Below are 55,094 nucleotides of genomic sequence, written 5' to 3' on the forward strand. Positions count from 1 at the left end.
CTTCCGAGACTGTGTCCGCCGCGTCGTCACCTGCTGCGGGCGCCCCCGAGACCGTGTCTGCCCCGTCGCCACTCCCTGCGGGCGCCCCCGAGACCGTGTCCGCCGCGCCCGTCGACCCCCACCCCACCGCCGGTTGCACCATCGCCGTCCACGACCCCGTCGACGGACGGCTCGACATCGCGCGCGCCGGTTCCTCGCTGCTCGTCGTCGTCCATCCCGACGGGTCCGCGGACACCCGGCCGCTCGACGACGGGCCCCTCCTGGGCGGGGAAGGACCGCCGTTCGCCTGTGAGACGCTCTTCCTGCCCGAGGGCAGCACCCTCTGCCTGGCCTCCGCCGGCGAAGGGCCCCGGACGGAGGAGCTCATGGCGGCCCTCGCCCACCCTGAGCGAGACCCGGAGGCGATGGCCGACGACGTGGAACGCCTCCTCGCCCCCGACCGGGTCCTCCTCCTCGCCCGCACGCGCCATCTCCCGCCGGGCGAACTCGCCGAGTGGGAGGTCCCGTTCGACCTGTCCGCCGTGGCCACCGCGCGGGCCCACGTCGAGGACCGGCTCAGGAGCTGGAAACACCCCGCGGACCCGTTCACGGTGACGCTCGTCGTCAGCGAACTCGTCACCAACGCCCTTCGCTACGGCGCCGCCCCGGTCACCCTCCGTCTCATCGCCGAGGGCCCGTCCCTCACCTGCGAGGTGACCGACGCCGGACAGGCCGCACCCCACCTCCGCCACGCCAAGGCCGTCGACGAGGGCGGGCGCGGCCTGCTGATCTGTGCCTCCCTCGCGGACAACTGGGGCGTGCGGTACACGGACGAGGGCAAGACCGTCTGGGCGGAAGTGTCCGGGGACGGCGCCTGACAACCGTCGGCTCAGTCCTTCCCGGCCCCTCCCGGCCGAGCCGTCTCCGACGCGCCGCCCGGCCGCCGGTTCATCCAGGTGCGCTCCAACTTGGCCACCACGTCCGGGCTGTGCATCCGGGCCGACTGCTCCAGCGCGTACCGGCTCATGTACGTGCGGAAGAGGTCGTCGGACTCCTCGGCCAGGTGCAGCATGCGGCGGTTGGCGGGCACCGCGGGGTCGGCGAGACGCTCGGCCGAGGCCGCCACCGCCCCGTCGACCGCGTCCGGCGCGACGACCTCGTCGCACAGCTCCCGGGCCTCGGGGCCGGTGGCCGCGACCTTCTCGCCGAAGAAGATCAGCCGCTCCGCCATGCGCCGACCCACGACACGGCCGAGCCGCAGGTTCGCCGCGCCCGGGATGATGCCCTCCGCGAGCGCGGGCAGGGAGAAGTAGGCGTCGCTCCCGGCGACGACCCGGTCGAGGACCAGCGCCACCTGGGTGGCGCCACCGATGGCGAAGGTGTCGATCGCACCCACCCACGGCTTGCCGCCCCGGGGGTGGAGCAGGTCGTCCGCCGGGTCGTGGCGCAGGCCGTGGATCAGCTTGCGGATGTACCCGAGCTCGCGGCGGAGCATGAAGTCGACGAACGATATCTGCCCGGTGTAGAGGTGGGTGAGGTTGATGCCGGCGCCGAAGGCGCGCCGACCGCTGTACCGGGGATGGGACAGGACGCTGCCGCGCAGCACGCCGACCGACACCGCGTCGTCGAGAAGGGCGAGGTCGACGGCGGTCTCCAGGGCCTCGACCACCGCGTCGTCCTCGGCGTTGAGGACGTCCTGGTTGCAGATGGTCACTTCGGCGACGAAGCCGTCGCGGCGGACCACCGCCCGGCCGAGGTCCACGCGGCCGCTCCTCCGGAATTCCGGGAGCAGGTCGAGCGCGCGGGGAGTGGGTGCCAGCATCGACCTCAGGAGGTGCTCGCCGGTCTCCCGACCGTCGAGAAGGTGCGCGAAGAGGATTCCCTGGTCGACCTCCCCGTCCGATTTCTCGGCCTGCGGCAGCTTGCGGTCGGCGGATATCTGGGCGCGGGTGGGGACGAGGCCGGGGTACGCGTCCGCCGCGGCGAACGCCAGTTCGTCCAGGCGGATCCGGTGCTTGCGGCCTTCGGTGAGCTCGTCGTAGAGGTGCCCGGCGTGCAGCGTGAGGAACCGGTGCCGGGCGTGCCGCGCGGCCCGCTCGACCCGGTCCGCGTCGCCGTGCTCGGCGGCGGAGCGATCGGCTCGGGGCGGTAGCGCCGCGAGCACTTCGGCGCAGCCTTCGGCGTAGCTGCTCAGCAGGCGCGCGTCCGCGGCGGCGCCACCGCGGAACGACGGGGGCGCGGGCAGTCGGCTGTCCACCGCGCCCGACAGCTGCGCCGCCTCCGGCGATCGGGTTGACACGGCTGTGTCCATACCGGGTTGTCTCCTCATCCTTGTCGTCGTGGCGAGATGGTCCTCGCGTCTGTCACGCACGCTCGGCGGTCGGCCGGCAGCGGCGGGCGAGCTCGGCGAACAGCCGCCGGACGCGTCGTAGAGCGCGCGGTGAGCGCCGGGTCCCCGCCGGACGCCCAACTCCCCGTCCGCGTACGCCTGTCAGCCTTTCACGAGCGAGGGCGCCGCCACCGGATCTTCGTCAGTCGCGAGGTCTCGCCAGGGGTGCCGGTACGGCGCACCCGGCCGAGGACTTTCGAAGGCCCGCCGACCGAGGCCGGTTCGCGCCGTCCTGTCCCGCACCCGCCGAAGGGCCGGTACGGCGCACCCGGCCGAGGACTTTCGAAGGCCCGCCGACCGAGGCCGGTTCGCGCCGTCCTGTCCCGCACCCGCCGAGGCCGTCGTCCGGGCGGTGCAGCCGCGCCGTCTCCTGAGCCCTGTGCCGGAGGCATGGACGCCACGACGCCTCCGCGCCGCCCGGGCCAGGCGGACCTCCGCACCGCCGCGGACGTGATCACGAGGTCCACGGCATGGGCCAATGGCTCCGTCCGGTCACCCGTTCCGCCCTCGCAGTGGGCCAATGGCCCACCGATCCGTGGGCGAGTTGAGCCGCTGTACCCCTTTCGGTCTATCCTTGCAGCCATCACACATCTTCGGCGCCGCGCAGCGCCGTCCGGCGACGAGGCCGGACCGGCCCGCGGTGCTTTCGTCGTGTCCGAGCCCCCACCACCCCAGGGGAACCTCGCGCGCGACGAGGAACAGATCAAGGGGGGCGGGATTGGCCGCCGTGCACAAGTACTTCATGGTCCCGGACCCGGGGCTCGTCCGACTCAGGGTCGCGCTGCGTGCCGTCCTGGGCGTCGGACTCGCCGTCGCCCTGGCCGAGCTCCTGGGTCTGTCCCTCGTCGCGTCCATCACCGCCGGTCTCGCCGCGCTGCTCGCCCTCTTCACGGTCGGTGACCCGACGGTACGCCGTCAGGTCGTCACCACCGCCCTCCTGCCGACGGTCGGCTTCCCCGTGCTCGCCCTCGCGGCCCTCCTGCACGACGTGCCGCTCCTGCGCGACGCGACCTGGCTGCTCGTGATCTTCGCCGGCGTGTACGCGCGCCGCTGGGGCCCCCGCGGCCACGCGCTCGGCATCTTCGCCTTCATGCAGTTCTTCGTGACCCAGTTCCTGCACGCCCTCCCCGCCCAGCTGCCCCAGCTGTACGCGGCCACCGGCATCGCCCTGGCCGCGGCCGGGACCGTGCGCTTCGTGCTGTGGCCCATCGAGCGCCGGGTCCCGCCGCCGGCCGTGCCCGCCGCCCTGCCCGGGACGGGACTCGCCCGGGCCACCACCCGCCAGGCCGTCCAGGTCGCCGTCGCCTCCGGGGCGGCCCTAGTCATCGGCCAGCTGCTCTCGGAGGCCCGCTGGTACTGGGCCGTCGGCACCGTCTGGTGGATCTTCGTCAACACCTCCTCGCGGGGCGAGACGCTCGTACGGGGCTTCCGTCGCGTCCTCGGCACCGTCACCGGCATCGCCGCCGGATTCCTCGTCGCCGTCCCGCTCGGCGGCGCGCCCGTCGCCACCGCGCTCCTCGTCGCGGTCTGCGTCTTCGGCATCTTCTACACCGCCGCCGTCTCCTACAGCTGGATGATCCTCGCCGTCACCGTGATGGCCAGCCTGCTGTACGGGCTCCTGGGCGTCCTGGACGGCGCGCTGCTCCTCCTGCGCGTGTCCGAGACCGGCGTCGGCGCCGCGTGCGCCGGCCTCGCCGTGACGCTGGTCCTCCCCGTGCGGACGCACACGACGAACGACGCGTGGATCCAGCGAGCGCTCCTCTGCGTCCGGTCCGCCACCTCGGCCTCCGTACGGCGCCTCGCCGGCGAGGAAGCCGCCGACCCGACGCCGCACGCCGCCGAGCTGGAGGCGCTTCTCGGGCGCGTACGGCTCTCGCTGGCTCCGCTGGTGCACCCGCTGACCCCCTTCAGGGGGAGGAAGCAGCGCGCCCGTCGCGTCCTCGGCCTCCTCGACGAAGCGGCCCGGGAGGTACGGGGCCTGGTCTCCGTCGCCGCCGACCCGGACGCCGGCCACGACGCCCGCCTGGCGGCGGCGTGCTGGCGCGTCGAGGCGGCCGTGGAGCGCCTGACCTCGCCGGCCGCCGGTCACGGCACCGACCACGAGGCGCCGGCCCCCACCCCGGCCGTGGATCACGCCGCGCTCGGCCACGTCAGTGGCCTGGAGAAGCTCCTCGCCGCCCTGGACGAACCGCTCCGCACGCCGCCCGGCTCCCTGCTCGTCCGTTCCTGAGGCGCGAAGGGCCACCGGACGTGAGCCTCAGTCCCTGAGGCACGGAGGCTCACGGGCGGAGACCCACCGCCGCCCTCGACCGCCCGTGCTCCCCGCTTTGGTCTAGACCGCCTGCTACCGTCGCCCGAGGAGGCGACGGCCGGTCGAACCCCGACCGGCCCGGGGACAGGGGAGGCGCGATGGGCGGCACAGGGACGGATCAGGGCCTGAACGGAGTACGGGCCTACATCGGCTCCTTCACCTCGGCGGGCGGCCGCGGCGTCCTCGCCGCGGACTGGGACCGCGAGACCGGCGCCCTGACCGTCACCGGCGCCAGTGACGCCGTCGCCGACCCCTCCTTCCTCGCCCTCGCCGGCCCCGTCCTCCACGCCGTCTCCGAGACCGACGCGGGCGCCGTCGCCGCCTTCGACGTCACCGGACCCACGCCACGGCCGCTCGGCGCCCCCGTACCCGCCGACGGCGCCGGCCCCACCCACCTGGCCCTGGCCGCCGGACACCTCCTCACCGCCAACTACACCTCCGGCAGCGTCACCGCCCTGCCCCTGGCCGAGGACGGCACCGCCCGCCCCGCCACCACGGTCCTGCGGCACGAGGGCAGCGGCCCCGTCGCCGACCGCCAGAGCTCCCCGCACGCCCACCAGGTGCTCCCCGACCCCAGCGGGAACTGGGTCGTCAGCGTGGACCTCGGCACCGACTCCGTGCGGATCTGCGCCCTCGACCCCGCGACCGGGAGGCTCACCCTCCACGGCGAGACCAGGCTGCGCCCCGGCACCGGACCCCGCCACCTCGCCTTCCACCCCGACGGCGCGCACGCGTACGTCCTGAACGAACTGGAGCCCACCCTCACCGTCTGCCGCTGGGACGCGGCCGAGGGCGTGCTCGAACCGCTCGCCGAGACCCCCGTCGTCCCCGAGGGCACCACCGGCCCGAGCTACCCCTCCGAGGTGGTCGTCGCCCCCGACGGCCGCTTCCTCTGGGCCGCCGTGCGCGGCGACGACACCCTCGCCGTGCTCGCCCTCGACACGGACGGGGCGGAGGCCCGGCTCGTCGCCACCGTGCCCTGCGGCGGCACCTGGCCCCGCGACCTCACCCTCGATCCCTCCGGCAGCCGCCTGTACGCGGCGAACGAGCGCTCGGGTGACGTCACCTGGTTCACCCTCGACCCCGACACGGGCATCCCGTCCCGCGCGGGCGCGATCGAGGCCCCCGCGGCCTCCTGCGTGATCTTCGGTTGAAACCGGACACGACGAAGGGCCCGCACCGGACGCATCCGGAGCGGGCCCTTCCGTACGCGTCAGAGCGAGGGCGCGCCCTGCGGCTGCTGCGGCGGAATGCCCAGCGCGGCCATGTACTGCGAGAGCACCAGCTTGCCGATGGCCGGGTAGGCGCCCAGCGGTTCGGCGGCGGCGCACCCGGCCTCCTTCGACGCCTCGTCGAGGAGACCCTCGGCCAGCTCGGGGCCGATCAGGTACGGCGCGAGGGCCAGCTGCTCCGCACCGGCGGCGCGCAGCTGCTCGGCCACGGAGGCGATGGAACCCTCCTGGTCGAGCGCGGCGGCCATCACCGGGACGGCGAGGCGCGCGGCCAGCAGCATGCCGGTGATGCCGGCGGCCTGCACGGCCTCCTCGCCACCGACCGTCGCCAGGATGATGCCGTCGGCGGCCGTCGCGACCGTGAACAGGCGGGCGCGGTCGGCGCGGGCCAGACCGGCCTCGGAGAGACGCACGTGCAGCGCCTCGGCGAGCAGCGGGTGCGGACCGAGGACGTCGGTCAGCTCCGCGGTGTTGCCGCCGTCCATCAGCGCCTGGCGGACCTGGCGCATCTGCGCGCTGTCCGGGCCCGCGAGCAGCGGGACGACGACCGCGGCCGGGCCCGTCGGGGCGGTGGCCTCACGGCCGGCGGCCAGGGCCAGCTCGTACCGCTCGGTGCGCAGCGTCGCGGCCGCCGTCAGGACGTTCGCGAGCGAGGGGTACTCGGTGTCGTCGCCCTCCAGGAAGCCGATCGCGGCCTCGAGGCCGGGCAGCTCGGAACGGGCGATGCTCACGACCTCTTCGGCCAGCGAGCGTATGGCGGCGGACGGAGCGCCCGGCACGGCGAGCACCAGTGCGGGAGCGCCCTCGGGCGCCGCCGCGGGTTCGGGGCGACGGTGCCGCCCGGACTGGCGGGGTCGAGGCATTCGTACAGGCAGGCCGGAAGCAGGCCCAGTGGGGGAGCTCATGGCGCCGCATGCTACTGGTTTCGTGTACCGCGCCGTTGGCTGAGGTGCGGTCACGCGCCTTCCGTCCCTGTATGTCCGCTCTAGGAGCAGGCTCCCGTTCCGCTTCCCTCCCCACGCCGCCTCGCCCTGGCCCGCTCCCACCCTCGCCGACCCTCTCCCACCTGGGCGGACAACCGCTCTAGGCGAGCCCGGCGTCGAACACTCGGAGGAGTGAGGCGTCCTCCGGCAGGCGCAGGGTGCCGGAGGCGACGGCGGAGGCGAGGGCGACGGCCCCGGCGAGCGGATCTCCGGCCGACTCCACCGGCCGCGCCTGCGGCAGCAGCTCTCCGAGTGCGTCCCGTACGGGTACGAGGAGGGGCTCGCCCATCTTGAAGAGCCCGCCGGTGAGGGCCACCCGGGCCCCGGGCTCCGCCGGGCAGGCGGCCTCGGCGGCCTCGGCGATGTGCGCTCCGGCTCGCGCGAGGATGCCGGCGGCCACGGGATCCGTAGCGGCGCTCCGGCCCACCTCGGGGGCGAAGGAGGCGAGCACGGCGGGCCGGTCCGTACGCGGGTAGAGCACCCCCGGCAGTCCGGCCGCCGGCCCGAAGAGCTTCTCGGCCCGGGCCAGCAGCGCCGCCGACCCCCCGCGCCGCCCGTCGTGCGCGCGCATCGCCGCCTCCAGTCCCGCCCGGCCGATCCAGGCACCGCTGCCGCAGTCACCGAGCAGATGCCCCCAGCCGTCGGCCCGGCGCCAGGACGTCAGATCCGTGCCGAGCGCGATCAGCCCCGTACCGCCCGCGACGACGACACCCGGCCGCTGCCCGAGCGCCCCGGCGTACGCGGTGACGGCGTCGGCCGCGAGGACACTCCGGCGCACCCCCCAGGCCTCCGCGAACGCGCCCGGGAGCTCGGCCCGCAACTCGCCCCCGAGGGTCGCCATTCCGGCGGCGCCCACGCCCACGGCGAGCACCGGCCGCGCCCCGACCCGATCCCGCAGGGCGGCCACGGCGGGCAGCACCTGCTCCAGAAAATGCCCGGCGGAGATCCCACCGCCCCCGGTCCGCACCGGTTCGCGCGAGGAGACGGTCTCGAGGACCGTGCCGCTCACGGCTTCGGCCAGGGCGACCCGGAGCCCCGAGCCTCCGGAGTCGACGCCGACGACGAGGCCCTCGGAGGGTTCGTTCACGGAGACCACGGTGCACCATCCTCGAAGACGTGCGCGGGAGCGGGCGGAGATCCGGGCCGGACCCCGTTGTCACTCTAGGCCGGTAGAGTGACGGACCGTGACAGCGCGACCCTTGAACGAACTGGTGGAGCCCGGCTGGGCGGAGGCCTTGAGTCCCGTCGCGGGGCGTGTCGCCGCGATGGGTGACTTCCTGCGGGCGGAGATCGCCGCGGGCCGGACGTACCTGCCCTCCGGGCCGAACGTGCTGCGGGCCTTTCAGCAGCCCTTCGACGAGGTGCGGGTCCTGATCGTGGGTCAGGATCCCTACCACACGCCGGGGATGCCCATGGGGCTCAGCTTCTCGGTCGCGCCCGAGGTCCGCTCGCTGCCTCCGAGCCTGGAGAACATCTTCCGGGAGCTGCACACCGACCTCGGTCTGCCCCGGCCGTCGAACGGTGATCTGACGCCGTGGACCCGGCAGGGCGTCCTGCTGCTCAACAGGGCGCTGACCACGGCCCCGCGCAAGGCGGGCGCCCACCGGGGCAAGGGCTGGGAAGAGGTCACCGAGCAGGCGATCCGTGCGCTGGCCGCCCGCGGCAAGCCCCTGGTGTCGATCCTCTGGGGCAGCGACGCCCGCAGGGCCCGGCCGCTCCTCGGGAACCTGCCGGCGGTCGAGTCCGCGCACCCGTCCCCGATGTCGGCGGACCGGGGCTTCTTCGGCTCGCGGCCGTTCAGCCGGGCGAACGAGATGCTCCTCGGCATGGGCGCCCAGCCGGTGGACTGGCGCCTGCCCTGAGCCGGGAGGGGCGCCGGACGGGCCGGCGCCCCCGCGGCCGCTTACGCGAATTCGAAGTTGAACGACTGGTTGGCGCCGCCGGTGCAGCTCCACAGGCGCGCCGGGGCACCCGCGCTCAGGCTCCAGTCGGCGATCTCCAGACACTTGCTGGCGGCGTACTCGAACGACGGGTAGATGAGCCCCGAGTTGCCGTACCAGGTCTGGTTGGCGCCGTAATGGCAGTCCCACTGGTCGGCCACGGCGCCGTCGTAGGTGGCCCAGTCACGGATCTCCAGGCACTTGCCGCTGTTCACGTTCACGTACCAGTACGGGCCGGTCGAGGAGCCCGTCATGTAGTACTTGCGCCACTTCTGGTTGGGGCCGTCGTGGCACGGCCACTGGCGGACCGCCGCGCCGTTTTCCTTGCTCCAGTCGGCCACCTCCAGGCACATGTCGGGGGCGTGCCGCGGGTGGATCTTGAACGTGAAGTCGTAGGTGCGCGATTCGGCCTGGGCCGGGGCGGCGGTGACGCCGAAGACGAGGCCGAGGACGGCCGCGAGCACCAGCAGGGCGCGGCGGGCGTCGGAGAACAGGCTGAGCTTCATGGTCCTCTGCAATCAGGGAGGCCCCGACCGACGGCCGGGAGGGCGGCCCCATGATCGCATGTCCGTGCGAGTGAACTCCCCTTTCCGTACGGCTATTTGACGTGACCCGACGGAATCTCTCATTCCGTCAGATCATCGCCGCCCGTACGCACAGCACGTCCGGCAGATGCTTCGCCAGCAGCTGCCAGCTGTCCCCGTCGTCCGCGCTCGCGTACAGCTCGCCGTTCCGGTTGCCGAAGTAGACGCCCGCCGGGTCCGCGTCGTCCGTGCACAGCGCGTCCCGCAGCACCGTGCCGTAGTGGTCGCCCTCGGGCAGGCCCCGGGAGAGCGGCTCCCAGGTCTCGCCCGCGTCCGTCGTGCGGTAGACGCGGCAGCGGTGGCCCGCCGGCACGCGGTCGGAGTCGGCGGTGATCGGGAAGACGTAGGCGGTGTCGGGGCGGTGCGGGTGCGCGGCGATCGCGAACCCGAAGTCGGAGGGGAGCCCCGAGCCGATGTCGGTCCAGCTCGCGCCCGCGTCGTCGCTGCGGAAGACCCCCCAGTGGTTCTGGAGGTAGAGCCGGTCCCGGTCGCGCGCGTCCTGGGCGATCTTGTGGACGCACTGCCCGAACTCGGGGTTCGGGTCGGGCAGGAAGACGGCGGACACCCCTTGGTTCGAGGGCGCCCACGCGGCGCCGCCGTCCCGCGAGCGGAACACCCCCGCGGTCGACACGGCGACCGTCAGGGCGTGCGGGTCGCGTGGGTCGGTGACGACGGTGTGCACGGCCTCGCCGCCTCCGCCGGGCACCCACTTCGAGCGCGTCGGGTGCTCCCACAGCGGGCGGACGAGCTCGAAGGACTCGCCGCCGTCCGCCGACCGGAAGAGCGCGGCCGGCTCCGTCCCCGCGTACACGACGTCGGGGGAGTGCTCAGGGGCCGGGTGCAACTGCCAGACCCGCTCCAGGGAGGCCCCGGTGTCCTCGGGGAACTTCACGGCCGGCCGGGCCGGTTCGGTCCAGCTCTTGCCGAGGTCGTCGGAGTGGAAGACGGAGGGGCCCCAGTGGGCGCTGTCCCCGCCCACCAGCAGCCGCGGGGACGGCCGTCGCGTGTCGATGGCGACGGAGTACACCGCCTGCGCCGGGAAGGCGGGATCGTCGAACTCCCACCGTCCGTCGTGTCGCCGGCCGATGAAGAGACCCTTGCGGGTGCCTACGGTGAGGAGTACGTCGGGCATGGCTGCCACCTCCAGGACGCCGTTGTCGCGGATACGGGCCAGTCTGCACCCACCCACTGACAACGACCCCCGCAGACACCCCCGGCCCCGGGCCGGACACCGGCGGAGGCCGTCGCGTGCCCCGCCCCTGCGCGGAGCCGCCATGCGCACCGGCGAGGGCCGCGGGGCCGCCTCCCGCCCCTGCGCGGAGCCGCCACTCGCACCGGCGAGGGCGCCGCGGCCCGCCCGGGACGGCTACCCGCACCGGTCAGGGCCGTGGCCCCCGCCCCGGTCAGATCGCCCAGGCGTACTGCGAAGGCGCCGGGGTCGTCGCGCCCAGTTCGCGGGCGGCCCGGCGGGGCCAGGAGGCGTCGCGGAGGAGTTCGCGGCCGAGGAGGACCGCGTCGGCCTCGCCGTTGGCGAGGATCTTCTCGGCCTGGTCGCTCTCGGTGATCAGGCCGACGGCGGCGACCGGCAGTCCGGTCTCCGCCTTCACGCGGGCGGCGAAGGGCACCTGGTAGCCGGGGCCCACCGGGATCCGGGCCGGTCCGCCGTTGCCGCCGCTGGAGACGTCGAGGAGGTCGACGCCGTGCTCGCGCAGCAGCGCGGCGAAGCGTACGGTCTCGTCCACCGTCCAGCCCTGCTCCTCCAGCCAGTCGGTGGCGGAGATCCGGAAGAGCACGGGCAGCTCCTCGGGCCAGACGGCCCGGACGGCGTCGACGATCTCCAGGGCGAGGCGGGTCCGGTTCTCGAAGGAGCCGCCGTACGCGTCCGTGCGGTGGTTGCTGTGCGGGGAGAGGAACTCGCCGATGAGGTAGCCGTGCGCACCGTGCACCTCGACGACCTCGAATCCGGCCGCGAGGGCGCGCCGGGCCGCGTCCGCGAACTGTCCGGTGATCTCCCGGATCCGGTCCACGGTCAGCTCGGTCGGTACGGGGTATCCCTCGGCGAACTCGACCGGGCTGGGGCCGACGGGCTGCCAGCCCTCGCCCGGCTCGACCGGTCCGCGGCCCTCCCAGGGGCGGTTGGTGGAGGCCTTGCGTCCGGCGTGGCCGATCTGGATGCCGGGGACGGTGCCGTGTTCCTTGAGGAATCCGGAGATGCGCCGCAGTCCCTCGATCTGGGTGTCGTTCCAGAGGCCGAGGTCCGCCGGGCTGATGCGGCCCTCGGGGGCGACGGCGGTCGCCTCGACGAGGATCAGCCCGGCGCCGCCCGTGGCGCGGGCCGCGTAGTGAGCGAAGTGCCAGTCGCCGGCGACCCCCGCGTTCGGCCCGCTGGTCTCCGCCGAGTACTGGCACATGGGCGCCATCCAGACCCGGTTGGGCACGGTCACGGACCGCAGGGTGTAGGGCTCGAACAGGGCGACGCTCATGACGGACTCCGTTTCGGGATGCCTCGAAGGTACTCGTACGATACTCGTCGTAGTACGGCACCTGTCAAACTACGAGGTCTCTCGTACAATGGGCCGCATCCCGGATGAAGTGGAGCCGCCGCCATGACGACCACCACCAGCCCGCGCGTCCTCGAACACCCCACGCGCGACCAGATCCGCCTCGAAGAGGTGCTGCACGCCCTCTCCGACGCCGTACGGCTCCGGATCGTGCGGGACATGGCGCGCGAGGGCACCGAACTCAGCTGCTCGTACTTCGACCTCCCGGTCACCAAGTCCACGACCACGCACCACTTCCGGGTGCTCCGCGAGAGCGGCGTGATCCAGCAGATGTACCGGGGCACGGCCAAGCTCAACGCCCTGCGCAGGGAGGACCTCGACGCCCTCTTCCCCGGCCTCCTCGACTCCGTCCTCGGCGCCGCCGGCGCCCAGGCCGAGCGCGAGGGGGAGGAGGCCTGAGGGCCGCCGCCCCGAGCAGGGGTCACGCCGGTGGCCCCACACGTGAAGCCCCCGACTACAGGGAGCGCATCCGGTTGATCTCCGAGGTCTGCTGGGCGATCACGTCGTTCGCCATCTCCTCCACGAGGACGTTGTTCCCCTGGCTCAGCACCTCGGCCGCCATCGTCACGGCCCCCTCGTGGTGCGCGATCATCAGCTTCAGGAAGAGCTCGTCGAAGGCCTTCCCCTTCGCGCTCCGCAACCGTGTCAGCTGGTCCTCGGTCGCCATGCCCGGCATCGAGTGATGGTCGTGCGCGCCCTGTTCGCGCGGACCGCCGTTGTTTTTCAGCCAACCTTCCATCGCGTCGATCTCCGGCCGCTGCGCCGCCGCGATCCGCTCGGCGACCTTCCTCACCTGCGGCGAGGACGCCCGCTGCGGGGCCAGCGCCGTCATCGTCAGGGCCTGCTCGTGGTGCACGATCATCATCTGCACGTACGTGAAGTCCGCCCCGTTCGGGCTCTCGTCGGGGAGCAGCCGGGCCGCCTCCTCGGGGGATATCCGCCGGGCCGGTTCACCGGGCTTCCCCGGTGCCACCACCGCGGGCCCCGTCGACGCTCCGGCCTGCGGCGCGCCCTTGTCGGGGCCCGACTCGCAGGCGCCCAGGGCGAGTACGGCGACGGCGGACAGGGCCGCGGCGACGACGGCACGCTGACGGCGGATCAACAACGCGACCTCCAGGTGTTCTTGTCGGGTGGTGACCGTTCCTAGCACTTTTCTCCGGGGGACCGATCAAAAACCTTCATTACGTCTGTGTTGCCATCTGTTGAGATGTCCATGGCACGGAAGATACTGCCGGGGTCCAACGCCCGTTCAAAGCTGAACGGAAACCAGGGAGGACGGAGTGACTTCGTTGCGTACCCCGCGTACCACCTCCGACACGCGTGACCCGCGTGCCCGGTTCAGACGTCTGGGTGTGGCATCCGCCGCCGCCGGGCTGCTGGCCACACTTCTCGCGGCCGGCCCCGCGGCCGCCACCCCCGACCCCGGAGACAACGGCCCCGCCCAGGGTGCCGTCTCCTCCCAGCAGCAGGCCGAGGCGCGCGCGGCCATCCAGAGCGGCGAGATACCCGGCGTGGACGAGATCGTCCACAGTGCCAACATCGAGCACCTCGCGAACATCCCCAAGGACGCCCTCAAGAGCCTCAACACGGACCTCGCCTTCCAGGGCAAGTACGCCTTCGCCGGCAACTACGACGGCTTCCGGATCTACGACATCAGCGACCCGAAGGCCCCGAAGACCGTCACGCAGGTGCTCTGCCCGGGCTCGCAGAACGACATCTCCGTCTCCGGGAACCTGCTCTTCCTCTCCACCGACTCCTCCCGCAGCGACAACTCGTGCGCCAGCACGACGCAGCCCGCCTCGGTGAAGGAATCCTGGGAGGGCATGAAGATCTTCGACATCAGCGACATCACCAACCCGAAGTACGTCGCCTCGGTCGAGACCAACTGCGGTTCCCACACCCACACGATCCTGCCCAAGGGCAAGAACGTGTACGTCTACGTCGCCTCCTACTCGCCCAACGTGGCCTTCCCTGACTGCCAGCCCCCGCACGACGGCATCTCCGTCATCAAGGTGCCCCGCAAGGCGCCCCAGCAGGCGGCCGTCGTCAACTTCCCCGTCCTCTTCCCGGGCGAGGGCCCGGACGGCGGCGGCAACCCGGGCGCGCCCACCAACCCGGGCGTCTCCAAGACCACCGGCTGCCACGACATCACCGTGCTGCCGAGCGAGAACCTCGCGGCCGGCGCCTGCATGGGTGACGGCATCCTCCTCGACATCAAGGACCCCGAGCACCCGCGGGTCATCGACCAGGTCCAGGACAACGTCAACTTCGCGTTCTGGCACTCCGCGACCTTCAACCAGAAGGCGAACAAGGTCGTCTTCACCGACGAGCTGGGCGGTGGCGGCGGCGCCACCTGCAACGCCGTCGTCGGCCCGAACAGGGGCGCCGACGGCATCTACGACATCGTCGGGGAGGGCGACCAGCGCAAGCTCGTCTTCCGCAGCTACTTCAAGATCCCGCGCCACCAGGCCGACACCGAGAACTGCGTCGCCCACAACGGCTCGCTGATCCCGGTCAAGGGCAAGGACCTCATGGTCCAGGCCTGGTACCAGGGCGGCGTCTCCGTCTGGGACTTCACCGACTCGGCCGCCCCGAAGGAGATCGCCTACTTCGAGCGCGGCCCGCTGTCCGCCACCACCATCGCGACGGGCGGTTCCTGGTCGGCGTACTACTACAACGGCCACATCTACTCGAACGACATCGCGAAGGGCTTCGACGTCCTGAAGCTCTCCGACCGTCGTACGGACCCGGCGAAGCGGATCCGGATGGACGAGCTCAACGTCCAGAGCCAGCCGGACTACTTCGACGACTTCTAGAACCGCGGCACCGACCGCAACCTGTCATCGCGGCGCGCCGTCGGGCGGACCCCCGTCCGGCGGCGTGCCCGCCTCCCAGTCGAGGCCGTACCGGTGGAACAGCTCCGAGCGCAGGCGCGCGAGCGGCATCGGCGCACCCGGCAGCAGCACCGCCACCACCGCGCCCATCAGCAGGGCGCGCAGCAGCGGATAGTCCGTGTCCACGTCCGCGGAGCCGTACCGCTCGACCGTGTCCCGCAGCAGGAAGGCCAGGCGCTGCTGCTCCTCGCACTGCACGAAACCATCGGCCTGCAGGATCCCCGCCATGTGCGTCCGCATCAGGGTGGGACGCGTCACCGCGAGCCCCAGTATCGCGTCGATCGCGCGGGCGAGACGCTCGCGGCCGTCCTCCGTGCGCGGCTCCCGTTCCAGCGCCTCCTCCAGGGTCAGGTGCATCAGCCGGTGCACCGCCGCCTGGAGCAGCACCCGCTTGCCGGGGAAGTAGTACGAGATCAGCCCCCGCGCCGTACCGGCCCGCTCCGCGATGTCACCGAGCGTCGTCGCCTCGTAGCCATGGGCGTCGACGAGGTCCACGGTGGCCTGGAGAATCCGCTCCCGCGACCGGCGCCGAAGCTCTTCATTGACCGATGGGCTACGCGGGGACATGCTGGACTCCTGCGTTGACTGGCTGCCGGCCAATATACTCGGCGCATCCCGTCGGCATGCCCGTGTGGCATACCGCCGGGGATGCCGTCTGTTCTGGGCGACACGGGGGATCGTCCAGAACAGGCGGCTTCATCGTCTTTCTCCCATTCTGCTCCCGCCGCCTTCGCCCTCGGGGGAGCGGCGAACGGCTCCGCGCCGCTCGCTCCACCGGTACGTGAGCACCGCCGCGGCCACGCAGAGCCAGCCGAGGAGCCAGCCCTCGACCACGTCCGAGGGCCAGTGGACGCCCAGGTAGACCCGGGTCCAGCCGACCCCGAGCACCGAGACGACGGCGACGCCCGCCAGGGTGCCCCAGCCGCGCCACTCCTCGCGCCAGTGCAGGGCGAGCACCCACAGCAGCAGCCCGAAGGTGACGGTCGCCGACATCGCGTGCCCCGACGGGAAGGCCGCGTACCGCGCGGAGTCCACGGCGTCGGTCCAGTACGGACGGTCCCGCCCCACGAGCGCCTTGAGGGCCTGCTGGAGCCCGACGGCCAGCAGGCTCGTCCCGGCCACCCACAGCGCCGCCCGCCGCTCCCGCCGCCACCACAAGAGCACTGCGGTCACGGCGGCCAGGGCACGCATCGTCCAGGGGTCCCACACCCAGTCGGTGAGGACCCGGTTGAGGTGAGTGAACCCGGGGTGGGCGAGCGCGTGGCGGTGGAGCGCCTCGGCGACCGAGCGGTCGAAGGAGAGCAGCGGCTCCCACCCCACGGCGACGAGCACGAGCAGAGTCAGGGCCAGGACCCCGGAGACCAGGGCGGAGGTGCGCATGCGCCGATCCTGCCCGACGATCAGTACCGCACCGCCCTCCGGGCGACCGTCGCGCGTCGCAGCCCGGACAGCACCGGTCGCAGGCACCTGCCGTTATCCCAGCACGCGGAGCGCCGGGACGAAGGCCACGAGGACCGGGATCACGGGCACCAGGGACGCGGCCGCCGTCAGCCGGAGCCGGCGTCCGGCGGTGAGGCGGGGGGCCGCGGTGAGCAGCCGGTCGACCCGCTGCGGAAGGTCGGCGGTATGGGTGGGACCGGGGCCGAACACCCCTCGGTCCTCGTTCAGTTCGACCAGTGCGAGCGCGATCGTCAGCCGCCCGAAGCGGCGCGATGCCACGTCGTCGGCGGCGAGTTCCACCAGGCGGTGCATCTCCTCGCGGAAGGCCGCGAAGACCGGGATCCCCGGGAATCCGGCGGCCAGCGCCCCCGAGGTGTGCAGCAGCCAGTCGTGCCGGGCCCGGGCGTGGCCCTGCTCGTGCGCCAGGACCGCGTCCAGCTGACGTCCCTTCAACCGGCGCAGCGCCGCCGTCGTGATGACCAGCTGGGGTGTCGAGCCCGCCATCCACCAGGCGTCCGCCCGCTCGCCCTCCAGGACGACGAGCCGCTCGCTGCCCGGCTGCTCCCCGGGCAGCAGGGGTGCGCGCACGAGCAGATCGCAGCGCCGCTGCCGGCGCCGGGCGCGGGCCCGGCCGATCTCCCGGCCCAGCATCGCCCCGGACCAGAGCCCGCCGGCCGCGAGGGCCACCGCGAGCACCGCGGACCAGGGTCCGGAGGTGCCGAGCTCGTAGGCGTCGACCACCGCGCGCGGCGCGGGCGCGAAGACCTGCCCCCGTACGGCCTGCCAGGCCGCGGACGCGCTGAAGGTCATGGAGAGCGCGAAGCTCAGCAGTACGGCCGCCACCACGCACTGCCACACCCACAGGGCCACCACGGGTTCTCGCTCGACCCAGTCGGCCCGGGACAGCAGCCGGGGGGCCGCGAGGGCGGTCAGGAGGCCGAGCAGGAACAGCGCGAGGGAGACCCACATGGCGTCAGCCTATGAGCGCGGTACGCGCAGGGGTATGGGCGCGCACGTCAAGTGACGTACGCCACGGTTTGGTTGGCCGGAACGTGCAGGCGTCGGGCCGGATCCCGACAGGGCCGGGCCGGAACGTCCAGGCGTCGGGCCGGATCCCGACAGCGCCGGGCCGGAACGCGCCGGCACCGGCCCGGAGCCCAGCAGTGCGCCGGAACCGGATCCCGGCAGCACCCCCTCACACGGTCACCAGCATCGCGAGCATCGCGAGCGCCATCGAGAGCCGGCAGGCCAGCGTCAGCTCCGGCCGGGTCGCCCAGGCGGGACCCGGGCCGCCGGCGGCCGCGGCCGGCGGGACGAGCCGCGCCCCGGAGCGGAGCACGTACGCCACGTAATAGAGGAGCAGCCCGCCCGTGAGCACGGGTATGCCCCCGGCGGGCCCCGCCGTGTGCACCGCGTGCGCCCCCGCCGCGCCGGGCGCCGCCATCGCCACCGTCATGTAGACCATGGCGAGTGAGCCCACCAGATGGTGCAGATGGTGGCCGCCGCGCCGGACCGCGAGGAGCCCGTGCAGCGCCGCCGCGCCGAACACCGCCCCGTACACCGCCAGGACCCACGGCGGCGGGGTCAGTACCGCGGCGGGCAGCGCCATGGCCGCCATGCCGAAGCCCATCACCGCCTCGCCGCCGGCGGCCTTCCGCTCCTCGCCGGCGCAGGCCCGCATCCGCAGCAGGCAGTACGCGCCCGTCGCCGCGCACAGCGCGACCATCAGCCATCCGGACAGAGCCGGTCCGTGCACGGCACACCTCCCCCTCCATGCCGTCCCCTGCAGAGAGGAATGCCCGCCGCCGGAACGCCGCACGCGGGCGCACGGGCGCGCACAGGTGTACGAGGGGAGCGGAAAGGCGCGCGCGTTAGGCTCGGGACGATCGCGCACGCCGATCGTCAGCGCCTGAGGGGAGCCCCGATACATGGACACCGCCACGTCCCAGGAGACCGGCCGGATCAGCTACCGCGAAGCGGTCCTGGACGACGTCCCCGCCCTCGTCCCGCTCGTCGAGTCGGCCTACCGGGGCGACGCCAGCCGGGGCGGCTGGACCACGGAGGCCGACATCCTCCAGGGGCAGCGCACCGACCCCGAGGGCGTGACCGCGGTCATCACCACCCCCGGCAGCCGGCTCCTGGTCGTGGAGCGGGACGGCGAGCTGGTCGCCTGCTGCCAGCTGGAGCACCGGGGCGAGGCCGCCTACTTCGGCATGTTCGCCGTCCGTCCCGAGCTGCAGGGCGCGGGTCTGGGCAAGCAGATCATCGCGGAGGCCGAGCGCCGGGTGCGCGAGCTGTGGGACGTGCGCGAGATGCACATGACGGTGATCTCCGTGCGCGAGGAGCTGATCGCCTGGTACGAGCGGCGCGGCTACCGGCGCACGGGCCGGACGACCCCGTTCCCGTACGGCGACGAGCGCTTCGGCCTGCCCCAGCGCGACGACCTGGAGTTCGAACTGCTGATCAAGCCCCTCACCTGACGCCTGTACGGCGGAAGCGTGGCCTCGACCCTGACGGACAGGAAAAACTTCTGCCGTCAGGGGGGTCGCGCAGGATAATTTCTTTTGCCTCCCCTTGTGGGAAACACGCGTCGATGGTTACGTTGTCTTGACGCAAGGTTCTCCTGTGGAGGAAGAGGCATGACGGAAATTCTTGTGCAGGACGTGACCGGTGGGGGGATATCCACCGACGCCCGCGTGATCGACCACCCGGCCTGGGCCGAGCTCAAGAATGCCGTGGAGGAGATCCGTCCCTGGCAGAGCGCCGACGGCTCCATCGACTTCGAGGCCGAGGGCGCCCCCGCCCGCGCGCTCGTCGAGCTCGCCGTGGACCGCCTGATCGCGGCCGTCGAGCAGCTCTCCCCGCTCGTCCCGCACGACGGTGCCTACCACCGCGCCCTCGTCGCGGACCTGCGCAAGTGGGTCGAGAGCGGCTTCACCGTCCCGGACTTCCTGGACTCCCTCATGGAGTTCCACCCCGCCGCCGGCCGCGCCGACGGGCTCCAGCACCTCGTGCTCTTCCCGATGTACACGCAGAACGGCAACCTCGACCGCAACTTCGAGGCCGTCGTGCTCCGCATGGTCTGGCCGGAGTGGCTCTCCGAGCTGGAGCGCACCCGCTACGACAACCCGGGCTTCTGCGGAATCACCTTCGAGGACTTCACCGCCGGTTACGACACCAACTCGGCCGTCCTCTTCCCGGAGACCGTCGCCGTCCGCGAGGTCCCCGAGCGCTTCACCTGGGGCGGCATCTTCTGCGACCGCGAGGCCGCGCGCTTCCGCAAGGTCACCGAGGCCGCCGTCGACACCCTCGGCGTCAAGCTGCCCGAGGACATCGCCGTCATGCTCGGCGACCAGAAGCGCTGCGAGCAGGCCTTCGCGCTCTGGGACCTGGTCCACGACCGCGCCCACAGCCGCGGCGACCTGCCCTTCGACCCCTTCATGATCAAGCAGCGCCAGCCGTTCTGGATGTACGGCCTCGAGGAGCTCCGCTGCGACCTCACCGCCTTCAAGGAGGCCGTGAAGCTGGAGGCCGAGGGCAACGCGCACGGCCGCGACGTGCAGTACGCGGTCCTCTTCGACCGCATGTTCCGCTTCCCGCTCACCGGCGACCGCAACCGCAACTACGACGGCCTGGGCGGCCAGCTCCTCTTCGCGTACCTCCACAAGAACGACGTGGTGCGCTGGACGGACAACATCCTCACCATCGACTGGGACCGCGCCCCCGAGGTCACCAACCGCCTCTGCTCCGAGATCGAGACCCTCTACCGCGAGGGCATCGACCGCCCGAAGCTGGTCCACTGGTTCAAGGCGTACGAGTTCGTCTCCACCTACCTCGCCCCGCACCCGGGATCGAAGTGGGCCAAGGGCCCCGACGCCCTCGACCTCTCCCTCCCGCCGCGCAAGCTGGTCGACGACGTGCTTCCGGACGAGTTTCCGCTCAGCATGTTCTTTGAGGCCCTCTCCAAGAAGCTGAAGGGCGTGATCGCCGACACCAAGGGGATCACCGCCGCCGACGTCCCGAGCACCGAGCGGGCCGCCGCGTGAGCGACCTCAACGAGCACACCGAGGAGGCGTCGCCCATGATCTCCAACGGAAACGGCGGACCGCTCGACGGCGCCGTCATCGCCGTCGCCGGCGCGGCCGGCCCCGCGGGCCGCGCCACGCTGCTGCGCCTGGCCGAGGCGGGCGCGACGGTCGTCGCCTCCGACGCGGACCCGGCCCGCCTCGCGGAGGCCGTCGACGCCGCCCGCTACGCCCACGGCGGAGCCAAGGTCATCGGCGACACGGTCGACCTCCTCGACCTGGAAGCCACCCGCGACTGGGCCGCGAAGACCGAGAAGGAGTTCGGCCGGATCGACGGCCTGGTCCACCTCGTCGGCGGCTGGCGCGGCAGCTCCTCCTTCACGGACACCGACCTCAAGGACTGGGACTTCCTGGAGAAGCTCCTCATCCGCACCGTCCAGCACACCTCGCTCGCCTTCCACGACGGGCTGCTGCGGGCCGGCGGACGCGGCCGGTACGCCCTGATCAGCCAGTCCGGCGCGCACAAGCCGGTCGCCAACAACGCCGCGTACAACGCCGGCAAGGCGGCGGCCGAGGCGTGGACCCTGGCCATGGCGGACTCCTTCCGCAAGCTGGGGGGCGACGAAGGCCCGCAGGCGGCTGCTGCCATCCTGGTGATCAAGGCATTGGTGCACGACGCCATGCGCGCCGAACGCCCCAACGCGAAGTTCGCGGGCTTCACCGACGTCAAGGACCTGGCCGAAGAGATCGCCGGGCTCTGGGACAAGCCCGCCCAGGAAGTGAATGGACAGCGTCTGTGGCTGACCCCCAAGCCGTGACCGCGGCACTCGGCCCCAGGACCGACGCACGTCGTCACCACGACCCGTCGGTCCGGGGCTTCGCCAGCGACAACTACGCCGGCGCCCACCCCGAGGTCCTCGCGGCCCTCGCCCTCGCCAACGAAGGCCACCAGGTCGCCTACGGCGAGGACCAGTACACCGATCACCTCCAGCGGATCATGCACAGCCACTTCGGCCCCACCGCCGAGGCGTTCCCGGTCTTCAACGGGACCGGGGCGAACGTGACCGCGCTCCAGGCGCTCACCGACCGCTGGGGCGCCGTGATCTGCGCCGAGACCGCCCACATCAACGTGGACGAGGGCGGCGCGCCGGAGCGGATGGGCGGCCTCAAGCTGCTCACCGTCCCGACCCCGGACGGCAAGCTCACCCCCGAGCTGATCGACCGGCAGGCCTGGGGCTGGGAGGACGAGCACCGGGCCATGCCCCAGGTCGTCTCGATCACCCAGAACACGGAGCTCGGCACCGTCTACACGGTGGACGAGATCCGCGCGATCGTCGAGCACGCCCACTCCAAGGGCATGAAGGTGCACCTCGACGGGGCCCGCATCGCCAACGCGGCCGCCTCGCTCGACGTGCCGATGCGCGCCTTCACCAACGCGGTGGGCGTGGACGTGATCTCGTACGGCGGCACGAAGAACGGCATGCTCTTCGGCGAGGCCGTCGTCGTCCTCAATCCCGACGCGGTCAGCCACATGAAGCACCTGCGCAAGCTGTCCATGCAGCTCGCCTCGAAGATGCGCTTCGTGTCGGTCCAGCTGGAAGCCCTCCTCGCGAAGGACCTGTGGCTGCGCAACGCCCGCCACGCCAACGCGATGGCGCAGCGTCTCGCCGCCGGGGTGCGCGAGGTCGACGGGGTGGAGATCCTCTACCCGGTGCAGGCCAACGCGGTCTTCGCCCGCCTCCCGCAGGAGGTGACCCGTCGCCTGCAGGAACGGTTCCGCTTCTACTTCTGGGACGAGGCCGCCGGCGATGTCCGCTGGATGTGCTCCTTCGACACCACGGAGGACGACGTGGACGCCTTCCTCCAGGCCCTGAAGGAAGAGCTGTCCCGCTAGCCCTGTGTGTATGAATATTCGGCCGGACGGAAAGTCATTGACTCCGTCCGGCCGTCTTCGTAGGGTCGTCCCGCATGGAACTCATCCAGCAGAACCCTGACATCGACGCCTACCTGGCGGTGAGCGAGTCCGTCGACCATGACCACCCGCTCGTCAGGGAAATCTCCGAACGCCTCGCCGACGACCATCCCGACGCATACTCATACGCCGAAGCGGCCTATGTCTTCGTCCGCGACGCCATCCCGCACTCCATGGACTCCGGCGACCTCCGCGTCACCTGGCGCGCCTCCGACGTCCTGGAGCAGCGCAACGGCATCTGCTACGCCAAGTCCCTCGCGTACGCCGCGCTGCTGCGGGCCCGCGGCATCCCGGCCGCACTCTGCTACCAGCGGCTCACCGAGGACGACGGTTCGGACCCGGTCGTGCACGGCCTGGTCGCCGTCCTGCTGCCCGGCGAGCGCGCCTGGGCCCGGCAGGACGTACGGGGGAACAAGCCGGGCATCGACGCCCGGTTCTCGCTGGAGGAGGAGAGGCTGGCCTGGACGGTACGGCCGGAGCTCGGAGAACTGGACTACCCCGAGCTCCACGCCGAGCCGCACCCGGTCGTCCTGGACGTCCTGAGGGCCGCCCCGGACCGTCCGACCCTCGACCGGACGCTGCCGGCCGAGCTCTGACCTCCCGGGGCGGCCCTCAGGGCGGGGAGAAACGGTTCCGTCAGCCGGCTTCCTTGACCTGCGCCGGCGTCGGAGCCGTACCGCCGAGGTGCGCGGGGATCCACCAGGTGTCGCTCGCGTCCTTCGGCCGCACCGGGTAGGCGCGCTGCGCGGCCTCCAGGAGCTCCTGGACGCGCTCGCGCAGCCGCCGGGTGATCGCGCCCGCGTACTGGTCGGCGGGAGCCTCCACCGGCTCGCCGACGCGGATGGTCACCGGGATGTGGCTCCGCTTGAAGTTCCGCGGCCGGCCCTTCGTCCACAGCCGCTGGGTGCCCCACAGCGCCATCGGGATCAGCGGGACGCCCGCCTCCTGCGCCAGACGCGCCGCACCCGTCTTGAAGCTCTTCAGCGTGAAGGACTGCGAGATGGTCGCCTCGGGGAAGACGCCGATGATCTCGCCGGCCCGCAGCGACTCCAGGGCGTGCTTGTACGCGTGCTCGCCCTGGGCGCGGTCCACCGGGATGTGCTTCATGCCGCGCATGAGCGGACCGGAGACCTTGTGCTTGAAGACCGAGTCCTTCGCCATGAAGCGCACCAGGCGCTTCTGCGGGAGAGCGGCGAGACCGGTGAAGATGAAGTCCAGATAGCTGATGTGGTTGCTCACGAGCACCGCGCCGCCGGTCCGCGGGATGTGCTCCGAACCCTGCGTGTCGATCTTCAGGTCGAGCGCCTTGAACATGGTCAGAGCGGCGCCGATGACCGGTCGATAGACGAGTTCTGCCATCGGAGAGGAACCTCTTCTTCATGTGCCCGGAGCGGGTTCTCCCGGCGAAGTTACGCGGCCGTAGGTTTTCGGCTTTGGGCAGATCGTGCCCCATGTGCGGCCCCGTGACCAGTCCAGACGGCTTCGGACGGGGAGATTCTCGTCACTCGCGGTGGTCGTGGCGGGAATCGTCCGGCTCCGTGGGACGCTGCACCGGAGGAACGGCAGAGCGAAGGGGAACGGTATGACGGAGGTCCTGGGACCGGAGGCGCTGGGCGCCGCACTGGGGGAGCGGGCCACCCTCGTCCAGTTCTCGACGGCCTTCTGTCAGCCCTGCCGTGCCACCCGCCGCACCCTCGCCGAGGTGGCCGCGATGGTGCCGGGCGTGGGGCACGTGGAGATCGACGCCGAGGAGCGCCTGGACCTGGTGCGCGAGCTCGGCATCGCCCGTACCCCCACCGTCCTCGTCCTCGACGCCGCCGGACGGGTCGTCCGCCGGGCCGCCGGACAGCCCCGCAGAGCCGACGTCATCGCCGCACTGGGCCGGGCGGTCTGACGGGCGGTCCGGCGCGAGCCCGGCCCTGCCGTCTGACGCCGTGACACTTCTCCCACATCCCGGTACGCACTTGACTGCACCGTCCAACGATCGTCACCCTGACGGAGTGCCTATAGAACTCCTTCTCTACGGGCGGGCCCACGTGGACCTGGCCCGCAACGCGAGCGCGCGCTGTCCGGGTGTCTGACCACCCCAGGACCCCTCTCATGACGCCCTCGCAGAAGGACAACTCCATGACGGTTTCGCCGGACCTCCAGCTCAGTACCGTTCCCACGATCGGCGCACCCCGGCAGGCCTCTCCCGATCTGCTCCGCTCCGTCTTCCGCCGGCACGCGGCCGGAGTCGCGGTGATCACCGCACACGGCGAACGCCCCGTCGGCTTCACCGCCACCTCCCTCAACTCCGTCGCCGCCGAGCCCCCGCTGATCTCCTTCGGCGTCGGCACGACCTCCTCCAGCTGGCCCGTGGTCTCCGAGGCCGAGTTCATCGGCGTGCACATACTCGGAGAGCACCAGCAGGAGCTCGCGGCCACCTTCGCGCGCAGCGGCGCCGACCGCTTCGGCGAGGGGACCCGCTGGAGCGTCGGCCCCGAGGGCGTCCCCGTCCTCGACGGCGTCCTCGCCTGGCTGGTCTGCCGCGTGGTGGCCCGGGTGCCCGCCGGTGACCACCGGATCGTCATCGCGCAGGCGGTCGCCGGGGACCCGGACGGGGTGGGCCGGCCGCTCCTCTACCACCACGGCCGCTTCAACGCACTGCGCGACTGAGAGTTCCCGTACGCGCCGCTCTCCGCGCGTTGGCAAGGTCACATGCCTGAGCGCTTGCTCAGCGGTAACGAACTGGGTGTACTGACGAGTAATATTCCGGTCGGGGCGTCTGGCGCCCCGACCGGAAACCCGCCCTTCAGGCGCCTATGCTGCGAGCAACAAGGCAGCCCAGTTATGACCGATGCAGTAGGAGAGCCGGCGTGAGCTTGAGGATCGTTGTCTGTGTGAAGTACGTGCCCGACGCCACCGGCGACCGGCACTTCGCCGATGACCTGACCGTCGACCGCGACGACGTCGACGGCCTGCTGTCGGAGCTCGACGAGTACGCCGTCGAGCAGGCCCTGCAGATCGCCGAAAAGGCCGACGGCGCCGAGGTCACCGTGCTCACGGTCGGTCCCGAGGACGCCAAGGACGCGCTGCGCAAGGCGCTCTCCATGGGTGCCGACAAGGCCGTCCACGTCGAGGACGACGACCTGCACGGCACCGACGTCATGGGCACCTCGCTGGTGCTGGCCAAGGCCATCGAGAAGGTCGGCTACGACGTCGTCATCGCCGGTATGGCCTCCACCGACGGCACCATGGGCGTCCTCCCCGCGATCCTCGCCGAGCGCCTGGGCGTCCCGCAGGTCACCCTGCTCTCCGAGGTCGAGATCGAGGGCGGCGTCGTGACGGGCCGCCGTGACGGCGACACCGCCTCCGAGCAGCTGGAGGCCTCGCTTCCGGCCGTCGTCTCCGTGACGGACCAGTCGGGCGAGGCCCGCTACCCGTCCTTCAAGGGCATCATGGCCGCCAAGAAGAAGCCGGTGGAGTCCCTGGACCTCTCCGACCTCGGCATCGAGGCCGAGGAGGTCGGCCTGGAGGGTGCCTGGACCGCCGTCGACTCCGCTGCCGAGCGCCCGGCGCGCACCGCGGGCACGATCGTCAAGGACGAGGGCGAGGGCGGCAAGCAGCTCGCCGAGTTCCTCGCGAGCCAGAAGTTCATCTAAGGCTCCCGCGAGCCGCTCAGACCGCCCCCTTTTCGTTCGCAGGAGATTGAAGTCCCATGGCTGAGATTCTCGTCTACGTCGACCACGTCGACGGAGCCGTCCGCAAGCCCACCCTGGAGCTGCTGACCCTCGCCCGCCGCCTCGGCGACCCGGTCGCCGTCGCCCTCGGCAACGGCGCCGCCGACACCGCCGCCGCGCTCGCCGAGCACGGTGCCGTGAAGGTCCTCACCGCCGACGCCCCCGAGTTCGCCGAGTACCTCGTCGTCCCGAAGGTCGAGGCCCTCCAGGCCGCGTACGAGGCGGTCTCCCCGGCCGCCGTCCTGGTCCCGTCCTCCGCCGAGGGCAAGGAGATCGCCGCCCGCCTCGCGGTGCGCATCGGCTCCGGCATCATCACCGACGCCGTCGACCTGGAGGCCGGTGACGAGGGCCCGGTCGCGACGCAGTCCGCGTTCGCCGCCTCCTTCACCACCAAGTCCCGTGTCTCCAAGGGCACCCCGGTCATCACGGTCAAGCCGAACTCGGCCCCCGTCGAGGCCGCCCCCGCCGCCGGCGCCGTCGAGGCGCTCTCCGTCTCCTTCTCGGAGAAGGCGCACGGCACCAAGGTCACCGCCCGCACCCCGCGCGAGTCGACCGGCCGCCCGGAGCTGACCGAGGCCGCGATCGTGGTCTCCGGCGGCCGCGGCGTCAACGGCGCCGAGAACTTCGCGATCATCGAGGCGCTCGCCGACTCGCTCGGTGCCGCCGTCGGCGCCTCGCGCGCCGCCGTCGACGCCGGCTGGTACCCGCACTCCAACCAGGTCGGCCAGACCGGCAAGTCGGTCTCGCCGCAGCTGTACATCGCCTCCGGCATCTCCGGCGCGATCCAGCACCGCGCGGGCATGCAGACCTCGAAGACCATCGTCGCCATCAACAAGGACGCCGAGGCTCCGATCTTCGACCTCGTCGACTACGGCGTCGTGGGCGACCTCTTCGACGTCGTCCCGCAGCTCACCGAAGAGGTCAAGTCCCGCAAGGGCTGATGACCTGCGGTTCTGTCGGTCCCGGGGGCCGCACGGCGATCTGTCGCCGTGCGGCCCCCGGCCGTTTCGGACAACCATTGACTCAGGTCCCGACGGCCTACTAACTTCGCTATACGGATTGTTGATTCCGTGCAGCGGAAAACAGGAGGATGCAGGATGGGTCAGCAGGAGAAGGTGTCGACGAGCCTCGCGGGCGCGGTCAGCGAGGGCATCAGCGCCTCCCTCGCAGCGGTGGACGCCGAGCTCGACCGGCGCTACCCGGGGGACCCCGGCACCCGCCAGCCCGTCCACACCGTCTACGTCCCTGGCAACGTCTTCGACGCCGGAACCATCCGCTCCTGGGGTGACCAGGCCCTCGCCGCCCTCGACGAGCACGCCCCCGACGCCGCCTCCTTCGCCGCCGTCCTCGGCCTCTCCGACGACCTCGCCGAGGACGTCTACGGCCGTGTGCGCGCCAAGCTGGAGCGCGAGCCCATCGAGGACCTCCGCGTCGACTTCGAGGACGGCTACGCCGGTACGGACGAGGACCAGGACGCCGCCCGCGCCGCCCGCCTGATCTCCGAGGCGTACAAGAACGGCACCGCCGCCCCGTACATGGGGATCCGGATGAAGTGCATGGAGTCCGCCGTACGCGACCGCGGCATCCGCACCACCGACGTCTTCCTCACCGGCCTCCTGGAGAACGGCGGCCTCCCCGAGGGCCTCGTCCTCACCCTCCCGAAGGTCACCTACCCGGAGCAGGTCTCCGCCTTCGTCCGCCTCCTGGAGGCCTTCGAGAAGACCCACGGCCTGGACGCGGGCCGCCTCGGCTTCGAGATCCAGATCGAGACCAGCCAGTCCATCCTGGCCAGCGACGGCACCGCCGCCGTCGCCCGCATGATCGGCGCCGCCGAGGGCCGCGCCACCGGACTGCACTACGGCACCTTCGACTACAGCGCCTGCCTCGGCGTCTCCGCCGCCTACCAGGCCAGCGACCACCCGGCCGCCGACCACGCCAAGGCGATCATGCAGGTCGCCGCAGCCGGCACGGGCGTCCGCGTCTCCGACGGCTCCACCAACGTCCTCCCGGTCGGCTCCACCGAGCACGTCCACGAGGCCTGGCGCCTGCACTACGGCCTCACCCGCCGCGCCCTCGCCCGCGCCTACTACCAGGGCTGGGACATGCACCCCGGCCACATCCCCACCCGCTACGCCGCCGTCTTCGCCTTCTACCGCGAGGGCTTCGAGACCGCCGCCAAGCGCCTCTCCGCCTACGCCAACCACGCCGGCGGCGACGTCATGGACGAGCCCGCCACCGCCAAGGCCCTCTCCTCCTACCTGCTGCGCGGCCTCCAGTGCGGCGCCCTCGACGGCGCGGAGGTCGACGCCCTCACCGGAATGACCCGCGCCGACCTCGACCGCTTCGCCGCCCCGCGCCGAGGCGACCTCACCGCCAACACTGATCGCTAAACGGTCACTTTCCCGCCAACTGCCCCGTACTCTTGTCGAGTTCATATGATCGACAGGGGGACGGGGCAGCGGTGTCATCGGGGGAGAACGGGCGGATCGCGGACCGCTACAGAATCGTGCGGCAGCTCGGACGCGGCGGCATGGGCGTCGTCTGGCGGGCCGTCGACGAGGTCCTCGGCCGTGAGGTGGCCGTCAAGGAGCTCCGTACGTACTCGGACGCGGCCGCGCCCGAACTGGCCGACCTGCGCCTGCGGATGACCCGCGAGGCCCGCGCCGCCGCCCGGGTCCGCCACCCCGGAGTCGTGGCCGTCCACGACGTCACCGAACACGAGGGCCGGCCCGTCATCGTCATGGAGCTCGTCGACGGGCCCTCCCTCGACGACGTCCTCGGCGAACGCGGCACCGTCGCACCCGCCGAGGCGGCCCGCATCGGCGCCCACGTCCTGGAGGCGCTGGCCGCCGCGCACGACGTGGGCGTCCTCCACCGGGACGTGAAGCCCGGCAACATCCTGCTCGACCGATCGGGCCGGATCGTCCTCACCGACTTCGGCATCGCCACCATGGAGGACCCCGGCGACGGCTCCGCGACCCATCTCACCCGCAGCGGTGAGATCGTCGGTTCCCTCGACTTCCTCGCCCCCGAGCGCGCCCAGGGCCAGGACCCGGGGCCCGCCTCGGACGTGTGGGCGGTCGGAGCGACCCTGTACGCGGCGGTCGAGGGCTCCTCGCCCTTCCGCCGTACGTCGACCTGGTCGACGCTCGCCGCCATCGTCACCGAGCCCCTCCCGGAGCCCCGCCGCGCCGGACCCCTCGCCCCGGTCCTGCTCCGCCTCCTGGACAAGGACCCGGCCGCCCGCCCGACGGCACGGGAGGCGGCGCGACTGCTCGCGGGGGTCCAGGCCGGGCCTGGGGCGGCCCAGGAGACACCCGTTGCCGAGGTGCCCGGAGTGGACACGCCCACCGGGGAGGCGCGCATCGGGGAGACGCCCGCTGGGGGGACGCCCGGCGTGGAGTCGTCCGTGCCGCACCCGTACGCGAGTCCCGTGCAGCCCAACCCGTACGTCGGCGCTGCCGCGGGCACGCCCCCGATTCCGCCGCTCGCCGGCGCCTTCGGTCCGGCCCTCCCCGTGCCGCCCGTACAGCTCGACGCGGCCACCGGCGGCCGCGCAGGGGCGCGAGCCGCCCGGCGCGCGGGGGCGAAATCGCGCCGGGGGAACGTACTGGTCGCCTCCGCCGTGGCCGCCGTCCTCCTGGCCGGCGGAGGCATCACGTACGCCCTCATGGACCACGGCCACAGCCCGCGGGCCGGCGGCGAGACCCAGCAGGACGGGGGTCAGGGGGCCACCGGGGGCGACCCCGGCCGCGTCCTGGACCCGGGGACCAGCGCCGCGCCGTCGGGGCAGCCGAGCGGCACGGCCGGCCCCTCCGCCGTTCCCACACCCTCCGGCCGGGAGTCGGGCGCGGCGGCCGGCGGAGCACCGGCGACCGCCGGTCCCGGCACGGACGGCTCGGATCCCGGCTCGGCGGCGGGCGGCTCGGCTGCGGGCGGCGCCGGTTCGGACACCGCGTCAGGGGCGGGCGGCGGAGGCGGCGCGACGGCCCCGGGCACGACCGGCGGGGACACCACCACGACCGGCGGCACGAGCACGACCGGCGGGTCCTCCGGGGGCGGCACCACCGCCGCTCCCACCACCGAGGTCCCGCCGCCCTCCTCCGGCTGCACCGCCTCCGGCTCCTCCGCGACCTGCCAGGTCGTCAGGAGCGCCATTACCACCCGGTACGACGGCGGGGAGATGGGCACGGTGGGCGCGGGACCGCACGCCTTCTACTGCCAGGTCGACCTCGACCGGACCGAGACGTACGGCGGAAGCACCAGCCGCTGGTTCGCCCGCACGGACGACGACAGCGGCAACACCAACGTCTACCTCAGCGTCCTCCACCTGTCGGGCGGCGCGGGCGGCGGCCCGGTGGCGGGCCTGCGGGTCTGCTGAACTCGCGCCCACCCGCAGGACCCGCCCCACCTGCGGCATCGGCCGAGCCGCCGGGCGACGGAGCTCAGACGGCCGGCGGTGCGATCTCGCCCGATCCGCGGGCGAGCAGCGTCGTGCCGAGCACCAGCCGCTCCGGCGCCTCGTCGGCACCGTCGAGGCGCCGGAAGAGGCGCTCGGCCGCCGTCCTGCCGAGGGCGGCGGCGTCCTGGGCGACGACGGTGACGCCGAGCAGATCGGCCAGTTCGATGTCGTCGAACCCGACCAGGGCGACCGGCCGCCCGTGCCGGGCGAGGGCCCGGACCACGGTCACGGTGACCCGGTTGTTCCCCGAGAACAGGGCCGTCACGGGTTCGGCCGCCGTCAGCATCTCCCGTACCGCCGTGCTCACCCGCTCCGGAGCGGTGGACCCGAGGGAGACCCAGTCGTCCCGGACCGGCAGGCCCGCGTCCTCCATCGCCGCGCGGTAGCCGCGCAGCCGCTCGGCCGCCGTGTGGATGCCGGGACGGTCGCCGATGAAGCCGATCCGGCGGTGGCCGTGCGCGATCAGATGGGCCACGCCCGCGCGCGCCCCGCCGAAGCTGTCGGAGAGGACGGCGTCGGCGTCGATCCGCCCGGCCGGCCGGTCGACGAAGACCGTCGCGACGCCGGCGCGTATCTCGGGCTCCAGATACCGGTGGTCGTCGCCGGCGGGGATGACGATGAGACCGTCGACCCGGCGCGCGCAGAGCGCGAGCGCCAACTCCTGCTCCCGGTCCGGGTCCTCGGCGCTCGAACCGTTGATCAGCAGGGCCCCGTGCGCCCGCGCGACCTCCTCGACCGCCCGGCTGAGCGGCCCGTAGAAGGGGTCGGCGAGATCCTCCAGGACCAGACCGACGGTCGCCGTCCTGCCCTTGCGCAGAACCCGCGCGCTGTCGTTGCGGCGGAAGCCGAGCGCCTCGATGGCCTCCCGGACCCGGCGCTCCGTGTCCGGGGTGACGCCCGCTTCGCCGTTGACGACCCGGGACACCGTCTTGAGGCCGACGCCCGCCCGGGCGGCGACGTCCTTCATCGTGGGCCGATTGCCGTAGCGGGACTCGATGCGGCGGGCGATGTCGGCCACGGTGCGTGGTTCCTCCGAAGACGTGGTGCGGGGTGTCGAGTCGATCTCGGTTCGAGCATAGAGCCTGGACAACGTTGTCATCCCAGGAAAGACTGTGGAGACTGTACGGAACGACCTGCCGCCCCCGGCCGCCGACGGGAGACCCGCCACCCATGCCCACCGACCCCGCCACGGGCCTCGTCGCCGCCCTCGACATCGGGGGCACCAAGATCGCAGGCGCCCTGGTCGACGGCGAGGGCCGCATCCGTGTCCGCTCGCGACGAGCCACGCCCGCGCGTGAGGACGGCGAGACGGTGATGGCGGCGGTCGAGGGGGTCCTCGCCGACCTCGCGGCCTCCCCGCTGTGGGACTCAGCCGGGGCCGTCGGCATCGGCAGCGCGGGCCCGGTCGACGCCTCCCGGGGGACCGTCAGCCCGGTGAACGTGCCCGGCTGGCGCGACTACCCGCTCGTCGAACGGGTCCGCCGGGCGACGGCGGGCCGACCGGTCACCCTCGTCGGCGACGGCGTCGCCATGACGGCCGCCGAGCACTGGCTCGGGGCGGCCCGGGGTCACGACAACGCCCTGTGCCTCGTGGTCTCCACGGGCGTCGGCGGCGGGCTCGTCCTCGACGGCCGCGTCCACTCCGGACCCACCGGCAACGCCGGTCACATCGGCCACGTCCCGGTGGACCTGGACGGCGAGCCCTGCGCGTGCGGCGGACGCGGCTGCGTCGAGCGCATCGCCGCCGGCCCGCACCTCGCCCGCCGCGCCCTGGAGAAGGGCTGGCGGCCCGGCCCCGACGGGGACGCCTCCGCCGCCGCCGTGGCCTCCGCCGCGCGCGCCGGGGACCCGATCGCCGTCGCCGCGTTCGAACGCGCGGCCCAGGCGCTCGCGGCCGGCATCGCCGCCACCGCCGCCCTCGTCGAGATCGACGTCGCGGTCGTCGGCGGCGGGGTGGCGGGCGCCGGCGAGGTCCTCTTCGCCCCGCTCCGCCGCAGCCTCCGCACCTACGCCACGCTCTCCTTCGTCCGCAACCTGACGGTCGTCCCGGCGGCCACGGGCACGGACGCGGGCCTCGTCGGCGCGGCGGCGGCCGCGATGGCCGCCCCGGTCCGCTGATCCGGGGCGCCTCCCGCGCCCGGCTCACTCGGGGGCGTGACGGTGGCCGACCAGGTCCGCTGATCCGGGACGCGTTTCTTCCGCGCCCGGCTCACCCCGAACCCGGATGGCCGCCGCCCGGTCCGCTGATCCCTACTCGCGCACCCGGCTCATTCCCGTACCCGCTCCGGCGACCGCTGCTCCACGATGACCAGGAACGCGTCCGACTCCAGGTCCATCACGACCCGGGCCGGCACCCCCTCCTGGCGCCGCGCGCCGGCGAACTCCTCCGCCGGCCAGCTGCCCCGCGGGCCGCCGGCCGGAAACCGTTCGAGAACCGTACGACTCATCTCCGCACCCCCTCGTGCTTGCCGTTATCAACGACGGCCGCCCAGAAGTGTCACGCACATGCCGAGACATGTGTTCGTGGTTTCCGTGGCAGGGTGTTGCGGGCAAGCCACTGGGGGCTAGCGAAGAGGGGGAAAGACGTGATCGTCTGGATCAACGGTACGTTCGGCGCGGGGAAGTCCAGCACCGCGCGCGAACTGGTCGATCTGATCCCGAACAGCACCCTGTACGACCCCGAGCTCACCGGCGGGGGGCTGCGCCGGCTCCTCCCGGCCAAGCGGCTCGCAGAGGTCGAGGACTACCAGGACCTGCCGATCTGGCGCCGTCTGGTCGTCGACACCGCCGCCGCCCTGCTTGCCGAGGTCGGCGGCGTCCTCGTCGTCCCGATGACCCTGCTCCGCCAGGAGTACCGGGACGAGATCTTCGGTGGGCTCGCCGCGCGCCGGATCGACGTGCGCCATGTGCTGCTCGCCCCGGAGGAAACGATCCTGCGCGAGCGGATCGACGGCCGGTCGGAGTACGGCGATCCCGAGGTCGACGCACGCGTACGGGAGTGGTGCCACCAGCACCTGCCGCCGTACCGAGCCGCCCTTGACTGGCTCGCCGCCGACGCGTACACGCTCGACACCTCGGCACTCACGGCGGCCGAGGCCGCCCGGGCCGTCGCCGACGCGGTCCTGGCCGGGCAGGTCGAGCCCTGCGGCATCGTCCAGACGCCCGAGCCGACCGGGGAGACCCTCGCCGCCGGCGTCCTGCTCTTCGACGAGCAGGACCGCTTCCTGCTCGTCGACCCCACGTACAAGCCCGGGTGGGAGTTCCCCGGCGGGGTCGTCGAGCCCGGCGAGCCCCCGGCGCGGGCCGGCATGCGGGAGGTGGCCGAGGAGATAGGCCTCGAACTGGACGCCGTACCCCGCCTGTTGCTCGTCGACTGGGAGCGTCCGCAGCCCCCCGGGTACGGCGGGCTGCGCCTGCTCTTCGACGGCGGCACGCTCCGTACCGCCGACGCCGAGCGGCTCCACCTCCCCGGCGCCGAACTCCGCGGCTGGCGGTTCGTCACCGAGGAGGAGGCGGAGGAACTGCTGCCGCCGGTCCGCTACCGCCGCCTCCGCTGGGCACTCCGCGCGCGCGAACGGGGCACGGTCCTCAACCTGGAGGCGGGCGTCCCGGTGGGCTGACGACGCCCCTGGCGGGCCGGCCCCGACAGCAGGCCCTGCGCCCTCGACGGCGGGGGCGGCCGGCGGGCCGGCCCCCACGGAGGGTCCCCGGCGGGGCGACCCCGGCGCCCGTGCCGCTCCCTAGGCCTGAGCCTCCGCCGCCGCCACCGTCAGCCGTTCCGCCGTGTTCGTCGTCACCGGTGCACCGTGCCCGCAGCACAGCACCGAAGGGGACAGCTTCGCGAGGGTGCGCATCGACTCCAGGGCGAGGGCGCGGTCGACGTGGAAGACGCCGAACATCACGTCCGGCACCGAGGTCACCGTGTCCCCGCTGAACAGCACGCCGTGGCGCGGCAGATGGACGGCGATCGAGCCAGGCGTGTGACCGGGGGAGTGGACGACCACGGCGCCGCCGCCGAAGCCGAGCTCCTCGCCGTCCTCGACCTCCCGGTCGACCCGGGTCGGCGGCGCCTCGGGTGACGTCAGACCGTGCGCGAAGATCGGGCGCTCCCAGTCCAGGAGGTCGGGCTCAGGGATCGGGGCCTCGCCGCGGATCACCGGCGCGTCGAGCCGGTGCGCGAGGATCTCGGCCGCGTGCCGGTCCGCGAGCTCCTGGGCCGAGCCCACGTGGTCCCGGTGACAGTGGGTCAGCACGATCCGGCGCAGCCGGGCCGGGTCCAGGCCGGCCGACCGTATCGCCGCGTCGATGCCGTCCGCCGTCCCGGCCCAGCCGGCGTCGATCAGGGTCAGCTCCTCCTCGTCCTGCCACAGGTAGGCCTGGCCGATGGAGAAGTCGAGGAGGTGAAGTCGCGGGGTGATCCGGGTGAGTTCGATGGGTGCCATACGGCGAACCTACGCATCCGCGCAGGTCCGCCGTGTGTTTCTACGCGCTCGGCGAGCTTCGCCGAGCGCTGAACCGGTCCGGTGTCAGATGCTCCGTCAGACCTGCTTCGACCGTGCGTAGTTGACGAGGAAGTGCGCCTCGGCCACCGACAGCCGCTCCAGCTCCTCCGGCGAGACGGACTCGTTCGGCGCGTGGATCTGCGCCTCGGGCTCGCTCAGACCGATGAGGAGGATCTCCGACTCCGGGTAGAGCGAGGCGAGGGTGTTGCACAGCGGGATCGAGCCGCCCATGCCCGCCGTCTGCATCTCCTCACCGGGGTACGCGATCCGCATCGCCTCCGCCATCGACGCGTACGCCGGGCTCGAGGTGTCCGCCTGGAACGGCTGGCCCTGGCCGACCTGCTCCAGGGAGACCCGGGCGTCCCACGGCGTGTGCTTCTCGATGTGCGCGAAGAGCAGCTTCGTCACCTCGGCCGCGTCCTCGCCCGGCGGCACCCGCAGGCTGATCTGCGCACGGGCCGACTTCGGGACCGACGGGGTCGCGCCGGCCACCGGGTGGGCGTCGATGCCGATGACGGTGACCGCCGGGCGCGCCCAGATCCGGTCGGCGACGGTGCCGGCGCCCGGCAGGGACACGCCCGAGAGCACCTTGGCGTCCTGGCGGAAGTCCTCCTCCGGGTATTGGAGGCCCTCCCACACCTGGTCGCTCGCGAGGCCGTCGATGACGGTGGAGCCGTCGGGGCCCCGCAGCGAGTCCAGGACGCGGATCAGCGCGGCCAGCGCGTCGGGCGCGGCACCACCGAACTGACCGGAGTGCAGGTTGCCCTCGAGGGTGTCGATCGTGACCCGGATCATCGTCATGCCGCGCAGGGTCGCGGTCACGGTCGGCAGGCCCACGCGGAAGTTGCCCGCGTCGCCGATCACGATGGCGTCGGCCGTCAGGAGCTCGGGGTGCTGCTCCGCGTACCGCTCCAGACCGCCGGTGCCCTGCTCCTCGGAGCCCTCGACGATGACCTTGACCGTCACGGGCACCCCGCCGTTCGCCTTGAGGGCGCGCAGCGCGAGCAGGTGCATGATGAAGCCGCCCTTGCAGTCGGCGGTGCCGCGCCCGTACCAGCGGCCGTCCCGCTCGGTCAGCTCGAACGGCGGGGAGAGCCACACGGACTCGTCCAGCTTGGGCTGCACGTCGTAGTGCGCGTACAGGAGGACGGTCGGCGCGCCGACGGGGCCGGGCAGGATGCCGTACACGGCCTGCGAGCCGTCGGGGGTGTCGAGCAGCGCCACGTCCTGGAAGTCCTCGGCGCGCAGGGCGTCCGCGACCCAGTTGGCCGCGGCCTCGCACTCGCTGCGGGGCGCCACGGCCTCGTCCGCCACCGACTCGAAGGCCACCAGCTCCGTGAGCTCGGCCTTGGCCCGGGGCATGAGTGACCGGACGGTCTCGGCGATCGGATTCGAGGTCATGGGCACGCTCCTGATGGGTGCGACGTTACGACGTGGGGACGGGCGTCCGCCGTATGTCGTGGTACGCCGAACGCACCGTCGATCCTACGGGCGGCCCCCTGGCTACCGCGCCGTAGGATGCGTCAGGAGCAGACCACCGGTCGGATCAGGAGCAGAAGCACACGTGAGCAGCGAGCAGGCAGAGAACGCCGGTCCGGAGCACACCGAGCCCGGAGGCGCGGCTCCTGAGGCCGCCGGAAGCGCCGCCGGAAGCGCCGACGGGAGTGCCGCCGGAAGCGCCGAGGAGAGTGCCGCCGGCAGCGGCGACGGGAGTACGGACGCGGAGCCGGCGCGCCTCCCGGATGACGCGGCGTCGGACGAGGCCGCGGCCCCGGCGGCCGACGAGTCCGCCGAGGTCTGGGACGTCGTGGTGGTCGGCGCCGGACCGGCCGGCGCGTCCGCGGCCTACGCGGCGGCGGTCGCGGGCCGCCGGGTGCTGCTCCTGGAGAAGTCGGAGCTGCCCCGGTACAAGACCTGCGGCGGCGGCATCATCGGCCCCTCGCGCGACTCGCTCCCGCCGGGCTTCGAACTGCCCCTCCAGGACCGGGTGCACGCCGTCACCTTCTCCCTGGACGGCCGGTTCGCCCGCACCCGCCGCTCGCGCCGGATGCTGTTCGGGCTCATCAACCGTCCCGAGTTCGACGCGCAGCTCGTCGAGCACGCGCAGAAGGCCGGCGCCGAACTGCGGACCGGTGCCACGGTGAGCCGGGTGGAGCAGCACGGCCCTGCCGTGCCGGACCGGCGGACCGTGGCCGTCGTCCTCGCCGACGGGGAGACGATCCTGGCGCGCGCGGTCGTCGGCGCCGACGGCAGTGCCAGCCGGATAGGCGCTCATGTGGGGGTGAAGCTCGGCCAGGTCGACCTGGGCCTCGAGGCGGAGATCCCCGTACCGCCGTCCGTGGCGGAGGACTGGAAGGGGCGCGTCCTCATCGACTGGGGTCCGATGCCCGGCAGTTACGGCTGGGTGTTCCCCAAGGGCGACACGCTGACCGTGGGCGTCATCTCCGCGCGCGGCGAGGGCGCGGCGACCAAGCGGTACATGGAGGACTTCGTCGCCCGGCTCGGTCTCGCCGGCTTCGAGCCCACCATCTCCTCCGGCCATCTGACGCGCTGCCGCACGGACGACTCGCCGCTCTCCCGCGGCCGGGTCCTGGTCTGTGGTGACGCGGCCGGTCTCCTGGAGCCCTGGACGCGCGAGGGCATCTCGTACGCGCTGCGCTCGGGCCGTCTCGCGGGCGAGTGGGCGGTGCGGGTCGCCGAGTCGAACGACGCGGTCGACGCGCGGCGCCAGGCCCTGAACTACGCCTTCGCCATCAAGGCGGGACTCGGTGTCGAGATGGCCGTCGGGCGACGGATGCTCGCCGTCTTCGAGCGGCGTCCGGGGCTGCTGCACGCGACGATAACGGGACTGCGGCCGGCCTGGAACGCCTTCGCCGACATCACCCGCGGCTCCGCCTCGCTCGGTGGCATGGTCCGCTCGAACGGCATGGCCCGGCGGGCCCTGGAGCTCCTCGACAAGCGGATGGACACCACGTCCGGTGTCGGCCCGGCGGGGCGGGGCGTCAGCGCGCGCGAGCGGACGGCGTCCGAGCCGGAGGGGACGGAGGCCTCCCAGGAAGAGGTCTGAGGGTCAGATCCGTTCGGCCGGTCAGGCCCGCCAGATCCGTCTGATCCGTCTGATCGTCCGATCCCTTCGCTACGGGCTCCGCTGCCCCGGCCCCTTCAGGCCGCCGGGGTGGCGGAGCCCGTCGTCGTGATGCGGAAGACGGGGTGCTTCGGGGCGATGGCCCGCAGCTCCTGCTCGGAGGAGTCGGGGCCGACACCGTCGAAGAAGACGCCGACCTCGGCCTTCCAGCGCTTGAGGTAGGCGCGGAGCAGAGCGGGCTTGTCGTCGTCGCCGACCTCGACGGCGGTGAACTCCTGCACGTGCTTGCCGAGGTGGAGCTGCCCGCCGCCGGCGGCCCTCATGTTGTGGGTCCACTGGACGTGGCCGCGGGGAGCGACGAGGTACTGGGCGCCGTCCACCGTCAGGAGGTTGACGGGGGTGCGGCGCCATTCGCCGCTCTTGCGGCCGCGGACGGCGAGGACGCGGGAGCCCCAGACGCTGATGCCACGGCGGGTCATCCAGGCGACGGCGCGGTTGAAGACGTTCACCGTGAACCAGCCGGGCTTCTTGACGTGGGTGGCGGGGGACGAGCCGGCGGGCTGGGCGGGCTGAGCGGACATGGAAGCCTCCTGCGGCTATGAAGTGTGAGCACTGCTCTCGCTTGAGATCAGTGTGCACGGTCCGGTGCTCGCAAGCAAGAGCAGTGCTCTTGTTTCGTTCCAGTGCTCCGAAAGTGGCACACTGCTCTCCATGACGACCGTTCGAGGAGCTCGCGCCCGCGCCCGCATCGAGATCACCGCCGCCATCAAGGACGAGGCCCGCACCCAGCTCGCCGCCGAAGGCGCCGCCAAGCTGTCCCTGCGGGCCGTCGCCCGCGAACTCGGCATGGTGTCCTCCGCGCTCTACCGGTACTTCCCCAGCCGCGACGACCTACTCACCGCCCTCATCGTCGACGCCTACGACGCCGTCGGCGCCGCCGCCGAACAGGCCGCCGCCGAGACCGAGGGCCGACGCCCCCTCGACCGCTGGACCGCCGTCTGCCGCGCGGTCCGGGCCTGGGCCGTCGCGCACCCCCACGAGTACGCCCTCATCTACGGCTCCCCGGTCCCCGGCTACAGCGCTCCCCAGGACACGGTCGTCCCCGCCTCGCGCGTCGGCCTCGTCCTCATCGGGATCGCCCGCGAAGCCCACACGGGCGAGGGCATCGCCCTTCCCCCGCTCGCCGACCCCCTGCGCCCCGAGGCCGTCCGCATCAGCGCCGACATCGCCCCGGACCTCCCGCCGGCCCTCGCCGTCGCGCTCGTCGCCGCCTGGGCGCAGCTCTTCGGCCTCGTCTCCTTCGAGGTCTTCGGCCAGTTCCACCGCGTCGTCGAGGACCGGGACACCTTCTTCGCCACGGCGGCCCGCCGCCTGGGCCAGGACGTGGGCCTGCTTCCGCGCGGCTGACGCGCCGTCCGGGCCGGGACGTGGGCCTGCTTCCGCGCGGCTGACGCGCCGCCCGGGCCGGGACGTGGCTCTGCTCCCGCGCGGCTGACGCGCCGCCCGGGCCGGGACGTGGGCCTGCTTCCGCGCGGCTGACGCGCCGCCCGGGCCGGGACGTGGGCCTGCTCCCGCGCGGCTGACGCGCCGCCCGGCGCGGTCCGGACGCCGGCCCCGTCCCGCACGGCCGCCTACTCCCGCGGGAGTACGGGTGACCACCCCGCCGGGCTGACGTGCGGGCCGTGTGGCCCCGGCTAGCGTGACCGGTATGGACGCCGGTATGCACAAGGAGCGGCCGCGCGGGCCCTGGGGACGCTGGGAGCGCGGCGACGGACCGCCCTGGAGGCGGTGGGAGCGCGGCAGCGGCCTCCCCTGGCGTTCGACGGTGCTGATCGCCGTACTCGTCATGGCGGGAACCGGGTTCGCCGCACGGAACCAGCCGGGCAGGGAGACGCTCGACGCGGCCGGCCGGGTCCTGCTCCTGCTCGGCGCGGCCCCGCTGCTGTTCCGTCACCGCAGGCCCGTGCCGGTGGTGTTCGCCGTCGCGGCCGTCACCCTCGGCTACCTCGCGGCGGGCTACCCGTACGGCCCGGTCTTCGTCATGATCGCCGTGGCCTGCTTCGCGGCCGTCGTCCACGGTCACCGGACCGCCGCCTGGTGGGCCATCGGCCTGCTGTGGGCGGGCCATCTGCTGCTCTCGCACTGGCTGTACCGATGGCTGCCGCCACCGGGCGACGGGCCGGCGCCCTGGGGGCAGGAGCTGCCGGCCGCGGCGTTCGCCGTGGCGGTGCTCGCCGCCTCCGAGGTGGTCCGGATCCGGCGCGAGCAGTGGGCGCAGCAGCGGGCCGAACGGGCCGTCGCGGAGCGGCGCCGCGCCGACGAGGAACGGCTCCGCATCGCCCGCGAACTCCACGACGTCCTCGCCCACTCGATCTCCGTGATCAACGTGCAGGCCGGCGTCGGCCTCGCCCTCCTGGACTCCGACCCGGAGCAGGCCCGTACGGCGCTGACCACCATCAAAGCGGCCAGCAAGGAGGCGCTCGGCGAGGTGAGGCAGGTCCTCGCCACGCTCCGCACCCCGGGCGAGGCCCCCCGCGCCCCGGCCCCCGGCCTCGACCGGCTGCCCGAACTCGTCGAGCAGGCCGCCGCGGCGGGGCTCACCGTCACCGTCTCGACGAGCGGCGCCCCGGCCGGCCTTCCGCCCGGGGCCGACCTCGCCGCCTTCCGGATCGTCCAGGAGGCGCTCACCAACGTGGTGCGCCACTCCGGCTCCCGTACGGCCCGCGTACGCATCGAGAACGGCCCGGGAGTCCTGGAGCTGACCGTGGACGACGACGGCCCCGCCACCGGCACGGAAGCAGGGGGCAGCGGCAACGGACTCGCCGGGATGCGGGAGCGGGCCGCCGCCCTCGGTGGCACCATCGAGGCGGGCGCCCGCCCGGACGGCGGCTTCCGCGTCCATGCCGTACTCCCGCTGCGCCCGGAGGGAAGCACCCCGTGATCCGTGTCCTGCTCGCCGACGACCAGTCGCTGGTACGGGCGGGGTTCCGCGCGCTGCTCGACGCGCAGCCCGACATCGAGGTGGCCGGCGAGGCCGCCGACGGCGACGAGGCGGTCGACCGGGTCCGCGCCCTGCGCCCCGACGTCGTCCTGATGGACATCCGGATGCCGCGGCTCGACGGTCTGGAGGCGACCCGGCGCATCACCGACGACCCGGACCTCGCCGAGGTCCGGGTCGTCATGCTGACCACCTTCGAGCTCGACGAGTACGTCTTCGAGGCGATCCGCGCGGGAGCCTCCGGCTTCCTGGTCAAGGACACGGAGCCGGACGAACTGCTGCGGGCCGTGCGCGCCGTCGTCCACGGGGACGCGCTGCTGTCCCCGGGCGTCACGCGCCGGCTCATCGAGGAGTTCGCGGCCCGCTCCAAGGCCCCGGCCTCGACGGCGGCGCTGGGCGCCCTGACCGAGCGGGAGCGGGAGGTGATGGCCCTGGTGGGCATCGGCCTGTCGAACGAGGAGATCGCCCGCCGCCTGGTCGTGAGCCCCCTCACCGCCAAGACCCATGTGAGCCGCGCGATGGTGAAGCTGGGCGCCCGGGACCGGGCCCAACTCGTCGTCCTGGCCTACGAGTCGGGCCTGGTCCGTCCCGGCTGGCTGGGCTGAGGGCTCAGTCGCGGACCGCGACCTCGGTCGCGGCCTCCTCGACGACGGCGGATCGCGCCACCACGACCGACTCGCGCGACCGCCGTACCTTCCGCAGCCCGGGCAGTGTGATGAGCAGCCCCGCCAGCGCGACGACCGTGACCACGGCGAGCCCCGGCCGGAAGCTGTCCAGGACGGCCTGCGGGGAGGCGTCGGCGGTGTGACCGTCCGCGGTGATGACGGCGGTGGTCACGGCGAGGAAGAGCGCCCCGCCGACCTGGATGGAGGTGTTGAGCAGTCCGGAGACCATGCCCTGTTCCTCATCGGCCACGCCGTTGGTGGCCTGGATGTTGAGCGAGGGGAAGATCAGGGCGCAGGCCGCACCGATCAGCAGCATCGACGGCAGGATCACGGCCGCGTACTGGGGGGCGAGCGAGATCCGCAGGAAGAGCACGTACCCGACGACGAGGAAGAGGAAGCCGGACGCGATCACACGGGGGGTGCCGAACCGGTCCACGATCCCGCCGATCTTCGTCGACGACAGCGCGACGAGCACGCCGGCCGGCAGGAAGGCGAGCGCGGTCTGGAGCGCCGACCAGCCGAGCAGTGACTGCATGTACTGGGTGACGATGAACTGGAAGGCGACGTACGAGCCGAAGAAGGCGGCCGCGCCCAGCTGGGCCCGGACCTGCGGGCCGGAGCGCAGCACTCCGAGGCGTACGAGGGGACTGGTGCTGCGCCGCTCGATCAGGACGAAGGCGGCGAGCAGGGCGGCGACCACCAGGAAGGACAGCAGGCTGCGGGCGGAGGCCCAGCCCTTCTCGGGGGCCTGGACGACGGTGAAGACGAGCAGCAGCATCGCGGCCGTGCCGGTGACGGCGCCCGGCAGGTCGTAGCCGCCGGAGGAGTTCTCACGGGCGCTGTGCGGGATGAGGCGCAGCGCGAAGACGAGGGCGAGCAGGGCGACGGGCGCCGGGAGCAGCATGGTCCAGCGCCAGCTGAGCTCCGTGAGCAGCCCGGACAGGACGAGGCCCATGGAGAAGCCGGTGGCGGCGCAGGTGGTGTAGATGGACAGGGCCCGGTTGCGCTGCGGGCCCTCCTTGAAGGTCGTGGTGATGATCGACAGGCCGGCGGGGGCGGTGAAGGCGGCGCTGAGCCCCTTGACGAACCGGCTCGCGATGAGGAGGGGCCCGGAGTCGACGAGCCCGCCGAGCAGGGAGGCGAGCGCGAAGACCGCGAGGGCGACGAGGAAGACCTGCCGCCGGCCCAGGAGGTCGGCAGCGCGGCCGCCGAGCAGCAGCAGGCCTCCGTAGCCGAGGATGTAGCCGCTCACGATCCACTGGAGGGCGGCGGTGGAGAGGCCGAGGTCGGTGGCGATCGAGGGCAGGGCGACGCCGACCATGGAGACGTCGAGGGCGTCGAGGAACATCGCGGCGCAGAGGACGAGGAGGGTGCCCCAGAGGCGCGGACTCCAGCGTTCGGCGGTGAGCGGAGAGGTCATGCGCAGCACAGTACATGCACATGCATTGAATGCAAGTGCATTTAATTCCGATGCAACAAACGGCAGGGTCTCTGCTACCGTGCGGTCATGGCAGCGAACAAGTCCGAACGCGCGCTCGTGGACGAGTGGCGTGACGTCCTCGCCCTGCACGCCCGCACGACCTGTGAGCTCGACCGGGCGCTGCAGCCGTACGGGCTCGGCGCCAGCGACTTCGAGGTCCTCGACGTCCTGGCCGAGGGCGTGGCCGGGGAAGGCCCCGCCGCCTGGCGCGTCCAGGAACTCGCCGGCCGCGTCCACCTCAGCCAGAGCGCCCTCTCCCGGCTCGTCGCCCGCCTGGAGAAGGACGGCCTGGTCCTGCGCGGCATGTGCCCCGAGGACCGGCGCGGTGTCCAGGTGAAACTCACAGAGAAGGGCGTCGCCCGCCACGCGGAGACGCAGCCGATCCAGCGCGAGGTGCTGACGAGGATGCTGGACGGCGCCCCGTAGGGGACGGGTGGATTGTCAGTGTCGTGTGCAAGGCTGCTGCGCGATACCGACGATCGACATCGGAGGGGTGCGAATGAGCACGAAGACCGGCGGAACGTTCGAAGTGACGTCCTTCGAACCGGAGGCGCTCGACGAGGCCCCGGGCGCCGCGCTCGGCCGCGTACGGATCACCAAGACCTTCCAGGGCGGCCTGACCGGCACCAGCACCGTGCACATGCTGTCGGTGGCCGACATCGAAGGCGGCCCTGTCGCCTACGTCGCCGTGGAGCGATTCACCGGCGAACTCGACGGCCGCAAGGGCTCCTTCGTCCTCCAGCACACCGCACCGGGCAGCCACGGCGAGCGGCTCACGATCCGCGTGGTCGAGGGAACGGGCTCGGGCGACCTTGCGGGAATCGCGGGTGACCTGGAGATCATCCAGGACAAGGACGGCGGTCACTCCTACGTCCTGGACTACACGCCGGCCTGACCCGGCCGCCGAGCCCGCACCGAACGTGCCCTCGCGTTTCGGGTGGACCGTTTCGGCACGAACTGCGCGATCGCTGAAAGCCGAGCCGAGCCGAGCCGAAGGTCGATGGAACGGGCGGCGCTCAGTTCCAGGTGATCGCCGAGGTTTCCCGCCACAGGCGGGCGAGGTCCTCGTCGCCCGCCAAGGTGATGGAATCGAGGGGCAGGCGGTTCCACAGGGTCAGGTACAAGCGGGCCGCGGGGCCGGTCAGTTCGGTGTCCGCCGGGGGAGTCGTGCCCCGCTCCGTTCGGGGCGGGGCTGTCGGGGACAGGTGGACGGTCCAGACGTCACCCGTGTCCGTGGCGCGCACGCGCAGGGTGCGCGGCTCGGGGGTGTGAACCCGGCTGCGGTCGCGTGCGTGGAAGGCGACGAACAGTTCGTCGACGCCGTCCGCGGCGACCGCCGGATCCACCGGCCCCGGACCGGTCGGGAGCGCGGACTCGGCGTCGGCGCGGTGGACGGTCGTCTCGTGGGCCTGTCGCCGGGCCCAGAAGGCCAGCGGGGAGGGTGCCGGGAGGAAGCTCCAGCACTCCAGCGTCTCGGGCGCCGCGCGCAGGGCGGCGACCAGGCGCGCGTGCCCCTCGCGGAAGTACGTCAGCAGCTCCTCCCCGTCGAGTGCCGTCTCGCCGTCGCCCGGGTGGAACTCGGTGCGGCCCTCGGCCACGAAGGTCGTGGCCCAGCGGTGCACCATCGCCGTGTGCCGCACGAGGTCCCGGACCTGCCACCCCGGGCAGGTCGGAACCTCGGCGTCGAGGCCCGCCTCGGCCGCCGCGTCCGCGAGGCCGCGACCGGCCGCGTCCAGCGCCTCGATGTGCTCCGTGATCTTCAGGGTCTCCATGGGGTGCATTCTGGCATCCTCATGATCAACTCGCCCTGTCCATACCCGCGTTGCGCGCCCAGTACCCCATCGCCGCCGCACCGCCCGCCAGCAGCGCGACCGTCGTCAGGGCCACCGGCAGGGAGAGCCAGTCGGCGAGGAAGCCGATCGAGGGCGGGCCGAGGAGCATGCCGCCGTAACCGAGGGTGGAGGCCGTCGCCACCCCGCCGGGTCCGGCGATCGCGCCGGCGCGGGCCACGGCGACCGGGAAGATGTTGGCGAGCCCGAGGCCCGTGACGGCGAAGCCGAGCAGCGTGGCCCACACGCTCGGCGCGAGCGAGCCGAGCAGCATCCCCAGGGCGGCGACGGCACCGCCGGTGACCAGGGTGCGGGTCTGGCCGAGGCGTTCGAGCAGTGCGGTGCCGGAGAGGCGCCCGGCGGTCATGGTCAGCGCGAAGACGGAGTACCCCGCGGCGGCCACGCCCGGATGGGCATGCAGGTCCTGCGTGAGGTGGAGGGCACCCCAGTCGGCCAGCGCGCCCTCCCCGTACGCCGTGCAGAGCGCGATGACACCGAAGACGAGCACCGTACGGCGCGCGCCGGAGGGCCCGGAGCCGGACGGCGCCGGAAGGCTTTCGGGAACCACGGGGGAGGGGTGACGCAGGAGTACGGGTCCGGCGGCGGCGGTCAGGGCGAGACCGACCACGGTGAGGCCGAGGAGATGACTCGTGGGGGACAGGCCCCCGGCGAGCAGTCCGCCCAGGCCCGCGCCGAGCATGCCTCCCAGGCTGAACGCGGCGTGGAAGCTCGGCATCACCGGCCGCCGCAGCGCGGCCACGAGATCCACGGCCGCGCTGTTCATGGCGACGTTGATCCCGCCGTACGCGGCGCCGAAGACGAGCAGGACCAGACCGAGCGCAAGCGGGGACCGGGTGAGCGCGGGAAGGGCGACCGACAACGACAGCAGGACACCGGTGGCGACCGTCACGGCGTGCGAACCGTACCGACGGCAGAGCCGCCCGGTCAGCGTCATCGTGATCACGGCGCCCGCGGACACCCCGAGGAGGGCGAGGCCCAGGTCGCCGGCAGAGGCGCCGGTCTGCTGCTTGACGGCGGGGATCCGGACGACCCAGCCGGCGAAGAGGAAGCCGTCGAGCGCGAAGAAGAGGGTCAGGGCGGAGCGGAGGCGGGACAGGGAGCGGGTGGCGGTGTCTCCGCCAGGGCCCCCCGATACGGCCGTCCGTACTTTGTTTAGTAGCGGCACAAACTCAGGATAGGGCCCACCGGCGGCGGCAATCAAGCGCACCTCCCGCGCCGAGCCCTCAGGCGCGGCACCCGCCCGCCTCGGCCCGGGGGCCACCCCACCGGCCCGATCATGGGAGACTCACCCCCATGAACGGCAAGGCGACGACGACCCGGACACGGCTGGACAGGGGGCGTAACGCGCTCGGCCCCGCGCTGGAGCTGGTGCACACCGGCAGGGCCCCGACCCGCGCCGTCCTCACGGCCGAACTCGGCGTCACCCGCGCCACGGCCGGCGCCGTCGCGGCCGAGCTGGAGGCCCTCGGCCTCATCCGCGTCGACTCCAACCCCGGTGCCGCCGCGGGCTCCCAGGGGCGCCCCTCGCACCGCCTGGCCGTCGACGAGAAGGGTCCCGTCGCCCTCGCCGCCCAGGTCCACGCGGACGGCTTCCGCGCCGCCCTCGTCGGCCTCGGCGGCACCATCGTGGCCACGGCCCCCGGCTGCGTCACCGTCTCCGCCGACCCCGCCCAGGTCCTCGGCGCCGTCGTGGACGCGGGTGCCGCGCTGCTTGAGGAGAGCGGCCGCCGCTGCGTCGGCGCGGGCCTCGCCGCCCCCTCCGCCGTCGCCGAACCCGAGGGCACGGCCCTCAACCCGCTCCACCTCGCCTGGCCCGCCGGGGCCCCCGTCCGGGAGATCTTCGCCGAGCGCGTACGGGCCGCCGGCATCGAAGGCCCCGCGTTCACCGGCAACGACGTGAACCTCGCCGCGCTCGCCGAGCACCGCCACGGCGCGGGCCGCGGCGCGCGGGACCTGCTCTGCGTGGCGACGGGCCACCGAGGCGTCGGCGGGGCCCTGGTCCTCGACGGCCGCCTCCACACCGGCAGTTCGGGCCTCGCCCTGGAGGTCGGGCACCTCACGGTGAACCCCGAGGGCCGCCCCTGCCACTGTGGCAGCCGCGGCTGCCTGGACGTCGAGACGGACCCGCTCGCGTTCCTCACGGCGGCGGGCCGGGTCCCCGGCCCCGAGGTCTCCCTGCTCCAGCAGTCCCGCGACCTGCTGCGCACGAGCCCGGACGACCCGGGCGTCCGGGTCGCGGTCGGGGAGCTGATCGACCGCCTGGGCCTGGGCCTCGCGGGCCTGGTGAACATCCTCAACCCGGACCGGATCATCCTCGGCGGACTCCACCGCGAGCTCCTGGACGCGGACCCCGAGCGGCTCCGTGCGGTGGTCGCGGACCGCAGCCTGTGGGGCCGCAGCGGCGGGGTGCCGATCCTCCCCTGCACCCTGGACCACAACAGCCTGGTCGGCGCTGCCGAACTGGCCTGGCAGCCGGTACTGGACGACCCCCTGGCCGCCCTGGGCCGCGAGGCGGCCTGAGGGGCGACCTCACGGCCCTGGAGCGCGACGGCCCGAGCTGCGACCTCACCCCCCGGCCGTACCGGGGAAGGCGTCACTGCCCAGGATCGGGACGCCCCTCGGCAAGCGCGGCGAGCCGGTCGAGGGCCATCCGCGTGCCGGTCTCGTTGTCGGCGGCCGGCACGGCGTCCGGGACGCCTTCGTGGACGACCCGCACCTCGGTGCCGCTCCCGATCTCGGTCAGCCTCGTCGTGAGGATCATGGTGCCGTGCAGCAGGGGGTCGGGCGTCTCGAACTCGATGCTCTCGACGACCCGTTCGTACGGCACGAGCTCCAGGAAAGTGCCGTGGTAGGTGTCCGTGCGCGCCCCCGACTTCCCGGCCCCGTCGGGTGACTCGTACCGCAGCGACACCCGGAAGGCGCCTCCTTCGCGCGCCTCGAAGGCGTGGACCTCGCAGGTCATGCCGTACGGAACCCGCCAACGGGCGACGGCGTCCGGATCGAGGAGCAGGCGGTAGACGACCGAGGCGGGGGCGTCGACGTGACGGGACACGCGCGTGGTGTACACCCCTCCAGGCTAGGCCGTCTCTTCCGGATCTTGCCTGACCGCGACGCCTGGCACCGCACCTCGCCGCGTTGTCGGGCCCGCCCGAGTACGTCCAGTAATCGGGCGACCCTCCGCCTTGCGATGTGTCCCCTCGGCCCTGGCGGGCCTGGGGAGACCCCAGGCACCAGACGCCGCGGGCTCAACCGGCAAGATCCGGAAGAGACGGCCTAGCCGCGCACCGGCGCGTAAGCCCTCAAGGCGAACGCCGGAAAACCGCTACGCGGCGGACGGCGCACGCCGTAACGTTCCGCCTCGTGACTTCTCCAGACTCCGCAGTCGAACTCCCCCCGCGCCTCGGCAGCCTCACCTTCCACGGCCCCCTCTCCGAGGCCCGCGCCACCCGCATGATCGAGCGGCTCGCCGCCTCCAGCCCCGCCGCTGTGCTCGACATCGGCTGCGGCTGGGGCGAGTTGCTCCTCCGCGTCCTGGAGGCGGCCCCCGCCGCCGAGGGCATCGGGATCGACATCAACGCCGAGGACCTGGCCCGCGGCCGGGCCCTCGCCGAGAAGCGCGGGCTCACGGACCGCGTGACCTTCGTCGAGGAGTCCGCGCTCGGCACCGACCGCGGCCCCGTGGACGCGATCCTCTGCCTCGGGTCCAGCCAGGCGCTCTGCGACCCGGAGCTGCCGTACGACCCCGCCGCCGTCCTGCGCGAGCTGCGCCGGCTCGTCCGGCCCGGCGGGCGGGTCGTGCTCGGCGAGGGCTTCTGGGAGCGCACGCCGACCGGGACGGAGCTCGCCGGGATGTGGCCCGGCGCGACCGCCGGCGACCACCTCTCCCTCGGCGCCCTCGTCGACCTCGCCATCGAGGCGGGGTTCCGGCCCGCGTGGATCGAGACGGCGAGCGCGGAGGAGTGGGAGGAGTTCGAGTCCGGCTACCGGTACGACACCGAGGTCTGGCTCGCCGCGAACCCCGAGCACCCGCTCGCCGCCGAGACGCGCGAGCGCGTCGACCGGCAGCGGTCCAGCTGGCTGAACGGCTACCGGAACGTCCTCGGCATCGCCTACCTCACCCTGGTCGCGGTGGCGTAAGCGCGAGCGCAGCGCGGTGGCCCGAGCGCGACGCGGCGGCCCGACCGCCACGCCTCACCACTGCTGCCCGGCGCCCAACGCCGCCCGCCCCGGCGCCGAAAGACGCAGCACCTGGAAGCGCTCGCCCTCGTCGGCGGGCGCTTCCGGGCCCGCCCACAGGGTGAAGGTGAGCAGTTCCCAGTGGCGCGGGTCGATCGCGAGGGCGGAGCCCACGACCCCGTCCCGCCGCGCCTCGCGTGCGTGCCGGGCCACGGCCTCCGTCACGGCCTCGCCCGGCGGGACCGCCTCGCCGAGCGGCGTCCTGCGGCGCGTCGCGGCACCCGGCGCCGACGCGGCCGCCGGCCCCTCCTCGTACGACAGGCCGGTCCAGTGCTGCACCACGGGCCGGCCGAAGTCGTTGACGATGCCCTGGAAACCGGGGCCCCAGAGGAAGGAGTTCATGCCCTCGGGGGTGGCCCAGAGATAGAACGGCGCGTACTGGTTCACCGGTGCCCCGGCCTCCCGCTCCCGGACCAGATAGGCCTTCAGGCCGAGTCCGGGGAACGCGTCGAGCAGATGCCCCTTGGTCGCCACCCGCTTGCGGATGATCTCCATGTCGTAGTCGGCGGGCAGGGTGATCTCGTACTGCATCGCGTGCACGGGAAGGCTCCGTTTCTCCGGTTCTCCGGGGTCCGGGGTGAGGTCAGGGGGCGAGCAGGGCGAGCAGCCCGCGTACGGCGGTGTCGAAAGGCGCCCGCGAACCGGTCGCGCGGGCGAGCACGTACCCGCCCTGCACGGTCGCGAGGGCCGTCGCAGCGATCTCCTCGGGGTCGAGTCCACCGCTCAACTCGCCGCTGTCCACGCCCTCCTGGACGACCTCGGCGAGCCGGCCGCGCACCCGGCCGAGGACCTCCTCGACGGGCGCGCGCAGCTCCGGGTCCGCGATGACCTCGGGGTCCATGGTCAGCCGCCCCACCGGGCAGCCGCGCAGGACGTCGCGCTCGCGCAGCAGGTACGCCTCGATGCGGGCGTACGCCGAACCCGTACCGCCGAGTACCGCCTCGGCCGCCGCGCCCAGCTCCTCGGCCGAGCGCCGGATCGCCGCGAGCGCCAGGTCCTGCTTGCCGGCGAAGTGGTGGTACATGCTGCCCTGGCCCGCGCCCGCCGCCAGCTGGACGGCCTTGGGGCTGGTGCCGACGTAGCCCCGCTCCCACAGCAGCTCGCGGGTCGCCTCGATCAGCCGCTCCGAGGTGTTCGTGCTCATGGCGGCACTGTACATACCAGTAGGTACAGAACGGAAGCAGCGCCGGCGAAGCGACGTACTCCCGGTGTCGTACGCCGGAAGCCGCTGCCCGTACGACGACCCGGACCCCCTCCCGGAGGGAGCCTCGAACCACGGACAACACCACGGACACCACACCGAGGAGCTGAACCCTCATGAACACACTCGCCCACGCGGGCCCCGGCCCCTGGGTCCTCTTCTTCCCGCTCGTCTGGGCCGCCGTCGTCATCGGGATCGTCACCGTCGCCCGCCGCGCGGGCCGGCGCAGGGGCAGGCCGTGGCGCGACACCGGACCCGACGAGAACTCGCCCCTCTCCCTGCTCGGCCACCGCTTCGCCGCCGGGGAGATCGACGAGGACGAGTACTGGCGGCGCCTGAGCGTCCTGGAGGAGCAGTTCGGCCGCGCCGCGGACCCCAAGGGGCGCCGGACATGACCACCCCCGCCCCGCTCCCCGCCGCCCGCGTCGTCGACGCCGTCAAGGTCTACGGGCGCGGCGACACCGAGGTCAGGGCCCTGGACGGGGTGAGCGTCGACTTCCCCGCCGGCCGCTTCACCGCCGTCATGGGCCCGTCGGGCTCCGGCAAGTCCACCCTCATGCACTGCGCCGCCGGACTCGACACCCTCACCTCGGGCGCCGCCCTCGTCGGCGACACCGACCTGTCCACGCTCGACGACCGGCGCCTGACCCTGCTGCGCCGCGACCGGATCGGCTTCGTCTTCCAGGCCTTCAACCTGCTGCCGACCCTCACCGTCGCCGAGAACATCACCCTCCCGCTCGACCTCGCGGGACGCACCGTCGACCGGGAGCACTTCGACCGGCTCGTCGACACCGTCGGGCTGCGCGACCGGCTCCACCACCGGCCGAGCGAACTCTCCGGCGGGCAGCAGCAACGCGTCGCCGTGGCCAGGGCGTTCGCCGGCGGCCCCGATGTCGTCTTCGCCGACGAACCCACCGGCAACCTCGACTCCCGCTCCGGCGAGGAGGTCCTGCGGCTGCTCGGCCGTACGGTCCGCGACACCGGTCGTACGGTCGTCATGGTCACCCACGACCCGGTCGCCGCCGCCCACGCCGACGAGGTGATCTTCCTCGCGGACGGCCGGCTGGTGGACCGCATGACGGGCCCCACGGCCGACCTGGTCCTCGACCGGATGAAGGCCTTCGAGACCGGCCCGGCCGTGGTCGGCGGAGGTGCGACATGAACGCCCCCGCCACCCTCCGTCTCTCCCTCTCCTCCCTCCGCGCGCACCGGCGCCGCTTCCTCGGCACCTTCGCCGCCGTCCTCCTCGGCGTGGCCTTCCTCACCGGCACCCTCGTCATGGGCGACACCCTCCGCGCGAGCTTCGACTCGATGTTCACGAGCGCCACCCGGGGCACGGACGCCATCGTCCGCAGCTCCGTCACCGTGACCGCCGCCGGCGAGGCCCAGGGCACCCGCGGCCCCGTCGAAGCGGCCCTCGCCGAGCGCCTCGCCCAGGTGCCCGGGGTGGCCGCCGCCGCGCCCCGAATCGAGGGCGCGGGTCAGCTGCTCTCCGCCGACGGCAGCCCCGTCGGCGGCAAGGGCCCGCCCACCCTGGCGGGCAACTGGATCGCGGACCCGGCCCTCAACCCGTACCGCCTCGCGGAGGGCCGCGCGCCGAGCGCCCCCGGCGAGGCCGTCGTCAACCGGGGCGCGGCGAAGACGGCCGGCCTCGCCCTCGGCGACACCACCGTCCTGCGCACGCCCGACCCGGTGAAGGTCACCGTCGTCGGCCTGGCCACCTTCGGCGGCGCGGACGGCATGGGACAGGTCACCTGGACCGGTCTCACCCGCGCCGACGCCGAGAAGTACCTGACGGCGCGGCCGGGGGAGGCGACGAGCATCGCCGTACGCGCCGGTCCCGGCGTCTCCCAGGAGGAGCTGGTCACCGCGCTGACCCCGGCCCTTCCCGACGGCGTCGAGGCGATCACCGGCCGGCAGGCCGCCGAGGAGAACACCGAGATGGTCTCCGGCCGTTTCCTGGACCTCTTCACCACCTTCCTCCTCGTGTTCAGCGGGGTCGCCGTCTTCGTCTCCGTCTTCACCATCCACAACACCTTCGCCGTCCTCGTCGCCCAGCGGACCCGAGAGAACGCCCTGCTCCGCGCGATCGGCGCCGCCCGCCGCCAGGTCGTCACCGGCACCCTCGCCGAGGCGCTCGCCGTCGGACTGCTCGCCTCCCTCGCCGGGCTCCTCGCCGGGATCGGCGTCGCCGCCGGACTCCAGGCGCTGTTCCCCGCGATCGGCTTCCCCTTCCCCGAGGGCGACCTCGTCGTCTCCGGCACGTCCCTCGTGCTGCCGCTCGGCATCGGGCTCGCGGTCTGCGCCGGTTCGGCGCTGCTGCCGGCCGTACGGGCCGGGCGCACGGCCCCGCTCGCCGCGCTCCGCGAGACGGACGTGGACGCCTCGGGCACCTCACGCCGGCGCGCACTGACCGGCGGCGGGCTGCTCGCGGCCGCCGTCGGCACGGTCCTCGCCGGTGTCCTCGGCGCGCCGTCGCTGTGGTTCGCCGCGACCGGGGCAGGGCTGGCCGTCGCCGCGTTCGTGGTCCTCGGACCGGTCGCCGCCTCGCTCGCCGTAAGGGTGCTCGGCCGCCCGCTGCGCGGGGTCAACCGGGGCCTCGCCCGCCGCAACGCCCTGCGCAGTCCGGCGCGTACGGCGGCGACCGCCACGGCCCTGATGATCGGGGTCGCCGTCGTCACCCTCTTCACGGTCTTCGGCGCCTCCCTGAAGGCGACCATGGACCGGACCGTCGACCGCTCCTTCGCCGGGGACGTGGCCATCGGCGCGCCCTCGTTCGGGGCGGGCGGCAGCGGCCTCAGTCCGCACCTCGCCCCGGCGGTCGCCGCCCTGCCCGAGGTCGACACGGCCGTGGGCCTGGGGCGCGGCGTCGCGGAGGTCGACGGCCGGGGCCGGGCGCTCACGGTCACCGACCCGGCCGCGCTCGCCCGGACACTCGACCTGGGGGAGGTACGGGGCTCCCTGAGCGGACTCGGTACGGACGGGCTCGCCGTCGCCGCCGACGAGGCGGCCGGCTCGGGTCTGGCGCCCGGGCGGACCGCCGTCCTGACGTTCACCGACGGCAGCCGCCACACCTTCACGGTCCGCGCGGTGTACGAACGGGCCGACCTGGCGGGCGACTACCTCGTCACCCGGGAGGCGTGGGCCCCGCACCGCACCCAGGACGCCGACCGGCTGGTGGCCGTGTCCTTTGCGGAGGGGGTCGGCGCCGAGGAGGGCAAGGCGGCCGTGACGAAGGTCGCCGACCGGTACGGCCATCCGGAGGTGCAGACCCGGGAGGAGTACGCGGAGGCCTCGGCGGGCGGCATCGACATGATGCTCACCCTCGTCTACGCGCTCCTCGCGCTCGCGGTCCTGATCGCGCTGCTGGGCATCGCCAACACGCTGACCCTCTCCGTGCACGAACGGACGCGGGAACTGGGCCTGTTGCGGGCCGTCGGGCAGACCCGGGCGCAGCTGCGGGCCATGGTCCGCTGGGAGTCCGTCCTGGTCGCCGCGTTCGGGACGGTCGGCGGGCTGGCGCTCGGCGGCTTCCTCGGCTGGGTCCTCGTCCGCGCCTCGGGCGACACGGCCTTCGCGTTCGCCGTACCCGCGGCGCGGCTCGCGGTCGTGGCCCTGGTCGGCCTGGTGGCGGGCGCCGTGGCGGCCTGGAGGCCGGCCCGGCGGGCTGCCCGCCTGGAGATCCTCCGGGCGATCGCGACGGAGTGAGTCCGCCGGGCCCTTCCCGCCGCTGATCAGCCCGCTCGGCCCGCCAGGACCGGGCGGGCGATCGATGGCGCCGGCGCCGGCACCGGTTCGGCCGGAGAGCTGAGGGGCACGCCCGGGAGCCGACTGTAGCCGACACCCGCGAGCGGGACCTCGATCCTGACGCCGTACCCGGCGCGTGCGCACTCCTCGACGGGGCCGCCGACGGGCGGCGCCGTGAGGGTGAACCACACGACCTTGCCGTCGACGCCGCACGGCCGGATGCCCCAGCTCTCGCTGACCGCACCGACGATGGCCAGGCCCCGGCCGGAGGTGGCGAGCGCGTCGAGGTCGTCGACCGTGTCGAAGACGTCCGCGTGGCAGACCTCGGGGAGGCGGGGATCGTGGTCCCGGACGGAGACGGTGAGTCGGTCGAGCAGCAGCTCGAGCTCGACCGTGCAGTGCTTGTCCGGCTGCGCGTGGCGGTGGACGTTCGTCAGAAGTTCCGTCACGCCGAGGACGGCCTGGTCGATCAGGGCGTCCAACTGCCAATGTCGGAGATGGGCGGAGATGATGCGGCGGATCTGTCCGATCCGCGACGGCAGGGCCTGAAGCTCCACCGCGTAGTACCTGCTCGGCTCGCTGATCACGGCTGCGACTCCCCGAAGTGGTCCGGAAGAAGACGAAGATTCGGATCTGTCATGCGGTACAGAAGGGGCGGCGACCTGATCGCAGCGTCACCACCGCTGAACCCTCAGTGAGGTGGGTTCCAGCCTGGACCAGCCGTGACCGCCCCGCAACTCGCCGCGAGCCGCCGCAGCTCAGGAGCGTCCCGCAGCCCTCTTCAGCGCGGCGAGGAACCGCCCCGACGCCTCCGCGTCCCCGCCGTCCCGGCCGCG

General features: G+C 73.3%; 55 protein-coding genes (1 of these 55 running past the window's edge). 30 read left to right on the plus strand and 25 right to left on the minus strand.

Translation table 11 applies throughout. The annotated features are described in order from the left end of the window. Positions 1-95: 95 nt before the first annotated feature. The gene (locus ABT041_RS09600; RefSeq protein ID WP_351181684.1) at positions 96-857 is read left to right on the plus strand and encodes an ATP-binding protein; all 762 of its coding nucleotides are present in this window, start codon (positions 96-98) and stop codon (positions 855-857) included. 11 nt (positions 858-868) lie between these two features. On the opposite strand, the gene ABT041_RS09605 is transcribed toward ABT041_RS09600, so the two are convergent. Next, complete coding sequence (locus ABT041_RS09605) at positions 869-2,278, minus strand: enoyl-CoA hydratase/isomerase family protein (RefSeq protein ID WP_351181687.1); 1,410 nt, start codon at positions 2,276-2,278, stop codon at positions 869-871. A gap of 832 nt (positions 2,279-3,110) precedes the next feature. Here ABT041_RS09605 and ABT041_RS09610 point away from each other — a divergent pair. Continuing rightward, positions 3,111-4,598 (plus strand): FUSC family protein, encoded by a 1,488-nt coding sequence (locus ABT041_RS09610; protein ID WP_351181981.1) that lies wholly within the window; start codon positions 3,111-3,113, stop codon positions 4,596-4,598. Positions 4,599-4,777: 179 nt separating this feature from the next. After that, complete coding sequence (locus ABT041_RS09615) at positions 4,778-5,833, plus strand: lactonase family protein (RefSeq protein WP_351181690.1); 1,056 nt, start codon at positions 4,778-4,780, stop codon at positions 5,831-5,833. A 59-nt stretch (positions 5,834-5,892) separates the two neighbouring features. On the opposite strand, the gene ABT041_RS09620 is transcribed toward ABT041_RS09615, so the two are convergent. Then, a complete protein-coding gene (locus ABT041_RS09620; protein WP_351181693.1) occupies positions 5,893-6,816 on the minus strand; it encodes a sirohydrochlorin chelatase in 924 nt (307 codons plus the stop codon). 178 nt (positions 6,817-6,994) lie between these two features. Beyond that, a complete protein-coding gene (locus tag ABT041_RS09625; protein WP_351181696.1) occupies positions 6,995-7,990 on the minus strand; it encodes an N-acetylglucosamine kinase in 996 nt (331 codons plus the stop codon). A gap of 88 nt (positions 7,991-8,078) precedes the next feature. Between ABT041_RS09625 and ABT041_RS09630 the strand changes: the two genes are divergently transcribed. Then, positions 8,079-8,756 (plus strand): uracil-DNA glycosylase, encoded by a 678-nt coding sequence (locus ABT041_RS09630; protein ID WP_189803921.1) that lies wholly within the window; start codon positions 8,079-8,081, stop codon positions 8,754-8,756. A 41-nt stretch (positions 8,757-8,797) separates the two neighbouring features. Here ABT041_RS09630 and ABT041_RS09635 read toward each other — a convergent pair whose 3' ends face one another. From ABT041_RS09635 to ABT041_RS09645, 3 genes are all read right to left on the minus strand, one after another. Then, complete coding sequence (locus ABT041_RS09635) at positions 8,798-9,340, minus strand: RICIN domain-containing protein (RefSeq protein ID WP_351181700.1); 543 nt, start codon at positions 9,338-9,340, stop codon at positions 8,798-8,800. A gap of 127 nt (positions 9,341-9,467) precedes the next feature. Further along, positions 9,468-10,550 carry a WD40/YVTN/BNR-like repeat-containing protein gene (locus ABT041_RS09640; RefSeq protein WP_351181703.1) on the minus strand — a complete coding sequence of 361 codons (1,083 nt, stop codon included), beginning with the start codon at positions 10,548-10,550 and terminating at the stop codon, positions 9,468-9,470. A gap of 271 nt (positions 10,551-10,821) precedes the next feature. Next, on the minus strand, positions 10,822-11,901 hold the full coding sequence (locus ABT041_RS09645; protein WP_351181706.1) for an NADH:flavin oxidoreductase/NADH oxidase: 1,080 nt from the start codon (positions 11,899-11,901) through the stop codon (positions 10,822-10,824). 123 nt (positions 11,902-12,024) lie between these two features. Here ABT041_RS09645 and ABT041_RS09650 point away from each other — a divergent pair, with 123 nt between their 5' ends. After that, entirely contained in the window at positions 12,025-12,378 is a 354-nt protein-coding gene (locus ABT041_RS09650; RefSeq protein ID WP_351181709.1) for an ArsR/SmtB family transcription factor, read from the plus strand. 55 nt (positions 12,379-12,433) lie between these two features. Here the strand turns inward: ABT041_RS09650 and ABT041_RS09655 are convergent, their stop codons facing one another. Beyond that, positions 12,434-13,081 carry a DUF305 domain-containing protein gene (locus tag ABT041_RS09655; protein WP_502976419.1) on the minus strand — a complete coding sequence of 216 codons (648 nt, stop codon included), beginning with the start codon at positions 13,079-13,081 and terminating at the stop codon, positions 12,434-12,436. A gap of 178 nt (positions 13,082-13,259) precedes the next feature. Here ABT041_RS09655 and ABT041_RS09660 point away from each other — a divergent pair, with 178 nt between their 5' ends. Next, positions 13,260-14,795: an LVIVD repeat-containing protein gene (locus tag ABT041_RS09660; RefSeq protein ID WP_351181715.1), complete on the plus strand. Its 1,536-nt coding sequence runs from the start codon at positions 13,260-13,262 to the stop codon at positions 14,793-14,795. Between the two features lie 24 nt (positions 14,796-14,819). On the opposite strand, the gene ABT041_RS09665 is transcribed toward ABT041_RS09660, so the two are convergent. From ABT041_RS09665 to ABT041_RS09680, 4 genes are all read right to left on the minus strand, one after another. After that, positions 14,820-15,440, minus strand: coding sequence for a TetR/AcrR family transcriptional regulator (locus tag ABT041_RS09665; RefSeq protein WP_351181718.1), 621 nt, complete (start codon positions 15,438-15,440; stop codon positions 14,820-14,822). A gap of 129 nt (positions 15,441-15,569) precedes the next feature. Beyond that, on the minus strand, positions 15,570-16,253 hold the full coding sequence (locus ABT041_RS09670; protein ID WP_351181721.1) for a phosphatase PAP2 family protein: 684 nt from the start codon (positions 16,251-16,253) through the stop codon (positions 15,570-15,572). 93 nt (positions 16,254-16,346) lie between these two features. After that, positions 16,347-17,282 carry a M56 family metallopeptidase gene (locus ABT041_RS09675; protein ID WP_351181724.1) on the minus strand — a complete coding sequence of 312 codons (936 nt, stop codon included), beginning with the start codon at positions 17,280-17,282 and terminating at the stop codon, positions 16,347-16,349. 226 nt (positions 17,283-17,508) lie between these two features. Continuing rightward, entirely contained in the window at positions 17,509-18,069 is a 561-nt protein-coding gene (locus ABT041_RS09680) for a DUF5134 domain-containing protein (RefSeq protein WP_351181727.1), read from the minus strand. A gap of 172 nt (positions 18,070-18,241) precedes the next feature. On the opposite strand from ABT041_RS09680, the gene ABT041_RS09685 reads away from it, so the two are divergent. From ABT041_RS09685 to ABT041_RS09705, 5 genes are all read left to right on the plus strand, one after another. Continuing rightward, positions 18,242-18,793, plus strand: coding sequence for a GNAT family N-acetyltransferase (locus ABT041_RS09685; protein WP_351181730.1), 552 nt, complete (start codon positions 18,242-18,244; stop codon positions 18,791-18,793). A 159-nt stretch (positions 18,794-18,952) separates the two neighbouring features. Continuing rightward, positions 18,953-20,359, plus strand: a complete 1,407-nt coding sequence (locus ABT041_RS09690; RefSeq protein WP_351181733.1) for a DUF6421 family protein — start codon at positions 18,953-18,955, stop codon at positions 20,357-20,359. Between the two features lie 35 nt (positions 20,360-20,394). After that, positions 20,395-21,156 carry an SDR family NAD(P)-dependent oxidoreductase gene (locus tag ABT041_RS09695; RefSeq protein WP_351181984.1) on the plus strand — a complete coding sequence of 254 codons (762 nt, stop codon included), beginning with the start codon at positions 20,395-20,397 and terminating at the stop codon, positions 21,154-21,156. Next, the gene (locus ABT041_RS09700) at positions 21,153-22,232 is read left to right on the plus strand and encodes a threonine aldolase family protein (protein ID WP_351181736.1); all 1,080 of its coding nucleotides are present in this window, start codon (positions 21,153-21,155) and stop codon (positions 22,230-22,232) included. The genes ABT041_RS09695 and ABT041_RS09700 overlap by 4 nt, the downstream gene beginning before the upstream one ends. A 74-nt stretch (positions 22,233-22,306) precedes the next feature. After that, complete coding sequence (locus ABT041_RS09705) at positions 22,307-22,906, plus strand: transglutaminase-like domain-containing protein (RefSeq protein ID WP_351181739.1); 600 nt, start codon at positions 22,307-22,309, stop codon at positions 22,904-22,906. A gap of 40 nt (positions 22,907-22,946) precedes the next feature. Here the strand turns inward: ABT041_RS09705 and ABT041_RS09710 are convergent, their stop codons facing one another. Then, the gene (locus tag ABT041_RS09710) at positions 22,947-23,669 is read right to left on the minus strand and encodes a lysophospholipid acyltransferase family protein (RefSeq protein WP_351181742.1); all 723 of its coding nucleotides are present in this window, start codon (positions 23,667-23,669) and stop codon (positions 22,947-22,949) included. Between the two features lie 223 nt (positions 23,670-23,892). Here ABT041_RS09710 and ABT041_RS09715 point away from each other — a divergent pair, with 223 nt between their 5' ends. The 6 genes from ABT041_RS09715 (at position 23,893) to ABT041_RS09740 (ending at position 30,413) form a co-directional block, all read left to right on the plus strand. Continuing rightward, positions 23,893-24,204: a TlpA family protein disulfide reductase gene (locus ABT041_RS09715; RefSeq protein ID WP_030686007.1), complete on the plus strand. Its 312-nt coding sequence runs from the start codon at positions 23,893-23,895 to the stop codon at positions 24,202-24,204. Between the two features lie 233 nt (positions 24,205-24,437). Continuing rightward, the gene (locus ABT041_RS09720) at positions 24,438-24,968 is read left to right on the plus strand and encodes a flavin reductase family protein (protein WP_351181987.1); all 531 of its coding nucleotides are present in this window, start codon (positions 24,438-24,440) and stop codon (positions 24,966-24,968) included. 200 nt (positions 24,969-25,168) lie between these two features. Continuing rightward, entirely contained in the window at positions 25,169-25,954 is a 786-nt protein-coding gene (locus ABT041_RS09725; RefSeq protein ID WP_351181745.1) for an electron transfer flavoprotein subunit beta/FixA family protein, read from the plus strand. Between the two features lie 56 nt (positions 25,955-26,010). Continuing rightward, positions 26,011-26,973 carry an electron transfer flavoprotein subunit alpha/FixB family protein gene (locus ABT041_RS09730; RefSeq protein ID WP_351181748.1) on the plus strand — a complete coding sequence of 321 codons (963 nt, stop codon included), beginning with the start codon at positions 26,011-26,013 and terminating at the stop codon, positions 26,971-26,973. A gap of 156 nt (positions 26,974-27,129) precedes the next feature. Continuing rightward, positions 27,130-28,422 (plus strand): DUF6986 family protein, encoded by a 1,293-nt coding sequence (locus tag ABT041_RS09735; RefSeq protein WP_351181751.1) that lies wholly within the window; start codon positions 27,130-27,132, stop codon positions 28,420-28,422. A 71-nt stretch (positions 28,423-28,493) separates the two neighbouring features. After that, positions 28,494-30,413, plus strand: coding sequence for a serine/threonine-protein kinase (locus ABT041_RS09740; protein WP_351181754.1), 1,920 nt, complete (start codon positions 28,494-28,496; stop codon positions 30,411-30,413). 64 nt (positions 30,414-30,477) lie between these two features. Here the strand turns inward: ABT041_RS09740 and ABT041_RS09745 are convergent, their stop codons facing one another. After that, on the minus strand, positions 30,478-31,512 hold the full coding sequence (locus tag ABT041_RS09745; RefSeq protein WP_351181757.1) for a LacI family DNA-binding transcriptional regulator: 1,035 nt from the start codon (positions 31,510-31,512) through the stop codon (positions 30,478-30,480). 152 nt (positions 31,513-31,664) lie between these two features. On the opposite strand from ABT041_RS09745, the gene ABT041_RS09750 reads away from it, so the two are divergent. Next, complete coding sequence (locus ABT041_RS09750) at positions 31,665-32,612, plus strand: ROK family protein (protein ID WP_351181759.1); 948 nt, start codon at positions 31,665-31,667, stop codon at positions 32,610-32,612. 149 nt (positions 32,613-32,761) lie between these two features. On the opposite strand, the gene ABT041_RS09755 is transcribed toward ABT041_RS09750, so the two are convergent. After that, positions 32,762-32,941: a DUF8839 family protein gene (locus tag ABT041_RS09755; protein ID WP_351181762.1), complete on the minus strand. Its 180-nt coding sequence runs from the start codon at positions 32,939-32,941 to the stop codon at positions 32,762-32,764. 138 nt (positions 32,942-33,079) lie between these two features. Between ABT041_RS09755 and ABT041_RS09760 the strand changes: the two genes are divergently transcribed. Further along, positions 33,080-34,114 (plus strand): NUDIX hydrolase, encoded by a 1,035-nt coding sequence (locus tag ABT041_RS09760; RefSeq protein WP_351181765.1) that lies wholly within the window; start codon positions 33,080-33,082, stop codon positions 34,112-34,114. Between the two features lie 120 nt (positions 34,115-34,234). Here the strand turns inward: ABT041_RS09760 and ABT041_RS09765 are convergent, their stop codons facing one another. Continuing rightward, complete coding sequence (locus ABT041_RS09765; RefSeq protein ID WP_502976420.1) at positions 34,235-34,936, minus strand: MBL fold metallo-hydrolase; 702 nt, start codon at positions 34,934-34,936, stop codon at positions 34,235-34,237. Between the two features lie 96 nt (positions 34,937-35,032). Beyond that, the gene (locus ABT041_RS09770) at positions 35,033-36,397 is read right to left on the minus strand and encodes a dipeptidase (RefSeq protein ID WP_351181768.1); all 1,365 of its coding nucleotides are present in this window, start codon (positions 36,395-36,397) and stop codon (positions 35,033-35,035) included. 406 nt (positions 36,398-36,803) lie between these two features. On the opposite strand from ABT041_RS09770, the gene ABT041_RS09775 reads away from it, so the two are divergent. Further along, entirely contained in the window at positions 36,804-38,063 is a 1,260-nt protein-coding gene (locus ABT041_RS09775) for a geranylgeranyl reductase family protein (RefSeq protein WP_351181993.1), read from the plus strand. Between the two features lie 95 nt (positions 38,064-38,158). Here ABT041_RS09775 and ABT041_RS09780 read toward each other — a convergent pair whose 3' ends face one another. Continuing rightward, positions 38,159-38,662 (minus strand): nitroreductase family deazaflavin-dependent oxidoreductase, encoded by a 504-nt coding sequence (locus tag ABT041_RS09780; RefSeq protein ID WP_351181771.1) that lies wholly within the window; start codon positions 38,660-38,662, stop codon positions 38,159-38,161. A 130-nt stretch (positions 38,663-38,792) separates the two neighbouring features. On the opposite strand from ABT041_RS09780, the gene ABT041_RS09785 reads away from it, so the two are divergent. From ABT041_RS09785 to ABT041_RS09795, 3 genes are all read left to right on the plus strand, one after another. Beyond that, the gene (locus ABT041_RS09785; RefSeq protein ID WP_351181774.1) at positions 38,793-39,488 is read left to right on the plus strand and encodes a TetR/AcrR family transcriptional regulator; all 696 of its coding nucleotides are present in this window, start codon (positions 38,793-38,795) and stop codon (positions 39,486-39,488) included. A 301-nt stretch (positions 39,489-39,789) separates the two neighbouring features. Beyond that, complete coding sequence (locus ABT041_RS09790) at positions 39,790-41,022, plus strand: sensor histidine kinase (RefSeq protein WP_351181777.1); 1,233 nt, start codon at positions 39,790-39,792, stop codon at positions 41,020-41,022. Next, positions 41,019-41,684 (plus strand): response regulator transcription factor, encoded by a 666-nt coding sequence (locus ABT041_RS09795; protein ID WP_351181780.1) that lies wholly within the window; start codon positions 41,019-41,021, stop codon positions 41,682-41,684. Before ABT041_RS09790 ends, ABT041_RS09795 begins: the two co-directional genes overlap by 4 nt. Before the next feature lie 4 nt (positions 41,685-41,688). Here the strand turns inward: ABT041_RS09795 and ABT041_RS09800 are convergent, their stop codons facing one another. After that, positions 41,689-43,164, minus strand: coding sequence for an MFS transporter (locus ABT041_RS09800; RefSeq protein WP_351181783.1), 1,476 nt, complete (start codon positions 43,162-43,164; stop codon positions 41,689-41,691). An 87-nt stretch (positions 43,165-43,251) separates the two neighbouring features. On the opposite strand from ABT041_RS09800, the gene ABT041_RS09805 reads away from it, so the two are divergent. Both ABT041_RS09805 and ABT041_RS09810 read left to right on the plus strand, forming a co-directional pair. Beyond that, positions 43,252-43,650 (plus strand): MarR family winged helix-turn-helix transcriptional regulator, encoded by a 399-nt coding sequence (locus ABT041_RS09805; RefSeq protein ID WP_351181786.1) that lies wholly within the window; start codon positions 43,252-43,254, stop codon positions 43,648-43,650. Positions 43,651-43,723: 73 nt separating this feature from the next. After that, positions 43,724-44,119, plus strand: coding sequence for a DUF3224 domain-containing protein (locus ABT041_RS09810; RefSeq protein WP_351181789.1), 396 nt, complete (start codon positions 43,724-43,726; stop codon positions 44,117-44,119). Positions 44,120-44,240: 121 nt separating this feature from the next. Here the strand turns inward: ABT041_RS09810 and ABT041_RS09815 are convergent, their stop codons facing one another. After that, positions 44,241-44,987 (minus strand): maleylpyruvate isomerase family mycothiol-dependent enzyme, encoded by a 747-nt coding sequence (locus ABT041_RS09815; RefSeq protein WP_351181996.1) that lies wholly within the window; start codon positions 44,985-44,987, stop codon positions 44,241-44,243. Positions 44,988-45,021: 34 nt separating this feature from the next. After that, positions 45,022-46,239: an MFS transporter gene (locus ABT041_RS09820; protein ID WP_351181792.1), complete on the minus strand. Its 1,218-nt coding sequence runs from the start codon at positions 46,237-46,239 to the stop codon at positions 45,022-45,024. Between the two features lie 128 nt (positions 46,240-46,367). Here ABT041_RS09820 and ABT041_RS09825 point away from each other — a divergent pair, with 128 nt between their 5' ends. Then, the gene (locus tag ABT041_RS09825) at positions 46,368-47,594 is read left to right on the plus strand and encodes an ROK family protein (RefSeq protein WP_351181795.1); all 1,227 of its coding nucleotides are present in this window, start codon (positions 46,368-46,370) and stop codon (positions 47,592-47,594) included. A 73-nt stretch (positions 47,595-47,667) separates the two neighbouring features. On the opposite strand, the gene ABT041_RS09830 is transcribed toward ABT041_RS09825, so the two are convergent. Further along, positions 47,668-48,141, minus strand: coding sequence for an SRPBCC family protein (locus tag ABT041_RS09830; protein WP_351181798.1), 474 nt, complete (start codon positions 48,139-48,141; stop codon positions 47,668-47,670). Positions 48,142-48,434: 293 nt separating this feature from the next. Between ABT041_RS09830 and ABT041_RS09835 the strand changes: the two genes are divergently transcribed. Continuing rightward, the gene (locus ABT041_RS09835; protein ID WP_351181801.1) at positions 48,435-49,211 is read left to right on the plus strand and encodes an SAM-dependent methyltransferase; all 777 of its coding nucleotides are present in this window, start codon (positions 48,435-48,437) and stop codon (positions 49,209-49,211) included. A gap of 54 nt (positions 49,212-49,265) precedes the next feature. Here ABT041_RS09835 and ABT041_RS09840 read toward each other — a convergent pair whose 3' ends face one another. Together ABT041_RS09840 and ABT041_RS09845 are read right to left on the minus strand one after the other, a co-directional pair. Further along, a complete protein-coding gene (locus ABT041_RS09840) occupies positions 49,266-49,850 on the minus strand; it encodes a DUF4865 family protein (RefSeq protein ID WP_351181804.1) in 585 nt (194 codons plus the stop codon). Between the two features lie 43 nt (positions 49,851-49,893). Then, on the minus strand, positions 49,894-50,469 hold the full coding sequence (locus ABT041_RS09845; protein WP_351181807.1) for a TetR/AcrR family transcriptional regulator: 576 nt from the start codon (positions 50,467-50,469) through the stop codon (positions 49,894-49,896). Between the two features lie 158 nt (positions 50,470-50,627). On the opposite strand from ABT041_RS09845, the gene ABT041_RS09850 reads away from it, so the two are divergent. From ABT041_RS09850 to ABT041_RS09860, 3 genes are read left to right on the plus strand one after another with little or no spacing between them, the layout of a single operon-like run. Then, on the plus strand, positions 50,628-50,906 hold the full coding sequence (locus ABT041_RS09850) for an SHOCT domain-containing protein (RefSeq protein ID WP_351181810.1): 279 nt from the start codon (positions 50,628-50,630) through the stop codon (positions 50,904-50,906). Next, the gene (locus ABT041_RS09855) at positions 50,903-51,673 is read left to right on the plus strand and encodes an ABC transporter ATP-binding protein (RefSeq protein WP_351181813.1); all 771 of its coding nucleotides are present in this window, start codon (positions 50,903-50,905) and stop codon (positions 51,671-51,673) included. Before ABT041_RS09850 ends, ABT041_RS09855 begins: the two co-directional genes overlap by 4 nt. Next, entirely contained in the window at positions 51,670-54,219 is a 2,550-nt protein-coding gene (locus ABT041_RS09860) for an ABC transporter permease (protein ID WP_351181816.1), read from the plus strand. Before ABT041_RS09855 ends, ABT041_RS09860 begins: the two co-directional genes overlap by 4 nt. A gap of 26 nt (positions 54,220-54,245) precedes the next feature. On the opposite strand, the gene ABT041_RS09865 is transcribed toward ABT041_RS09860, so the two are convergent. Together ABT041_RS09865 and ABT041_RS09870 are read right to left on the minus strand one after the other, a co-directional pair. Next, positions 54,246-54,845 (minus strand): ATP-binding protein, encoded by a 600-nt coding sequence (locus tag ABT041_RS09865; RefSeq protein ID WP_351181819.1) that lies wholly within the window; start codon positions 54,843-54,845, stop codon positions 54,246-54,248. A 171-nt stretch (positions 54,846-55,016) separates the two neighbouring features. Continuing rightward, positions 55,017-55,094, minus strand: partial view of a hypothetical protein gene (locus ABT041_RS09870; RefSeq protein WP_351181822.1) — the 3' portion only. 252 nt of this gene lie beyond the right edge of the window; the window shows 78 of its 330 coding nt (coding positions 253-330); its start codon lies off the right edge, out of view; its stop codon occupies positions 55,017-55,019.

The sequence above is a fragment of the Streptomyces sp. NPDC002825 genome (assembly GCF_040295385.1).
Classification (GTDB): domain Bacteria; phylum Actinomycetota; class Actinomycetes; order Streptomycetales; family Streptomycetaceae; genus Streptomyces.

Coding starts and splice junctions, on each gene's coding strand:
- ABT041_RS09705 (WP_351181739.1), top strand. CDS start 22,307: ATGGAACTCATCCAGCAGAACCCTGACATCGACGCCTACCTGGCGGTG.
- ABT041_RS09635 (WP_351181700.1), bottom strand. CDS start 9,340: ATGAAGCTCAGCCTGTTCTCCGACGCCCGCCGCGCCCTGCTGGTGCTC.
- ABT041_RS09800 (WP_351181783.1), bottom strand. CDS start 43,164: ATGACCTCTCCGCTCACCGCCGAACGCTGGAGTCCGCGCCTCTGGGGC.
- ABT041_RS09755 (WP_351181762.1), bottom strand. CDS start 32,941: ATGAGTCGTACGGTTCTCGAACGGTTTCCGGCCGGCGGCCCGCGGGGC.
- ABT041_RS09670 (WP_351181721.1), bottom strand. CDS start 16,253: ATGCGCACCTCCGCCCTGGTCTCCGGGGTCCTGGCCCTGACTCTGCTC.
- ABT041_RS09645 (WP_351181706.1), bottom strand. CDS start 11,901: ATGAGCGTCGCCCTGTTCGAGCCCTACACCCTGCGGTCCGTGACCGTG.
- ABT041_RS09675 (WP_351181724.1), bottom strand. CDS start 17,282: ATGTGGGTCTCCCTCGCGCTGTTCCTGCTCGGCCTCCTGACCGCCCTC.
- ABT041_RS09845 (WP_351181807.1), bottom strand. CDS start 50,469: ATGTACAGTGCCGCCATGAGCACGAACACCTCGGAGCGGCTGATCGAG.
- ABT041_RS09785 (WP_351181774.1), top strand. CDS start 38,793: ATGACGACCGTTCGAGGAGCTCGCGCCCGCGCCCGCATCGAGATCACC.
- ABT041_RS09810 (WP_351181789.1), top strand. CDS start 43,724: ATGAGCACGAAGACCGGCGGAACGTTCGAAGTGACGTCCTTCGAACCG.
- ABT041_RS09710 (WP_351181742.1), bottom strand. CDS start 23,669: ATGGCAGAACTCGTCTATCGACCGGTCATCGGCGCCGCTCTGACCATG.
- ABT041_RS09770 (WP_351181768.1), bottom strand. CDS start 36,397: ATGACCTCGAATCCGATCGCCGAGACCGTCCGGTCACTCATGCCCCGG.
- ABT041_RS09720 (WP_351181987.1), top strand. CDS start 24,438: ATGACGGTTTCGCCGGACCTCCAGCTCAGTACCGTTCCCACGATCGGC.
- ABT041_RS09855 (WP_351181813.1), top strand. CDS start 50,903: ATGACCACCCCCGCCCCGCTCCCCGCCGCCCGCGTCGTCGACGCCGTC.
- ABT041_RS09620 (WP_351181693.1), bottom strand. CDS start 6,816: ATGAGCTCCCCCACTGGGCCTGCTTCCGGCCTGCCTGTACGAATGCCT.
- ABT041_RS09685 (WP_351181730.1), top strand. CDS start 18,242: ATGGACACCGCCACGTCCCAGGAGACCGGCCGGATCAGCTACCGCGAA.
- ABT041_RS09730 (WP_351181748.1), top strand. CDS start 26,011: ATGGCTGAGATTCTCGTCTACGTCGACCACGTCGACGGAGCCGTCCGC.
- ABT041_RS09615 (WP_351181690.1), top strand. CDS start 4,778: ATGGGCGGCACAGGGACGGATCAGGGCCTGAACGGAGTACGGGCCTAC.
- ABT041_RS09765 (WP_502976420.1), bottom strand. CDS start 34,936: ATGGCACCCATCGAACTCACCCGGATCACCCCGCGACTTCACCTCCTC.
- ABT041_RS09715 (WP_030686007.1), top strand. CDS start 23,893: ATGACGGAGGTCCTGGGACCGGAGGCGCTGGGCGCCGCACTGGGGGAG.
- ABT041_RS09735 (WP_351181751.1), top strand. CDS start 27,130: ATGGGTCAGCAGGAGAAGGTGTCGACGAGCCTCGCGGGCGCGGTCAGC.
- ABT041_RS09750 (WP_351181759.1), top strand. CDS start 31,665: ATGCCCACCGACCCCGCCACGGGCCTCGTCGCCGCCCTCGACATCGGG.
- ABT041_RS09695 (WP_351181984.1), top strand. CDS start 20,395: ATGATCTCCAACGGAAACGGCGGACCGCTCGACGGCGCCGTCATCGCC.
- ABT041_RS09780 (WP_351181771.1), bottom strand. CDS start 38,662: ATGTCCGCTCAGCCCGCCCAGCCCGCCGGCTCGTCCCCCGCCACCCAC.
- ABT041_RS09650 (WP_351181709.1), top strand. CDS start 12,025: ATGACGACCACCACCAGCCCGCGCGTCCTCGAACACCCCACGCGCGAC.
- ABT041_RS09805 (WP_351181786.1), top strand. CDS start 43,252: ATGGCAGCGAACAAGTCCGAACGCGCGCTCGTGGACGAGTGGCGTGAC.
- ABT041_RS09665 (WP_351181718.1), bottom strand. CDS start 15,440: ATGTCCCCGCGTAGCCCATCGGTCAATGAAGAGCTTCGGCGCCGGTCG.
- ABT041_RS09860 (WP_351181816.1), top strand. CDS start 51,670: ATGAACGCCCCCGCCACCCTCCGTCTCTCCCTCTCCTCCCTCCGCGCG.
- ABT041_RS09610 (WP_351181981.1), top strand. CDS start 3,111: ATGGTCCCGGACCCGGGGCTCGTCCGACTCAGGGTCGCGCTGCGTGCC.
- ABT041_RS09850 (WP_351181810.1), top strand. CDS start 50,628: ATGAACACACTCGCCCACGCGGGCCCCGGCCCCTGGGTCCTCTTCTTC.
- ABT041_RS09640 (WP_351181703.1), bottom strand. CDS start 10,550: ATGCCCGACGTACTCCTCACCGTAGGCACCCGCAAGGGTCTCTTCATC.
- ABT041_RS09825 (WP_351181795.1), top strand. CDS start 46,368: ATGAACGGCAAGGCGACGACGACCCGGACACGGCTGGACAGGGGGCGT.
- ABT041_RS09690 (WP_351181733.1), top strand. CDS start 18,953: ATGACGGAAATTCTTGTGCAGGACGTGACCGGTGGGGGGATATCCACC.
- ABT041_RS09790 (WP_351181777.1), top strand. CDS start 39,790: ATGGACGCCGGTATGCACAAGGAGCGGCCGCGCGGGCCCTGGGGACGC.